Origin of the sequence: Treponema denticola, from assembly GCF_024181405.1 — a bacterium.
Classification (GTDB): Bacteria; Spirochaetota; Spirochaetia; order Treponematales; family Treponemataceae; genus Treponema_B; species Treponema_B denticola_D.
In genome coordinates this window covers 1959178-2016848 of the sequence record NZ_CP051302.1, presented here as the reverse complement: position 1 = coordinate 2016848, position 57671 = coordinate 1959178, and the positions used below count along the sequence as shown (strand labels likewise).

At 38.7% G+C, this 57671-nt stretch carries 48 protein-coding genes and 1 tRNA gene (2 of these 49 only partly in view); 18 read left to right on the top strand and 31 right to left on the bottom strand.

Annotated elements, in window-relative coordinates; all coding sequences use genetic code 11:
- A protein-coding gene (locus tag HGJ18_RS09435) for an ABC transporter ATP-binding protein (RefSeq protein WP_253696126.1) crosses the window boundary here: on the top strand, positions 1-465 show its final stretch. 1236 nt of this gene lie to the left of the window's left edge; 465 of the gene's 1701 nt are visible here — the last part of the coding sequence; its start codon lies beyond the left edge, outside the window; it ends in the stop codon at positions 463-465.
- A gap of 68 nt (positions 466-533) precedes the next feature.
- Positions 534-1529 (top strand): lipoate--protein ligase, encoded by a 996-nt coding sequence (gene lplA, locus HGJ18_RS09430; protein ID WP_253696125.1) that lies wholly within the window; start codon positions 534-536, stop codon positions 1527-1529.
- Positions 1530-1586: 57 nt separating this feature from the next.
- On the opposite strand, the gene HGJ18_RS09425 is transcribed toward lplA, so the two are convergent.
- The 8 genes from HGJ18_RS09425 to HGJ18_RS09390 form a co-directional block, all read right to left on the bottom strand.
- Entirely contained in the window at positions 1587-4274 is a 2688-nt protein-coding gene (locus HGJ18_RS09425; RefSeq protein WP_253696124.1) for an ABC transporter permease, read from the bottom strand.
- On the bottom strand, positions 4271-4924 hold the full coding sequence (locus HGJ18_RS09420; protein WP_253696123.1) for an ABC transporter ATP-binding protein: 654 nt from the start codon (positions 4922-4924) through the stop codon (positions 4271-4273). Before HGJ18_RS09420 ends, HGJ18_RS09425 begins: the two co-directional genes overlap by 4 nt.
- Positions 4925-5073: 149 nt before the next feature.
- On the bottom strand, positions 5074-6303 hold the full coding sequence (locus tag HGJ18_RS09415; protein WP_253696122.1) for a sensor histidine kinase: 1230 nt from the start codon (positions 6301-6303) through the stop codon (positions 5074-5076).
- The gene (locus HGJ18_RS09410) at positions 6300-6968 is read right to left on the bottom strand and encodes a response regulator transcription factor (RefSeq protein WP_253696121.1); all 669 of its coding nucleotides are present in this window, start codon (positions 6966-6968) and stop codon (positions 6300-6302) included. Before HGJ18_RS09410 ends, HGJ18_RS09415 begins: the two co-directional genes overlap by 4 nt.
- 76 nt (positions 6969-7044) lie before the next feature.
- Positions 7045-7647, bottom strand: coding sequence for an ATP-binding cassette domain-containing protein (locus HGJ18_RS09405; protein WP_253696120.1), 603 nt, complete (start codon positions 7645-7647; stop codon positions 7045-7047).
- Positions 7631-8023: a DUF1667 domain-containing protein gene (locus tag HGJ18_RS09400; RefSeq protein ID WP_253696119.1), complete on the bottom strand. Its 393-nt coding sequence runs from the start codon at positions 8021-8023 to the stop codon at positions 7631-7633. The genes HGJ18_RS09405 and HGJ18_RS09400 overlap by 17 nt, the downstream gene beginning before the upstream one ends.
- The gene (locus HGJ18_RS09395; RefSeq protein WP_253696118.1) at positions 8016-9344 is read right to left on the bottom strand and encodes an NAD(P)/FAD-dependent oxidoreductase; all 1329 of its coding nucleotides are present in this window, start codon (positions 9342-9344) and stop codon (positions 8016-8018) included. The genes HGJ18_RS09400 and HGJ18_RS09395 overlap by 8 nt, the downstream gene beginning before the upstream one ends.
- Positions 9341-10810, bottom strand: a complete 1470-nt coding sequence (locus tag HGJ18_RS09390) for an NAD(P)/FAD-dependent oxidoreductase (protein WP_253696117.1) — start codon at positions 10808-10810, stop codon at positions 9341-9343. Before HGJ18_RS09390 ends, HGJ18_RS09395 begins: the two co-directional genes overlap by 4 nt.
- A 113-nt stretch (positions 10811-10923) precedes the next feature.
- Here HGJ18_RS09390 and HGJ18_RS09385 point away from each other — a divergent pair.
- Positions 10924-10996: transfer RNA gene (locus HGJ18_RS09385), tRNA-Lys, on the top strand.
- A gap of 51 nt (positions 10997-11047) precedes the next feature.
- Here the strand turns inward: HGJ18_RS09385 and HGJ18_RS09380 are convergent.
- From HGJ18_RS09380 to HGJ18_RS09365, 4 genes are read right to left on the bottom strand one after another with little or no spacing between them, the layout of a single operon-like run.
- A complete protein-coding gene (locus HGJ18_RS09380; protein ID WP_253696116.1) occupies positions 11048-12040 on the bottom strand; it encodes a Fic family protein in 993 nt (330 codons plus the stop codon).
- 44 nt (positions 12041-12084) lie between these two features.
- Positions 12085-13002 (bottom strand): M28 family peptidase, encoded by a 918-nt coding sequence (locus tag HGJ18_RS09375; protein WP_253696115.1) that lies wholly within the window; start codon positions 13000-13002, stop codon positions 12085-12087.
- Between the two features lie 22 nt (positions 13003-13024).
- Entirely contained in the window at positions 13025-14863 is a 1839-nt protein-coding gene (gene pepF, locus HGJ18_RS09370) for an oligoendopeptidase F (protein WP_253696114.1), read from the bottom strand.
- A 51-nt stretch (positions 14864-14914) separates the two neighbouring features.
- Positions 14915-15598 carry a DUF5714 domain-containing protein gene (locus HGJ18_RS09365; protein WP_002673563.1) on the bottom strand — a complete coding sequence of 228 codons (684 nt, stop codon included), beginning with the start codon at positions 15596-15598 and terminating at the stop codon, positions 14915-14917.
- A 126-nt stretch (positions 15599-15724) separates the two neighbouring features.
- Between HGJ18_RS09365 and HGJ18_RS09360 the strand changes: the two genes are divergently transcribed.
- The 5 genes from HGJ18_RS09360 to HGJ18_RS09340 all read left to right on the top strand — a co-directional run bounded on the left by HGJ18_RS09360 (position 15725) and on the right by HGJ18_RS09340 (position 21691).
- Positions 15725-16291, top strand: coding sequence for a 2'-5' RNA ligase family protein (locus HGJ18_RS09360; RefSeq protein ID WP_253698327.1), 567 nt, complete (start codon positions 15725-15727; stop codon positions 16289-16291).
- A gap of 109 nt (positions 16292-16400) precedes the next feature.
- Positions 16401-17009: a TetR/AcrR family transcriptional regulator gene (locus tag HGJ18_RS09355; RefSeq protein WP_253696113.1), complete on the top strand. Its 609-nt coding sequence runs from the start codon at positions 16401-16403 to the stop codon at positions 17007-17009.
- A gap of 128 nt (positions 17010-17137) precedes the next feature.
- Complete coding sequence (locus tag HGJ18_RS09350) at positions 17138-18883, top strand: ABC transporter ATP-binding protein (protein ID WP_253696112.1); 1746 nt, start codon at positions 17138-17140, stop codon at positions 18881-18883.
- Positions 18876-20615, top strand: a complete 1740-nt coding sequence (locus HGJ18_RS09345; protein WP_253696111.1) for an ABC transporter ATP-binding protein — start codon at positions 18876-18878, stop codon at positions 20613-20615. The genes HGJ18_RS09350 and HGJ18_RS09345 overlap by 8 nt, the downstream gene beginning before the upstream one ends.
- Before the next feature lie 311 nt (positions 20616-20926).
- The gene (locus HGJ18_RS09340) at positions 20927-21691 is read left to right on the top strand and encodes a CPBP family intramembrane glutamic endopeptidase (RefSeq protein ID WP_253696110.1); all 765 of its coding nucleotides are present in this window, start codon (positions 20927-20929) and stop codon (positions 21689-21691) included.
- A 543-nt stretch (positions 21692-22234) separates the two neighbouring features.
- Here HGJ18_RS09340 and HGJ18_RS09335 read toward each other — a convergent pair.
- The 3 genes from HGJ18_RS09335 to HGJ18_RS09325 are packed head-to-tail and all read right to left on the bottom strand — an operon-like array spanning position 22235 to position 24989.
- Positions 22235-22837 (bottom strand): alpha/beta hydrolase, encoded by a 603-nt coding sequence (locus HGJ18_RS09335; protein WP_253696109.1) that lies wholly within the window; start codon positions 22835-22837, stop codon positions 22235-22237.
- 43 nt (positions 22838-22880) lie between these two features.
- Positions 22881-24101 carry a class I SAM-dependent RNA methyltransferase gene (locus HGJ18_RS09330; RefSeq protein ID WP_253696108.1) on the bottom strand — a complete coding sequence of 407 codons (1221 nt, stop codon included), beginning with the start codon at positions 24099-24101 and terminating at the stop codon, positions 22881-22883.
- A gap of 12 nt (positions 24102-24113) precedes the next feature.
- Entirely contained in the window at positions 24114-24989 is an 876-nt protein-coding gene (locus tag HGJ18_RS09325; protein WP_253696107.1) for a PHP domain-containing protein, read from the bottom strand.
- Positions 24990-25086: 97 nt separating this feature from the next.
- On the opposite strand from HGJ18_RS09325, the gene HGJ18_RS09320 reads away from it, so the two are divergent.
- From HGJ18_RS09320 to HGJ18_RS09305, 4 genes are read left to right on the top strand one after another with little or no spacing between them, the layout of a single operon-like run.
- Positions 25087-26088 (top strand): cyclic nucleotide-binding domain-containing protein, encoded by a 1002-nt coding sequence (locus HGJ18_RS09320; protein ID WP_253696106.1) that lies wholly within the window; start codon positions 25087-25089, stop codon positions 26086-26088.
- A gap of 3 nt (positions 26089-26091) precedes the next feature.
- Positions 26092-26751: a Crp/Fnr family transcriptional regulator gene (locus HGJ18_RS09315; protein ID WP_002667217.1), complete on the top strand. Its 660-nt coding sequence runs from the start codon at positions 26092-26094 to the stop codon at positions 26749-26751.
- A 12-nt stretch (positions 26752-26763) separates the two neighbouring features.
- Entirely contained in the window at positions 26764-27285 is a 522-nt protein-coding gene (gene lspA, locus HGJ18_RS09310) for a signal peptidase II (protein WP_253696105.1), read from the top strand.
- 12 nt (positions 27286-27297) lie between these two features.
- Positions 27298-28413 carry an FAD:protein FMN transferase gene (locus HGJ18_RS09305; RefSeq protein ID WP_253696101.1) on the top strand — a complete coding sequence of 372 codons (1116 nt, stop codon included), beginning with the start codon at positions 27298-27300 and terminating at the stop codon, positions 28411-28413.
- A 191-nt stretch (positions 28414-28604) separates the two neighbouring features.
- Here the strand turns inward: HGJ18_RS09305 and HGJ18_RS09300 are convergent, their stop codons facing one another.
- From HGJ18_RS09300 to HGJ18_RS09235, 14 genes are all read right to left on the bottom strand, one after another.
- Positions 28605-29009, bottom strand: a complete 405-nt coding sequence (locus HGJ18_RS09300) for a Holliday junction resolvase-like protein (RefSeq protein ID WP_253696099.1) — start codon at positions 29007-29009, stop codon at positions 28605-28607.
- Positions 29002-30204, bottom strand: a complete 1203-nt coding sequence (locus HGJ18_RS09295) for a M15 family metallopeptidase (RefSeq protein ID WP_366793012.1) — start codon at positions 30202-30204, stop codon at positions 29002-29004. Before HGJ18_RS09295 ends, HGJ18_RS09300 begins: the two co-directional genes overlap by 8 nt.
- Positions 30185-32224, bottom strand: coding sequence for a P1/P2 acidic ribosomal protein (locus HGJ18_RS09290; RefSeq protein WP_253696095.1), 2040 nt, complete (start codon positions 32222-32224; stop codon positions 30185-30187). Before HGJ18_RS09290 ends, HGJ18_RS09295 begins: the two co-directional genes overlap by 20 nt.
- Positions 32225-32379: 155 nt before the next feature.
- Positions 32380-33783, bottom strand: coding sequence for a MiaB/RimO family radical SAM methylthiotransferase (locus HGJ18_RS09285; protein ID WP_253696091.1), 1404 nt, complete (start codon positions 33781-33783; stop codon positions 32380-32382).
- 27 nt (positions 33784-33810) lie between these two features.
- Positions 33811-34929: a helix-turn-helix domain-containing protein gene (locus tag HGJ18_RS09280; RefSeq protein WP_253696089.1), complete on the bottom strand. Its 1119-nt coding sequence runs from the start codon at positions 34927-34929 to the stop codon at positions 33811-33813.
- A gap of 20 nt (positions 34930-34949) precedes the next feature.
- Positions 34950-35618, bottom strand: a complete 669-nt coding sequence (locus HGJ18_RS09275) for a LolA family protein (protein WP_253696087.1) — start codon at positions 35616-35618, stop codon at positions 34950-34952.
- A gap of 113 nt (positions 35619-35731) precedes the next feature.
- On the bottom strand, positions 35732-37756 hold the full coding sequence (gene hutU, locus HGJ18_RS09270; protein WP_253696085.1) for a urocanate hydratase: 2025 nt from the start codon (positions 37754-37756) through the stop codon (positions 35732-35734).
- Positions 37757-37867: 111 nt separating this feature from the next.
- Positions 37868-38410, bottom strand: a complete 543-nt coding sequence (locus tag HGJ18_RS09265; RefSeq protein ID WP_253696083.1) for a histidine phosphatase family protein — start codon at positions 38408-38410, stop codon at positions 37868-37870.
- Positions 38411-38543: 133 nt separating this feature from the next.
- A complete protein-coding gene (locus tag HGJ18_RS09260) occupies positions 38544-39890 on the bottom strand; it encodes a YjiH family protein (RefSeq protein ID WP_253696081.1) in 1347 nt (448 codons plus the stop codon).
- 93 nt (positions 39891-39983) lie between these two features.
- Positions 39984-40835 (bottom strand): PD-(D/E)XK nuclease family transposase, encoded by an 852-nt coding sequence (locus tag HGJ18_RS09255; protein ID WP_253696065.1) that lies wholly within the window; start codon positions 40833-40835, stop codon positions 39984-39986.
- 113 nt (positions 40836-40948) lie between these two features.
- Positions 40949-43603 carry a DNA mismatch repair protein MutS gene (gene mutS, locus HGJ18_RS09250; protein ID WP_253698326.1) on the bottom strand — a complete coding sequence of 885 codons (2655 nt, stop codon included), beginning with the start codon at positions 43601-43603 and terminating at the stop codon, positions 40949-40951.
- A gap of 13 nt (positions 43604-43616) precedes the next feature.
- Positions 43617-44144, bottom strand: a complete 528-nt coding sequence (locus HGJ18_RS09245; protein ID WP_253696063.1) for an OmpH/Skp family outer membrane protein — start codon at positions 44142-44144, stop codon at positions 43617-43619.
- Between the two features lie 9 nt (positions 44145-44153).
- On the bottom strand, positions 44154-46610 hold the full coding sequence (bamA, locus tag HGJ18_RS09240) for an outer membrane protein assembly factor BamA (RefSeq protein ID WP_253696055.1): 2457 nt from the start codon (positions 46608-46610) through the stop codon (positions 44154-44156).
- Positions 46611-46624: 14 nt separating this feature from the next.
- Positions 46625-51142: a translocation/assembly module TamB domain-containing protein gene (locus HGJ18_RS09235; RefSeq protein WP_253696053.1), complete on the bottom strand. Its 4518-nt coding sequence runs from the start codon at positions 51140-51142 to the stop codon at positions 46625-46627.
- 32 nt (positions 51143-51174) lie between these two features.
- Between HGJ18_RS09235 and tmk the strand changes: the two genes are divergently transcribed.
- The 6 genes from tmk to HGJ18_RS09205 are packed head-to-tail and all read left to right on the top strand — an operon-like array spanning position 51175 to position 56220.
- Positions 51175-51816 (top strand): dTMP kinase, encoded by a 642-nt coding sequence (gene tmk, locus HGJ18_RS09230; RefSeq protein ID WP_366793005.1) that lies wholly within the window; start codon positions 51175-51177, stop codon positions 51814-51816.
- A 3-nt stretch (positions 51817-51819) separates the two neighbouring features.
- Complete coding sequence (locus tag HGJ18_RS09225) at positions 51820-52431, top strand: DUF8513 domain-containing protein (protein WP_253696044.1); 612 nt, start codon at positions 51820-51822, stop codon at positions 52429-52431.
- A 53-nt stretch (positions 52432-52484) separates the two neighbouring features.
- On the top strand, positions 52485-53114 hold the full coding sequence (gene rpe, locus HGJ18_RS09220) for a ribulose-phosphate 3-epimerase (RefSeq protein ID WP_253696043.1): 630 nt from the start codon (positions 52485-52487) through the stop codon (positions 53112-53114).
- Positions 53111-54073, top strand: a complete 963-nt coding sequence (locus tag HGJ18_RS09215; RefSeq protein WP_253696041.1) for a tetratricopeptide repeat protein — start codon at positions 53111-53113, stop codon at positions 54071-54073. The genes rpe and HGJ18_RS09215 overlap by 4 nt, the downstream gene beginning before the upstream one ends.
- The gene (locus HGJ18_RS09210) at positions 54070-55116 is read left to right on the top strand and encodes a hypothetical protein (RefSeq protein ID WP_253696040.1); all 1047 of its coding nucleotides are present in this window, start codon (positions 54070-54072) and stop codon (positions 55114-55116) included. Before HGJ18_RS09215 ends, HGJ18_RS09210 begins: the two co-directional genes overlap by 4 nt.
- A gap of 3 nt (positions 55117-55119) precedes the next feature.
- Positions 55120-56220, top strand: a complete 1101-nt coding sequence (locus HGJ18_RS09205; protein ID WP_253696038.1) for a tetratricopeptide repeat protein — start codon at positions 55120-55122, stop codon at positions 56218-56220.
- Here HGJ18_RS09205 and HGJ18_RS09200 read toward each other — a convergent pair.
- Together HGJ18_RS09200 and HGJ18_RS09195 are read right to left on the bottom strand one after the other, a co-directional pair.
- Positions 56217-57353: a sigma 54-interacting transcriptional regulator gene (locus HGJ18_RS09200; RefSeq protein ID WP_253696036.1), complete on the bottom strand. Its 1137-nt coding sequence runs from the start codon at positions 57351-57353 to the stop codon at positions 56217-56219. The two genes, HGJ18_RS09205 and HGJ18_RS09200, sit on opposite strands and share 4 nt — an antisense overlap.
- An 80-nt stretch (positions 57354-57433) precedes the next feature.
- Positions 57434-57671: the final stretch of a DbpA RNA binding domain-containing protein gene (locus HGJ18_RS09195; protein WP_253696035.1), read on the bottom strand. 389 nt of this gene lie beyond the right edge of the window; only the last 238 of its 627 coding nucleotides appear in the window; the start codon falls outside the window, past its right edge — the gene reads right to left on this strand; the stop codon is at positions 57434-57436.

The following is a 57671-nucleotide window of genomic DNA, read 5'->3' as shown; positions in this document are numbered from 1 at the left end:
ACGACAGAAGACAGTATTCTTAACAATCTTACTTACGGAAATGACAGCCCTGTTCCGCCCGAACTTATAGAAGCCTCTCTTAAAAAAGCAGGTATATATGATTATGTAAACAGTTTACCCGAAAAGTTAAATACCATTGTGCAAGAAAGGGGAAGCAACTTTTCAAGCGGACAGCTCCAGCGCCTGATGATTGCAAGGGCCTTAATCAAACAGCCGGATATTCTCCTCCTTGATGAAATAACTGCAAGCTTGGACAGTGAAAATGAACTTTTGGTAAAGACTACTTTAGATTCTATAAAGAACGAAAAAACTATTGTAATCATTGCTCATCGTCTTTCAACGGTAACCAGTGCGGATAAGATTGTATTTTTGGACGGAGGTAAGATAACCGGAATCGGTACCCATGAGGAGCTTTTACAAACTCATGCCCTATATGAAAAATATGTAAATAACCAGTTGATATAGGGTGACTCTAAAACTCCTTTTGGAATTTCTATATTGAATAAAAATTTATTTTATTGTATAGTGATTTTATGAAATACTTAGAAACTTATTCAAATGATCCTGAATATAATTTGGCTTTTGAGGAATATTGTTTTAGGCATCTGCCGCTTGAAAACGATGAATACTTTTTTTTATGGCAGAATGGGCCTGCCGTAATTATAGGTAAAAATCAAAATGCTTATCAGGAAGTAAATGATGATTATGTGAGTGAGCATAATCTTAAGGTTGTCCGCCGCATAACCGGAGGCGGGGCTGTATATCATGACCTCGGCAATTTAAATTTTTCTTTTGTTGCAAAAACAAAGGAAAATCAAACGATTGATTTTAAACGCTACTATATTCCGATTATAAATGCCTTGGAAAAAATCGGCGTTAAGGCGGAGCTTTCCGGCAGAAATGATGTTACTATAGACGGGCAAAAATGTATCGGTGCTTCACAGTCTGTTTGGCAGGGCAGGGTTTTGAGTAACGGCTGTATTCTTTTTGATGTCCGCTTGGAAGAACTTTCAAAAGCTCTTAATGTGCGTAAGGAAAAGCTTGAATCAAAGGGCGTAAAAAGCGTTCGGGCCAGGGTTACAAATATAAAGCCCCACTTAAAGCGGGATATTTCGATTTCGGATTTTAAGGCCGAATTATTAAAAGCTATCTTTGAACTTGAAGGTCAAGAACCTGTAGAATACAAACTTTCCGCTTCGGAGCTTGAGGGTGTAAAAAAAATATATGCCGAAAGGTTTTCCCTTAAAGAATGGAACTATGGAGCTTCTCCCAAGGCCGAATACTCCCACTATGAAAGGTTCCCCATAGGAAGCATTGAAGTATTTTTTAATGTTAAAAATGCAAAGATTTCCGGCTTAAAAATTCATGGAGACTTTTTCGGTACAAAGGATGTTGCCGAAATTGAAAAATTCTTGGAAGGCTGCGAATACGAAAAAAATGCCGTAAGCAAAAAACTCGCGGAAACCGATTTAAAAGCCTATTTCGGTGCAATCGAAAAAGACGAATTTATAGAAATGTTTTTTAGGTAAATATGAGAGCAAGGAGCTTATAAATTATTCTAAACTCCTTGCCCGATCACCTTATTCTTAAAACTTATCTATCTCGCTTATTATTTCTCCTCCTGTAACTTCTTTTTTACCGAAATGATATGAAATGATAATCGAGGCGCTTAAGCACAGACTGTAAAATAAGAAAAAGCCCCAATTAAACGAAAGTAAAAAGTTTAAAACAAAAACTTCATCAAATCTGATAATAAAAATTGCGGCAATACCTAAAAAGAATGGAAGAGCTTTTAGGAGCGGTTTGATTAAAAAGCCGGCTGCTTCCTTATAAAAAAGGTTTGTGATTATATTTGAATCGGCCCCGACGGATCTTAAAATTGCAAACTCATTTTTTCGTGTTCTTAAATTAAGCATAATTGCAGAATAGCTGTTTATGCAGCCTGCGAGCAGCACCAAAAATAAAAATGAGAAAAAAACGGCCTTAAAAAAATTATTGCTGCTTTCAGCTGAAAGTTTTTCGATAAAGATGTCTGACTGCCAATACATATTTTCTCCCCGCAGGGCGGGCTTCATTATCTGCTCAATGGTTTTCCGTAAAGGGACTATACTTTCTTTTTCCGTTGTTAAAAAGAGAGAATATAAAAGACCGTCTCGAAAGAATTCTGCGTTTTCCTTATCAAAGGCAATTTGAGCTTTGCGGAGTTTTTCACCTTTTTCAATCGGTAAGATTAAAAGAATGGAATAGAGCGGAACCTTTGTTTCTATTAAATCGGTATCGCTTATTGTTTTTCCGATAAGAATCGGAACTTGAGTTTTAGAACTATCTTTTTTTTGAGATTCCGTAGAAGGCTCTAATTTTTTTTGTAAGGAACAATTTATTTCTTTTATGTTTGGATCGAGAAGGGGGATAAACTGTGAATTTCTATATGGAATGCGCCAATCCTTTTGTACGCGGTTTACAAGAATTGCCTTATAAAAATCTTCCGCATAATAAGAAGCTTCATCTTCGCCTATAGAAGTTAAAAGTTTTTTAAAGGTTTCATTGTCAAGCCCATATATCTTTGCATTAAGTTTTTTACTTTTACCTTCCTTCCAAAAATATCTTCCCTGATGTTTTTGTTCAAACCAAGACTCTTCTTTAAACTGAGCGGAAATATTTTCATCGGAACAAATGAACCAAGAATCTAAAGACACATAATAGTAAGAAGATAAACACTCTTCTCTGTTTTGAATGGGAGAAAAAATATTTTTAGCGGAGCAGTCGAATTGTTCATCTTCATTTACCAAACAATAGCTCAGTTTTATTTCATTCTTTGACTCATAATATTTATGATCTTCTCGAATAAAATTTACGGTAATTAAAGTCAATAAGCTGAAGAGTAAAATATATGAGATAAAAATTGCATTGCTCGTGCCTCTAAATGTTCTAAAATTATTTTTGCGGTTTTCTTTTTCCCAAGCTCCATCGGTAAAAATTTTTCGTTTATATTTTTTTGATTTTTCTATATTTCCTTTTAATGAGTCTATGATGTTTATTTTTGAAAGCCTGACAGCCGGTATAAGCGAAGCTATGAGTACCGTAAGAAAAGAAAATATTATAACAAAAATAATCGGTAAAATACCGAATTCGTATTGAGGCATCGAAAAAATATCGGTGTTTTCTGCCATAGCCGAATTTGCAATTTTATTAATTTGCTTAAACAAAAAAATATTAAAACCTATACCTGAAAGAATACCGGTCAAAATAGGAGGAATGCTTAACAATGCAGCTTCAAATAAGATACTATGAAAAATATGTCCTTTTCCTGCGCCTATGCTTTTTAACATGGCTATCTGTTTAATTCTCTTTGCTGCCCAAACTTCAAAGATATTGTAGATAAGATAAACAAAGATGAGGGTTAAAATAATGAGTCCGATTAAAAATTTTAAAATTAAACTTTCCATTTCGGAACGCCTCTTGCGTAAGGGATCTTTTATTCCGTACATATCCAAAAGCGAAGTATTTATAAAAATTTTATAGCTTCCGTCTTTGTTTCGCTCAAATCCTAAGTTTTCAGTAATTTCAAATAATTTTTTATAAGCATTTAATTTGGAAGTTAAAAAAATATTTACGGCAATGGTTTCATCTTTTGTTAATGACGATGGATCAAAAAGATAAAATCCCATAGATGCTCTTTGGTTTATACCGGGAAAACTTAAAAAAGAACCGCATATTTTAAGAGAGATTTCTTTTTTTTCGATAAACTCTTCTCCGCTTATGGGAGAGTCAAAGGCTAAAAGTTCATTGTCCTTGTACATTCTTTTACCCAAGCTCAGTTTTATTGTATCCCCGACTTTAAGATTCGGATTTTGATTTAAAAAAAAGCTGTTTACAATTATTTCGTTAGGGTTTTGAGGAAGCCTTCCTTCCGTTATAAATTCATTACCCGAAAAATCATCCCAATATCTTTTATCTCCGCTCCTGATAAAAATATAGTTATTTGACTTGTCTTCTTTTAATTTACCGCAATAATCTGCTCCTTCAAGACTTATGGATTTTACATTTTGGTTTTGCTCTACTATACCGACCTTGCTCATAGGAATCTCATAGGTTTGAGCATCCCAAGGGTTTGTTTTTTTTATTGCCTTAAAAGAATCCATTAGAACACTGTACACAAAAAAGATATAAGCGTTTATTAAAACTACGGCTGCAGTGATAGAAAGAAATAAAGCAATACCGCTTTTTCTGTTTACTTTTACATAATTTGAAGTATATTCTCTGATAATGCTCATAAAATTTCTCCGTCTTCGATTTTAATAATTCTATCGGCTTCTAAGGCAATTCTTTCGTCATGGGTTATCATAATAATTGTCTGCTTATAGTTTTTATTCGATAATTTTAATAGGCCGATAATTTCATCGCTGTTTTTTCTGTCCAAGTTTCCCGTCGGTTCGTCTGCTAAAAGAATTGAAGGACGGTAAATTAAGCTGCGTGCAATAGCAACTCTTTGCTGCTGTCCTCCTGAAAGCTCACTTGGAAAAGAATTTAGCTTTTCTTTTAATCCTAATACCGAAACTATTTCATCAAAATAATTTTGATCCGGATTTTTTTTATCAAGTAAGATGGGCAATAGAATATTCTTTTTTACAGATAAATTGGGAATCAAATTAAAGAATTGGTAAACAAGGCCTATCTTTCTTCTCCTAAAAAGAGCTAAGTCCTTTTCTTTTAAGTTTGAAATATCTTCTCCGTCTATGTAAACCGTACCGGATGTGGGACTATCCACTCCTCCCAAGATATGTAAAAGAGTTGATTTCCCCGAACCGCTTGAGCCCATTACCGCAACAAATTCTCCCCGTTCGATTGAAATACTTACGCCGTTTAAGGCCCTCACCTGATCGTTATAAATCTTAGTCAAATTTTCCGTTTTTAATATCTGCATAAGCCCTCCTGATTATTAATATGCCATATAATCCGTGTTTTTTTAAACTGCCTTATAATAATTTATAATTGTGATAAATTTGTGACAAGAAAAGAAAAACTTAAAATAATTAAAAAAAACTATCGGGAGCTCTTTTTGCAAGATACCCCTTATTCTTTATAAAATTTAACAATAAAAACCGTACCTGATTTTGTGTTTTCGGCTCGGATTTCGGTATTGTGTTTTTTTAAGATAGTTCGGCTCATCGCAAGGCCTATGCCGAAGCCATTGCCTTCATTTGTTTGGCCCTTATAAAAGCGGCGGAAGATATTTTTTAAGTCGGAAGCCGGTATTTCGGGTCCGTCATTTTCAAAAGAAACTTGGGTATAAACTGTATTTTCTTTTGCAGAGATGGAAATATTTTTTACTTTGGGATAAAGGTCAGAAAAGTTTTTTATTATATTTAAAAAAGCTTCGGAGAGCCAGTAAAAGTCTCCCTTTATTTTAATTCCGTTTAAACTTAGTTGAGGTAAAAGGCCTTTTATTCTTAACTTATCTTCGATGCTTTCCATAGAATTGATTAAACATTCTTCAAGTAAAAAGACTTCTTTTTTCATTTCAATACTTCCCGAATCAAGGCGGGCAAGTTTTAAGAGCGCTTCAGTTAAATGTTCCAAACGGGTAATTTGTTTTTTTATTTTTTGAAAATGTGCAGTCTTAAAAATATTCTTATCGGCTTTATTATCTTCTAAAAGCTCGAGCATTAAATTTATTGAAGTAATAGGTATTTTAAGTTGATGAGCTATGTTTTCAAGGTTTTCTTTATATTCTTCTTTATCGTTTAAGGCAATCAAACGGGTTTCAGTCAAAAGAATAAGGCTCTTATATATTGAATCCTCCAATAGAGAAAACTCATCTTCTTTTTCCTTATAGAATTTATAATCTCCTTTTTTAATTTTTTCTGCTGTAGAAAGAATAGAAGATATTCTTTTTTTTAATTTTTTACTTTGGTATCGGTTGTAAACTAAAAATAAGGCAATCGTTATTATTGAGGATAGACCACAAAGTAAAAAAAGGTCATAAACTTTATTTTTAAAAATGATAAAACTTTTGATGTATCCGTGTTTTCTTAAAATTTCTTTTCCTTCATCTTCTTTAGTTTTGTTTTTAGTTTTTAAGCTTGAAAGTAAAATTTTTTCAATGGGTTTATCTTGATTATCGGGTGTGTTGTTTTCACTATTTATACTATCATCTATTGAGCTGCTTGCTCCGATTATTTGTGCTAAGTTTAAATAAAAATTCCTTTCGGTTATTTTATAAATAAAAATTACAAAAAAATTTACAAACAGTAAAATTATAAATAAAGAGCAAATGCCGATTTTGGTATAAAATCTTTTCATAATTCAAACCTATAGCCTATTCCATGAATTGTTTTTAATAGAGGTTCGTCCAGTTTTTGCCTGAGTCTCCTTACGGTTGCAGTCAAGGTATTGTCGTTTACAAAATTATCTTTTGAATCCCAAATTAATTCTAAGAGGCGGGGCCGGGTAAGGGTTTGATTTGCATTTTCCATAAATAAGAGCATAAGATTAAATTCCTGCAAGCTTAATTCGATTTCTTTTTCGTTTTTAAAAAGTCTTTTTTGATTTTTATCCAGTTTATACTTACCTAAAACAATTATTTCATTTGAGGAATGTCTTGTTCTGCGTAAAACAGCATTTATCCTTGAATGTAATATTGAAAGTTTAAAAGGTTTTGTAATATAATCTTCAGCTCCAAGATCAAGCCCTTCTACGATATTTTTTTCATCGTTCTTTACCGTTAAAAAAATTACAGGAGTATCCGTCTCAGTCTTTATATATTTAAGAAAATTTCTTCCGTCTCCATCCGGTAAATTGATATCCAAAATTATCAAGTCGAAATCTTTGTTTAATCTTTTTTTTGCTTGGGCAATACTGCCCGCAAGAGTAAGCTCAAAATTTCTTTTGGATAAATACTCTTTTATACCGAAGGCTATATCCTCGCTGTCCTCTACCGATAATATTTTTACAGTTTCTTTTGACATAATAAAACTATAACAGAATAAAAATAGGCAGTCAAGTATAATTGGTATGGATGAGTTTTATAATTTTAGGTAAGGTTTATATCTCAATTATCTTATCGGCGATTTTTTTTGCAAAGGGCGCATCGTGGGTTACGCAGACTGCGGTGCGCTTTTCTTCTTTGACAATCGATAAAAAAAGATCGGCAACCTTGTACTTATTTTTTTCGTCGAGGGAATCAAAGGCCTCATCGAGAAGAAGAAGCGGAGCGGGATAGCTTAGTGCTCTGGCAAGCCCTGCCCGCCTTTGCATTCCTCCTGAAAGCTCGGCGGGTAAAAAGTTTTCAAAGCCGGAAAGGCCTAAAGCTTCTAAATAGAAAAGAGCCTTTTTTTTATTTTCTGTTTTTGAAGAAGGTTTTGAATCCAAAACATATTCTATATTTTCTATGGCAGTTAGATGAGGAATAAGCCTCATATCCTGATAGGCCATTGCATAGCTTCCGCGAGCCGGCCGGTTTTCTATTCTTCCCGATTTTAATTCAAGATTCCCTGAAATAATTTTTAAGAGGGTGCTTTTTCCGGCCCCCGATTCGCCTAAAATACAGGAAATTTTTTGTGCAGGAATTTCAATATTGAGGTTTTGAAAAACCTTATGCTTTGAGTAATAAAAAGTTCCCTCATGTATTTTAATCGGTCTTTCCATTTTTAACCCTTACTGAACGGCTTGCGACTATATCTATTCCTGTGTTCAGCACATTTTCAATTATCACATCGCCCATCTTTTTAGGAGCTTGAGTTTTAACGATGTTTATTTCGTTCATTACATCGAAGATTAAGGCCTTAGGAATTGGGCTTGAAGTTTTTACGGGAAGGGAGGAAAGAACTCCTCCCTCGATTATTACGGTCGAGCTGATGTTTCTTCTAGGGTCCTTAATTTCCTGCATCGCGTAAAGTTCGCCGCCCTTGCATAAATTTCCTGTAACGGTAATTTCTCCCGACTCTTCTTTAAATACCGAAAGTTTACAGCCCCGAGGACAGGACACGCATGTAAATTTTTCTTTTATCAATTCTCTACTCATCTAAAATTACCTCCGCAGTTATGTCTTGGGTTAAGCCCTTTAAGGTAATAAAGTTTAGGGGAATGTTTATCATCTCGGACGGAACCATCTGACTTGTTTTCTTTTGTGCAAGAATTTGTTCCCCCGATTTGATTATCAGGCGGGCATTTTTATAAACCGAGTCAACTCTCATAAAGAGGGATGCTCCGTCGATGTTTCCCGTATTTATTTTATTCGGAACAATGTAGCGGATTCCTTTTTTAGCCGTTGTTTTAATAAAAGCGGAACCGGAGGTGTTTGTGCCGAATTTATTTTCCGCGGCTTCACCCTTTTTATTTTTTTGGGCAAAGAGGGCTGCGTTTTTTCCGGCAGTTCTGCTTTCTTTTGTAACAAAGTCTACGATGTCATGAACATGGAGAACATTTCCGCAGGCAAAGATTCCGCTTGTTTCGGTTTCCATTCCGTTGTCGACAAAGGCTCCGTTCGTTATCGGATTGAGAGCAATGCCTGCCTTTTGGGTAAGCTCGTTTTCGGGGATTAGACCCACGGAAAGGAGCACCGTATCGCAGGAAAGTTCTTTTTCGGTTCCGGGGATTTCCTTAAAGGAAGAATCTATTTGGGCTATTGTAACTCCCGTAACCCTGTCCTTTCCGTGGACGCAGGATATGTTGTGGCTTAAAAAAAGCGGAATACCGTAGTCTTCAAGGCATTGGGCTATGTTCCGGTTTAGGCCGCTTGAGTAGGGCATGATTTCGACAACCGCCTTTACCTTGGCTCCTTCTAATGTCATGCGGCGGGCCATAATTAAACCGATGTCCCCTGAGCCGTAGATTACTACTTCTTTTCCGACAGAAAGACCTTCGATGTTCATAAGGCGTTGGGCCATGCCTGCATTAAAAACGCCGGATGGGCGGTAACCTTTTAGTGCGATAGCTCCTGCCGTGCGCTCTCGGCAGCCCATAGCAAGTACGACAGCCCCTGTTTTTATTTTTTTTAATCCTTGTGCACCGATGATGGTAATTTCTCTTTCCTTTGTTAAGTCTATTACCATTGTATTGAGGAGGATATCTATGTTCTCTTTTTTTACCATGTTTATAAAGCGTTCTGCATATTCGGGACCGGTTAATTCTTCTTTAAATTCGTGAAGGCCGAAGCCTGCATGGATACATTGATTTAAGATTCCGCCGAGTTCAAAATCTCTTTCTATTATGAGAACGGAAGATGCTCCGTTTTTTTTGGCTTCGAGGGCTGCCGCCAAACCTGCAGGGCCTCCGCCTATAACGGCGACCTCGTATTCGTTCTTGCAATTGCTGCAATCTTTTTTATCGTTTATATTTATCATTCCGCACCGCCCTTTAGTTTTCCGTAAACAATCGGAGAATTTCTTCTGTCCTTTTGAATTTTTTCGATAGGAATTTTTAATTCTCTTGAAAGGATTTGGAGCACGTGGGGCTCGCAAAATCCCCCCTGACATCTTCCCGAACCTGGGCGTACCCGCCTTTTTATGCCGTCAACCGTGCGGGCTCCCGCAGGGCGGTGAATGGCCTCGACGATTTCGGCCTCGGTTACGGTTTCGCAGCGGCAGATAACATGGCCGTAGAGCGGATTTTCTTTTATAAGAGAATCCTGTTCTTCTGCACTAAGCTCGGCCAAATGCCCGATTGCTCTTCGATTTTCGTTAAAGTTTTTCTTTTTATTGAAGGGAATTTTTAAGTCATCGGCTTCTTTTTTTATGAGCTCTGCAACATATTCTCCGATGGCGGGAGCCGAGCTCAACCCAGGCGATTCGATTCCGCCTGCGTGTATAATTCCCTTGGAATTTTTTGAAGCATATATCATAAAATCTCCCGTATCGGGCCTTGCTCTGACCCCTGCAAAAATACGGATGGTGTTTTTAAAATTGAGGGAGGGTACGGTTTTTAGAGCCTTTTCTTCTACCTGAGCTAAACCTTGGGCTGAAACGGAGGTGTCTTCGGCATCGTCTATATTTTCGGCGGATGGACCAACCAAAAAATTCCCGTGATAGGAGGGGAGAACTAAGATGCCCTTTCCCATCTTTGAGGGGGCCTGAAAACAGATGTGATTTACAAGATTGGTATAGCTTTTATCGAAGAGGCGGTATTCCCCGCGGCGGGGAAGAATTTTAAAATCTTCATCTCCTGCCATCTTTGCAATCTTATCGGAATAAAGTCCCGCAGCATTTATTACCAGCTTGGTTTTAAAAACATTTTGTTCCGTTTTGCTTGATTTGGTTTTAATTGTATAGGCCTCGTTTTCTTTTTCAATTGCGGTAACCTCGTTTTCGGGAAGAAAGTCAACTCCGTTTATTACGGCATTTTCCATAAAGGCTGCCGTCATATCGAAGGGGCAGATTACCCCTGCTGTTCCGCAGTAGAGGGCTCCCAAGGCTTCTTTTGAAAGATTGGGTTCTTCCTTTAAAAGCCTTTCCCTGTCCCAGATTTTCAAGCCTTCAACTCCGTTTTTTAAACCCCTTTCGTAGAGGGTGGAAAGTTCTTGTTTCTCTTCTTCGTTGAAGGCTATAACCAGAGAGCCTAATTGTTTAAAGCGCAGATCCAATTTTTCTTTTAAGCTGCGCACTAAAAAATTACCTCTTACATTTAGCTTTGCCTTTAAAGAGCCTTCTTCTGCATCATAGCCCCCGTGGATAATTCCGCTATTAGCCTTGCTTGTGCCGCAGCCGAATTCCAATTCTTTTTCGAGGACGGCGATTTTTAATTCGTACTTGGAAAGTTCCCGTGCAATGCAGGCTCCTACGACTCCTGCTCCGATTATTATTATGTCGTACATATCCTTTGATAATATCACTATTTTGAGGCTTAGTCTATATGAAAAAAATGATTTTTCTTCGATATAGCATTGACTTTTTTTTTAGATTTTTATATAATCAAGACTCGTTTTACGGGCCATTAGCTCAGTTGGTAGAGCAACAGACTCTTAATCTGTGGGTCGCAGGTTCGAAGCCTGCATGGCTCAAATTTGTTTGATTTACAAAAACCTCTAAAAACATAAGTTTTTAGAGGTTTTTTATTTTTCATCTATGATTTGCCAATAGCCGTTTTTGTCGGCACCGATGCGTTTGATTATATTTTGTTCTTGCAACTTTTTCATATTTTTAATTATATTAAGACGTGCTATTCCTACGATTTCGGCAAGTTCTTCTTGGGTGATGTATGGATTATTTTTTATTGAATCTATAATTTTTTGTTGATTTACAGTAATCTTTTGAATAATCTTTTGAGTAATCTTTAATTCGGTTGTAATTATCTCTTTTATTGTTTTTAAAATAATCGATAACATAAATTCAATAAATTCTGTGCTGTCTGCATTATTGTCACTAATTCCCAAAGCCTTGTAATATAGTTTTTGATTTTCTTTTATTAAAGTTTCGATAGGCAGCCATGCAAAAATCGGTTTCCATTCCGTTAAGATCACGGTTTGCCATAAGCGCCCCATCCTGCCGTTTCCGTCTTCAAACGGATGAATAAACTCAAACTCATAATGGAAAACGCAGCTTTTAATTAGGGGATGAACATCAGTGCTTTTAAGCCAGTCAAATAAGTCATTCATTAAAAAGGGGACTCTATCGGCAGGAGGGGCTACATGTACTACTTCTTTTCCGTCAAAAATACCGACTCCTCCTTTTCTGTATTTACCGCTGTGTTTTACGAGATCATTCATCATAAGCTGATGAGCTTTGAGTAAATCGTTTTGTTTATAAGGGTTCAGGTTTAAAAGTAATTCATAGGCTTGAACGGCATTTTTTACTTCCTGTATTTCATTCGGCGGTCCAAGCACCCTTTTACCTTCGATGATTGCGGTAATTTGTTCGATAGTCAAAGAATTATTTTCAATGGCCAATGAAGAGTGTATTGTTTTAATTCGGTTTTTTTTCCTTAATTGGACTGTCCGCTCGGTATTCTCAAGGACACTTATTTCTCCGATTTTTTCGGATATTTGAGAAATCAAATTTATAGCTTTTGACGTAATTTTAAATGGAGGTTCATAACTCATACCCATATATTATAGAAGATTTTTAAGATATAGTTAAGGGGTTTTAAATTTTAGCGGTAATTCTCTGCCAAGGCTGTAAGATATTTTTCGGTGAGGGTAAAGGCTTCGCTATTAAGAGTTTCAATCTTGTCATCAGCGGTATGCATCAGCTGCCATGTAAATGGAATTATTTTTTCGAAGGGGGAGCCTTGAGGCGGTTTTTGATTTTTTATTACCATGTCTGTGAGCTCGCTTATAGCTGTTTTGTTTTGGCCGGTGAGTTTTTCTTTCGGGAGGCAGTGTAAAAGAGTTTCGGCTTCTTCTCTTGGAAGAACGGTTATGACCTGTGCAAAAAGGCCTGCGGCTATAAAGCCTGCATTGTCACTATAAGCCGTAAGCATTGAAAGCCATTTATTGGGACAAGCTCTTTGAGCTAGAAGACCGGCCCTCTTGTGAAGCTCGTCGAGCCTTTTTGTCTTTGCTTTATCCCGTCCGAAAATTCCGGAACGTGAAAGGATTAGGGTATCGCCCCTTCCGCACATATCGAATACAAAGATATCGTCCCCATCCATTTTAAGCTTTTTTAATCCTGTTCCGAGAGTGTATGCTCCTTGTTCTTTAAGGCCTGCGGCTCCTGCTTCTTCCCCGTCCGTAAAGATGATTTTTATGTTGTGAGGTCTTGTGTAAGAGCATAGTTTTTTTGCAAAGTTCATGAGGATAAAACAAGAGGCTGAATTGTCGTTAGCTCCTTGGGTATCGGGAGTCCTGTCATAGTGGGCTGTAAGGGTTTTCATTTTAAAGTTCTTATCGTAAAATTGGGCAGGGTATTTTACGATGATGTGTTTTTTTTGTGCAAGGTTTACTATGCTGTGCGGAACATTGTGAGCTCTTAACCACTGCGATATAAAATCACAGCGGTTAAGGTCTTTTTTTAAAAAGGCTTTAAACAAATCGGAATTAAGCAGCTTATCTTCATTTTCCTTAATCATATTTGTTAAAGCCCCTTGGGTTTTATTTTTTTAATTCTTCAAGAGCTTTTTCGAGTTCGTCTACAATCTTTGCAAAGTTATCGCATGCTGCCTGTACCGGAGCCGGGCTTGCCATATCGACACCTGCAAGTTTTAAGGATTCAATCGGATAGCGTGAGCCTCCCGATTTTAAGAACTTAAAGTAGTCTTCTCTTTCTTTGTCGCCGCCTGAGCAAACTCTTTCGGCAAGAGCCATCGAGGCTGAAATACCTGTTGAATATTTGTAAACATAGAAGGCTCTGTAAAAGTGAGGAATCCTCATTCCTTCCAAATCGCTTACATCTTCAAACACCATTTCGGGACCAAAATAGAGCTCCAAAAGTTTTCTGTATTCGCTTCTTAAATTTTCTACTGTAAGAGGCGTGCCGCTTTCGACGAGGGCGTGAGTAATTTTTTCGTACTCTGCAAACATGGTTTGTCTGTAAAGGGTTGCAAGAATATCGGAAGCTCTAACGCTCAAAAGATAGGCTCTCATTTTCGGGTCGGTACTTGTTTTAAGCATGTGCCTGAATAAAAGCTCCTCGTTAAAGGTAGAGGCAACTTCGGCTTCAAAGATGGTGTAGTGGTAGCAGGGGTAGGGGTTGTTTCTTACCGAATACCATGAGTGCATAGAGTGTCCGCCCTCGTGTACAAGGGTGAATACATCACGGATAACATCTTCTTTATAGTTCATAAGAATGTAGGGATCGCTGTCATATCCGCCTGCCGAAAAGGCTCCTGAGCGTTTGCCCTCATTTTCGTACTTATCTACCCAGCCGTTTAAAAGACCGTTTCGGATTGTTTTAACATATTCTTCTCCGAGAGGTTTTAGGGCTTCGGTGATGATGTCAACGGCTTCGTTATATGGGGTAACTTTTTTTACTTCGCTGACTAAGGGCATGTAAACATCATAGTGGCGGAGTTCTTTTAGGCCTAAATGTTTTTTTAACATGCTGTAGAATTTATGCAAGGGTTTTAAATTCTTATGAATGGTATCTACGAGGTTGTCATAAACGGCTGTAGGAACCTTATCTACATAGAGGGATTTTTCTCTGGCAGAAGCATAGCCCCGTATTTTTGCAAGGGCGACATTTTGCTGAACCTGTCCCGTGTACAGGCTTGCAATTGTGTTTTTATGTGCACCGTATACGCCGTAAAGCTGCTTATAGGCCTTTTCGCGCAAAGCTCTGTCGGGATTTTGCATAAACTTTGAATAAGAAGATTGAGTCAGTTTTATATCTCCTTCTTTTGTTGTGATTGTACCGAAATCAAAGTCTACGTTGGTTAGAACCGAAAAGGCTTGGCTAGGTGTGCCGTGGGGCTCGCTTAAAAGGCTTAAAATCTTTTCTTCCTTGTCGGAAAGGGTGTGGGGTTTTAGGTACAAGGTCTTTTCCAAGGAAACCTTAAAATCGGCAAAGTCCTTTCCTGTGGGGCTTGAAGGGTCAATCCATGAGCGGATTTTTTCTTCAGGGATTTCCATGATGGCGGGCATGAGCCAGCTGGTGGCAGCCGAAAGCTCTGTAACGGTCATCATGTATTTACTTATCCGTTTGATGTTTTCGGGATCTCCCTCGTTTGAAGATTTTTGCAAAAAGGCATAGTTTCCGACCTTTTCCGCAATTCTATCAACCCCTGTTGAAGCCTTTAGGCAGGCAAGCAGGGTTGCCGCATCGATTGTTTCAGGCTTGGAAAAAGCTTCTTTATATTTTAAGATTTCTTTTCCGCCTTCCGGAATAGAAGCAAGGGCTGCTTCCCATTCTTCTTCATTCTTAAAAAGTAATTCAATATTCCATTTGTCGCTTTTGGCGATCTCGGAACGTTTAGGTGTAGTTGAGTTTTTCATGTAATTACTATACAACAATGTTGATAAATAGGCAAGTATCTTAAATCCCATCTAGTTTCTGAATGGACATCTAGCGCCAATACATTGATTGTTCTTTGTGTAGTGAGTACAATGTATTTCAGATTTTTCCATATTTATATTAAAAATTTCTTTAATAAAATCTATAGCCGTAAGCAGCGATATATAGGAATCTCTTTTGCAACACCTTGGTCCTCCAATATTTCCTATTGCTTCAAGTGATTTGGAAGTCATTTTATTTGAAAGTCCCCACGGCTCATTCTCAAGCGGTGTAGATTTAGAAATAATGGAAACAAACATGCCTGTACTTATTCCTGCACCGCAGGCTCCCCAAAATCCGCAAACTCCGCCCGGCACACTTTTTCCTCTTTTTTGCATCTCAATTAGGTCTTGTTCTAAATCAATATCTCCGCCTGCATTTTTATATGCTGTCAATAGTGCAGAACCTACCATCACATGATGTTCAGGCCCGTGCATATGACAAAATGGTGCAGCCATCAGCTTTTCAATAATTTCAATAGGATTCTTACTTTTTTCACTTAAACAAATGCCTATAATTGAATCCATTCCTTTTGTATGGCATTCATTACATACATAATGACCTTTTTCACATCTGGTTTTACTTAATTCTTTTTTGCGGCAAAGTACGCACTCCATCATCTCATCATATTCGAGATACTCCAGCGGTGCCTTACATACTATACATTCATCTTTCATATTTATTATTTTAGTTGTTTTTTATAAATTGTCTAGTGTCAGGAAAAATGATAATTCAATCAATGCTGAGCTTATTAAAGAAAAAATATATAGAACGATTTGCAATTCTATGCTATAATCACAAGCATGAAGCAAAACAATATTCCGCAGCAAACGCATTTTATCGGTGTCTTATTGCCGGATGATATAAGCCTCAGCCTTGAAGATTGCCGGCGATATATGAACAGGGCTTACGGATGTAAGTCGGGACATGGTACTCCAATCCATGTTACTCTTGTTCCTCCGTTCAGATTGCAAAAAGACTATTCAACCGATGATTTAATAAGAGCAATTGAAAAAGAAGTTTTGCCTAAGGGCCTAGGTTTTACGGCTCATATAGATAATTTTGATGCGTTTGGAGATAGAACTCTTTTTGCAAAAGTAGTTGCAGATGAAAATTGGACAAGGCTCCGTGATGAAACCGTAAAAGCAATTTTGAACGCCTGTCCGGGCTCTACCAAAAAAGACCGAAGGCCTTTTCAGCCTCATGCCACTGTTTCAAATCGGGATATTCCAGCGGGGGCAACGGCAAAGGCTCTTCAGGTTATGAATGAATTGAACCTTGTGGATGCTTTTCCGGTTGATAATATCACGATTTTTGAACGGAAAGCCAACAGGTGGGAAGCCGCTGTTACTATGGAATTGCTCATATAGGTCTAAATATAAAGTTGTGCAACAACTTTCTCCAATCACCTTGACAATAAAACGGATTAGTTGTATATTTACATGTGTTAGCTAACACTGTACGCCAAAGAAGGAATCTATGCCGAGGGACAAAACCGCCAATCATATAAAAATTATAGCCGCAGCAAAAGCCGAATTTATGGAGATGGGCTTTGATAAATCTTCTATGCGTAGTATCAGCAAACGCTGCGGTATGACGGCTGCGGGAATATATCGGCATTGTGTAGATAAAGAAGATCTATTCGATCAAATTGTCGCTCCTGCGGTGGACCGCATAAATGCTTGGCTGGATGCACATGTTGCGCGTTATGCGAACGCAGTCCGTCACGAAGAACATGTACAGTGGCGCGATTCAGAAATAGACATGATGCGCGAGATTGTCTATCCGAATATGGAGGAATATCATCTATTACTGGCAAAATCGCGGGGGAGTAAGTACGAGCATTTCCTCCACGATCTTACAGAGGGGCAGCAGGCGCAGCTTTTACAATATCTGCCGATGTTGAAAGCGCAAGGATACGCCGTAAAAGACATAGATTCAAAGGAGCTGCATCTTCTGCTTTCGGCATATACGACCGCTCTTTTTGAACCGGTTATCCATAATTACAGTTTGGAAGAAGCATTACATTGCCTGAAAGCGGTAGAGGCATTCTTTGTTCCGGGCTGGAAGCAGTTATTCGGGTTTTAATAACTTGCATAATTGAATTAGGATAAAGGCTCACCACCTGTCTTTGTTTATAAGAATAGGCGATGAGTTTAAGTAAATGTTAGCTAATGCTAACTGCTGTTTGTTAGCTAACAAAAGGAAGTTTGCTTATGAAGGAAAAAGAAAAAAGTCCTTCGCCTATCGCGTGGGCGTTGGGACAAACAGGGGAACACAAAGGACAATATGTTCTAAGTGTTATCCTCGCAGTTATCGGCGTGGCCTTTTCTATCGCACCGTATTTTGTTGTTGCCGGCATCGTACACGGTTTGATGGGCGGAAACAAAGACCTTTCATATTATATGATACGCTGTCTGATTATTGCAGCGTTCTGGTTTTGCCGTGTACTGTTTCATGCGCTTAGCACATCGACAAGTCATAGGGCAACGTTTGCAGTGCTCGGGGAAATCCGAAAACGCTGCACGGAAAAACTAACAAGAATGCCGCTGGGTGCGGTGTTGGAGCAAAGTTCCGGGGCGCTCAAAAATATACTCATCGAACGTATCGACAGCATTGAAACGACACTGGCGCATATCGTTCCGGAGTTCACCGCAAATTTACTGATCCCCGTCATCATTTTGATCTACATTTTTACCATTGACTGGCGTATGGGGCTGGCTTCTCTTGCAACGATACCGGTTGGCTTTTTCTGTTACGGTCTTATGATGAAGGGCAGTCCTCAATTTTATCAACGCACGGTTACAGCCACAAAGGCGCTCAATGATACGGCGGTTGAATATATCGGCGGTATTCAAGTCATCAAGGTTTTCGGAAATACAAAAAGTTCCTACGACCGCTTCGTGCATGACGCCTATGAAGCAGCTCACAGCTATATCGATTGGATGCGCTCCTGTATTCTCACCTTTACATTCGCCACGGTAATCATGCCCGCCACAATGGTTTCCGTGCTCCCCATCGGCGGTCTTTTGGTAAAAGGTGGATCTCTTCCGCCTCAGAATCTGGTAACAATTATTATTCTCTCTGTCGGCATCATCACGCCGCTTATAACCTTGATGAGTTATTCGGACGACTTTCGAACGATGGGAACTATCTTCGGTGAAGTTCAAAGTATTCTGTATGCTCCCGAAATGGAGCGCCCGTTAGATGGAGCTATTCCAAAAGAAAATACATTGCAGCTGCAGGATGTTCATTTTTCGTATAAGGAAAAGGAAGTGCTTCACGGTATTTCTATGGAAATTCCGGAGGGCAGTTTTATTGCGCTGGTCGGTCCTTCCGGCAGCGGAAAAAGTACCATTGCGCGCCTTATCGCTTCGCTCTGGGATGTGAGCAGCGGCTCAATTTTGCTGGGGGATACGGACATTCGCGAAATTCCGCAAGAGGCCTATTCGGATAAGATCGCCTTTGTTTCTCAGGACAATTATCTATTCAACATGACGGTCAGGGAAAATATCCGCATCGGACGGGCGGATGCAACTGATGCGGAAGTGGAGGAAGCGGCGAGACAAAGCGGTTGCCATGAATTCATTTTGGAGCTGGAGCACGGTTACGATACCGTGGTAGGCACTTCCGGCGGGCATCTTTCCGGCGGTGAGCGGCAGCGTATTTCCATTGCCAGAGCAATGCTGAAAGCGGCGCCCATTATCATTTTGGATGAGGCAACCGCCTACACCGATCCTGAAAACGAAGCGGTTATTCAGCGCTCTATCTCTAAGCTGACGGAGGGTAAGACGCTCATCGTGATTGCGCACCGGCTTTCTACGATTACTGCTGCCGATTGTATTTATGTCATTAAAGACGGTGCCGTTGCAGATAGCGGAACCCATGATGAGCTTCTTTCTCATCACGGGTTATATGAAACGATGTGGAATGCACATATTGAGGTGAAAGATCATGCTTAAAGTTATTAGAAAGTTTTTTGCGTTCTGCGGTGAAGAAAACCGCCAGAAATTTATCACTTCCATTCGGCTCAATGTTATTCAGGCTCTGTTTGAGGCGCTAAAGATTCCGGCGATTGCGGTGATGATTCGGGCGCTGATGAACGGAACGGTAGACACAAAAGATATCCTGCTCTCGTTAGGGATTATGCTGATCAGCATTGCCGGATCGGGATTGCTAAAATCAAAGGCTGTTATGTTGCAGACCGAAGGGGGTTATGACACTTGTGCGAAAAAGCGGGTGGAGATTGCGGAGCACATGCGGTATCTTCCGATGGGATACTTTAACGCCAACAGCCTCGGGCAGATTACATCTATTACAACTAACATAATGGAAAGTCTTGAAAATATTGCGACTCGTGTGGTAATGCTTGTCTGTGACGGCTTGCTTACAACCTCGCTTATTGTCGTCATGCTGTTTTTCTTTGACTGGAGAATCGCCTGTGTGCTGCTCTGCGGTTTTTCGCTGTTTCTTTTTGCAAACAGCCGTCTCCGGATTGCTTCCGAAAAGGTATCGGGAAAAAAGATACGCGCAGATGAAAGGCTCGTCGAAAAGGTTTTGGAATACCTGCAAGGGATGACCGAGGTTAAGGCTTACCGGTTGACGGGAGTAAAGAGCAAGGAATTAAATGAGGCTATCTCGGAAAACAGTAAGATCAATATCGACATGGAAATGACACTGGTTCCCCGCATAGCATTGCAGAGTTTTATCGCCAAGCTTACCGGTGTGTCAATGGTAGCTTTTTCATGCGCATTCTATTGTGCCGGAAGCATGGACGCCTTGACTGCCGTTGTCATGGTAATCTCCGCATTTATCATCTATACCAGTCTGGAAACGGCAGGACAATACTCATCACTGCTGCGCGTGGTTGATATGAGCGTTGACCGGGCGCAGGAAATTCTGAACACGCCGCAGATGGATATATCCGGAGAAACGATTGAACCGGCAGTACGCGATATTACTGCTCAGGATATCGCATTTTCGTATGAGAAGCGAAAGATCATCGACGGGATTTCATTGCATATCCCTGAAAAGACCACGACGGCGATTGTCGGCCCTTCCGGCGGAGGGAAAACCACCTTGGTAAATCTGCTTGCACGGTTCTGGGATGTAGACGGGGGAACCGTTATGCTGGGAGACCGGAATGTGAAGGATTACGATATGGATTCCTTAATGGCGAATTTCAGCTTTGTGTTCCAATCGGTCTATTTATTCCACGACACCATTGCCAACAATATCCGCTTTGGTCAGCCCGGCGCTCCGATGGAGGATGTGATCGCTGCGGCAAAAAAGGCCTGCTGCCATGACTTTATCTCAAGCCTTCCCCAAGGATACGATACGGTTGTCGGTGAAGGCGGCGCAAGTCTTTCCGGCGGCGAGAAGCAGCGCATCTCCATTGCCCGCGCCATGATGAAAAACGCACCGGTCATCTTTTTGGATGAGGCAACTGCCAACATTGATCCCGAAAACGAAAACGAACTGGTGCACGCCATCCAGGCGCTCACCGCCGAAAAGACCGTCATCATGATTGCCCACCGGCTGAAAACCGTAGAGAGAGCCGATCAGATTATCGTCGTAGACCGCGGCAAGATTGTGCAGCAGGGCACACATGCCGAACTGATGGATCAGGACGGCATATACCGCAACTTTATCGGCGAGAGGCGCGAAGCTGCAAGCTGGAAGGTGCATAAATAGTTATATGGAGGTTCCCCTCACTGCGTTCGGGGCGCTACGTCCGCTGTTCCGCTACCGCTCCATTCCTCCACTGCGTTCCGGAACGCCTGCGGCGCAGCTCCCATCGCTAACCTGGGGAATCTGACAGTGGAAAAAAGCCTTAAAAAATGGTATAATATCGGCAAATATATAGAGAGAAAATTTGAAGATAAAGGGAGTGAGGTCATTTGCTGAACTCAATAACTGGAACTTAGAAAGCAAAGAAATAAATCAAGTGTATAAGTTGGCCAGTAAACTTATTAGCTGACAAATTTGAATTTAGGGGGAAATTTATGAGTCGAAAAAAAGCAATTTTCCTTTATTTATTAGGAACCTTAGGGCAAATATGGATGATATTTATTATCGTTTTTATATTGCGTAATTTGGGTATGGTTGTAGATTATACGATGCCAATGGGAATGGTTGCTATTGGAATAGGTGGAGTTTCATCTGCTCTATGGGGAACTATTATTGCAGTTAGATACAAAAAGTACGGTACGAAGAAAATATTAAAGGATTTTTTCGCTATAAAGCAAAACACCGGCAGTTATTTATTCGTTATTGTGTTCTTGTTTTTGGATTTTTGCTATGTTGCATTTGATGGAAAATTAGCGTTGAATGCGTGGTATATTCCTATTATCTTATTTCTTAAAGCAATCCTTTTTGGTGGGATTGAAGAAGTAGGGTGGAGATATGTTTTTCAACCAATTATGATGGAACGCCATAGTTATATTAGTTCAACTTTAATTACTTTTGTTCTATGGGGAATATGGCATTTTTCTTATTTCTACATTGAAGGAACATTGCCGCAAGTACGGGCGTTTGGATTTTTGCTTGGATTGTTGACTAATTGCTTTATTTTATCCGCATTATTTATAAAGACAAACAGTTTGTGGATATGTGTGATGACACATTCGTTAATAAATGTTTTCTCACAATTAGCAGTAGGTGGTAATCAAAATATAGCTTATGCTTGTAAAATAATTATTATAGTAATGGCAACTGTTCTTTCGATTAGAGAGCAAAATAAAAAAGCAACTGATGTGTCAGTTCTTTGAAGAGCGACAAATTTCAGTTTGTCTAACTTAATTAAACAATTAAATAAGTAGTAATTCACGAAATAGTAAATCTGACACTGCATTGACACGCGGGTTGGGTGCTCCGATAAAGTGCACTAACATCTGCCGTATCGGATTTCGAGTGCAGGATTTGATACTGCTGATTATCTGCCTCGCTGTTGTTGTCATGTGGATTTTGGAGCTTTGCAGAGTAGACGGCGAAAACAAAAAATAGCCTGCGCTTCCGTAAATGTATCCGAACCGAAAATCATACTGCTCTCGTTGTAGCCCACGACAGCGGACCTATCCGCTCCTGCTGTACGAGGCGTATAACCGTATAGCGGAAGACGGCTATTTTGGGCTACCCTTGTGAATAATGTTGTTGGTGAAGCAAATCGGAAACAATGTTATTGTTTTCATAGAAGCATTGTTTTTTATTCGTAAAACAATATAAAAGTTTTGGAGCAGTCTAAAACTCAGATGGAAAATGGGCAGCATTCAATCCGTGAACTTGTTGAGGCATAACAGGTGTATAAAGATTTTTCAAACGAATCTTTTAAACCAAGTATCCAAAAAATCCATTTGTTCTTCAGTATGAAACCAATGCTCTCCCTCATCAAAAATCGTTAAGTCCGCATGTATTTTATTCGCAAAATTCGTTATTGTTTCTAAAGAAGTCATATCGTCTTTTTTACCGTAAAGAATGCTGGTAGGAATGTTCCATGCTATAGGATTTTTTCTGACAAAAGAAAGATATTCCCACGATAAGGGTTCGCCGAACTGAATGTTGATGACTTTTTTTAGTCTAAGCTCTTCTTCGGATATCTTTGCCAGTTTCATCATGTGTAAAATGATATTTTCCATATCGACAATGGGGGAAACAAACAGAGCTTTTTTGATCGGTTTTTCCGATAAGGACAACATAGAAAAGTAAGCCCCTATACTGTTTGCAATTAATAAGATTTCATTATAATTTGGAATAAGGGAATCAAAATAGTTTTGAAATTCTTCACCTACCTGCCAAGGTAACTCCGATTTATAATCAAACCCTAAAACATCATAATCGTCATTAAAAAACTTTTTATAGTAAAGCGCTTCGTCGGCAGAACCGCCTTTTCCGTGTATATATACAACTGCATTTTTCATATAAAATACCTCTGACTATTTATATTAAGTGAACGCTTGAGAATTAATTTTTCCTAAAAATCCCCAGTGTTTCGATGTGGTGGGTTTGAGGATAAAAATCGAATAGAAAATGTTTTTCTAACTTGTAGCCGGATACAAGAAGGCTTGCCGTGTCGCGGGCGAATGTTACGGGGTCGCAGGAGATGTAAAAAATTTGACGGGTACCGCTTGAGCAAAGCCAAGACAGGGCTTCCTTGTCTATGCCGATCCTCGGAGGGTCTACAAATACCGTATCGAATTTCAGCTTTGATTCTTTTGTTTTTGCCCAATTTTTCCCGTCCAAGGCATGATAAAAAATTTTAGGAAAACCGCTTTCTTTTTTTTCTCTGACAATTCCGCTTGATGAGCTGTTCCCGTTTATCAAAAAATTTTCTTGGGCATAGGCGAGAGCGTGTTTATTATGTTCTACAAGATGAATCTCTTTTGCCTGATCATAAGCAAAAAGAGAAAATGTTCCTACACCGGAATAAAAATCCAAAACAGAACTTGAAATTTCTGCGTATTCAAAAATCGTGTTTATCAGTTTTTCGGTCATTTCCAAATTAGATTGAAAAAAGCCTAAGGGATTAAATTTAATCCTTTTTCCTGCAAGCCTTACCTCGCAGTCTTTTGCATTATCTTGGGTAAAAATTTTTTCTCCGTCTGAAAAAATGTGGATTCTCGAATTCGGAGTATATTCTTTTAAATTCGATTTTAAAAGATTTCTTATTGCGGGTACTGCAATAGGACAATCCTTTATCTTTACCGAACCGGAACTTTTATTTTCTTTTAAAGAAAGAGAGCCGTCCTTGTCAATGTAAAACTGAAAGCGGGATCTATAATCCCAGTCCGGGCCGCTTACAAAAACACTTTCTTCAAAAAGATTCTTTGCAAGAGATTGCTTTTCAAAAACGGTTTTTTCCTTATTTAAACTCAAGGTTCTATCAAGGGCTTCAAGGGCCATGCTTTTTCTTAAAAAATGCTGATATTCGTCATCGGCTGTTTGGAGGTTGCAACCCCCGCAAGCATAAAAGTAAGGGCACCTAGGTTCTACCCTGTGGGGAGAGTCTTCTAAAATTTTTTCGATTTTTCCCTCGGTATAATTTTTATGTTCTTTTACGATGGAAATTTCCAAGACCTCATCGGGAAGAGAATAGGGAACAAAAACGGTTTTGCCGTCTTTTAAAGAAGCTATACATGAAGCACCGAAAACTATTTTTTTTGTTTTTACGATTTCTTTTTGCATAATTTTAATCTTCTAATCAGCTTGACTTTTTTGCAGGGGCGGAAGGTCGGGATGGAGGGCTCGTAAATTTTCGTAAAACCTGTCTTCAATCTTTATACAGTTTTTTGAAGTTGTTCCGAGTTTTCTGTCCTTTCGGATTGAGCCGTGAAAATCGCTTCCGGCAGTTATGGGCATATCTAGGGATGCCGCCAGTTTTTCTAGCCTTTTACAATCATTGTATTTTGTCGAAGAATTCCAAGCTTCAAGCCCCACAAGACCCTGCCTCTTAAAATCCGCTATAACATCGGGAAGGGAAGACCAAGATAAATAAAGGGACATGGGATGAGCCAAAACGGGAATCCCTCCTGCGGATTTTACGGCAGAAATTGCGGCTGCAAGGTCTGCATTTTCTTTTTCTTCAAAAAAAGGTCTTCCCTTTGCAAAATACTTATCGAAGGCTTCCTGATTTTTTTTGACCATTTTATGGGCTGCCATGTAGGCCGCAAAATGGGGCCTGCCCAAGCCCTGATCTCCGCCCGCAAAATCTCTTACCTTTTCGTATGAAATATCAAAGCCGGCTTTTTTTAATTTTTCGGCCATCCTTTGATTTCTGTTTATCCTTTCATCCTGCAGATCCTGTAAGAGCGAGTTAAGCTCGCGGGAATCTTTACGCAAATCAAGGCCCAATAAATGGAGCTCTCCGGGGCTCCATTTAACGCTTATCTCGACCCCGCGTATAAAAATAATACCCTGCCTTTTAGATTCTGCAGCAGCTTCGTCGAGTCCGCTTAAAATATCGTGATCGGTTAAGGCAAAGGCTGAAATACCCGCCTTTTTAACAGCTGCGGCAAGTTCCGTAGGGGTAAAGGTGCCGTCCGATGCCGTTGAATGAGTGTGTAAGTCCACCATATAAAAAGATTATATCAAAAAAAACAAAGAAGGGCTAGGTTTTTCTTAAAAAATATGCTAGAATAATAGAACGCAAGTTTTGTATTGGGAGGCCGTAATGCCTAAGGCTATTAATTACAAGGCAAATTCAGTAGTTTATTTCTCGGGAGACTTTGATGAACGTGTCTTTCTTTTGAACACGGGCAGCATAGCTCTTACATCTATAGACATTGAAACCGGAGAACAGGTTACCGACTATATAAAGACCGGAGAATTTTTTGGAGTAAAGTCCGCATTGGGCAATTATCCAAGAGAAGAAAGCGCCATGGTTCTAACCGACTCCATAGTTTATTCTTTTACAAGCAAGGAATTTGAAGCATTTGCACAGACGAATACCCGCATTATCTTACAGATGATAAAGGTTTTTTCCCGCCAGCTTAGGACTATTCATAAGCAGTTAGCCTCTCTTTTAGACAGCGAAGAAGAAAAAAACCCTGAAGAAGGGCTTTTTAATGTTATGAATGCCTTTTATTCTTCCCAACATTATAAGGCTGCAGGACAGGTTGGGACAAGGTATAAGGCTATTTATCCTAACGGAAAGTATATTTCACAAGTAGATCAAATTGTTAGAAGTACGGCGGAAGTTGCAGGCCGTTCTTTCGGAAATGCAGAAGGACACAATAATGATGCCGTTTTTGCTCATCACGAAAAACCGGCTGCGGTTACTGACGGCACTGTTCATCTTGCGTATAATAAGGCTGAAGATCTTTTTGAAAAGGGAGAATTTGAAGCTGCCTATGATCAATATCATGCCGTAATTGAAGCAGGGGCGGGCGATGAGATTACAGATAATGCCTATATCGGGGCAGGAAAGAGTTTGCACTCTCAAAAAGAATATGTACGCTGTTTACAGCTTTTAACGGGCTTTATTTCCCAGCATCCCAAGTCTTCAAAGATAGGAGATGCCCTTATGTATCTGGGTATGTGTTATATGGATATGGAAAGACCCGATAAGGCGATTGCCTTTTTTGATAAGGCTGCCATCTTGTCAGGTGCCGATATAATCGGAAAAATTCGGGAACTTCAAAAGGAATGCAGCAGCCGGCTGCAAGGAGCATAAACTATGTCGGATCTTTTTTCTTCATTTTCAAGATTTGCAAAAAGCTTTCCTAAAGGCTCTCTTATATTTGCAGAATTTGAACCCGGTTCATCATTCTATTTGATACAGTCTGGCCGTGTTCAGCTTATAAAAATTATCAACGGATTTGAAAAAAATCTTGATATCTTACAGCCCGGAGAAATCTTCGGAGAGATGGCTATTTTGGATAACTCTCCCCGTTCAGCCTCGGCTATAGCCTATGACGATGTGATGGCCCTCGAATTCAATAAAGAAAACTTTGAAATTTTGATGAAGGGAAATCCGGCTATTGCTATGAGGCTTTTAAAGACCTTTGTAAGGCGAATCTATGCCCAAAGACGCAGGTTTATGATTTTAACCATCGAAGACAGGCCTGCAAGAATTGCAGACGTTTTCTTAATGCTGGATGAAACCCAGCCCAATCTTGACCGCAGTACTGAGATGCGTTCCTTTGACACGACAATTGAAGAGGTTGCCCGCTGGGCCGGTCTTTCAAAAGAAGAAACCGAAGACAATATGCGGAAATTTATAGATCAGGGCAGAATTTCCGTCTATGACGATAGAATTATAGTACAAAACATGACAGACTTAACCCGTTATGTTAATACTCGCCGCTCAAAAGAGCAAAATCTATATGTATTATAAGGCAGGATCCTTGTGAACAATAAAAAAGATTATTATCTTCCTTTTTTGCTTACTGCAATAGTTATTGTTGTAGACCAAGTTACTAAAATTTTGGTTGTACAATATATGTCCGTGAATGAGGTAATTCCGGTGATAGGAGACCTTGTAAATTTGAGGTTTGTATACAATACCGGAGCGGCCTTTAGTCTTGGAGCCGGTTTTGGAGAATTTGCAAGAAAGATATTGTTGGTTTTTTTACCGTTTTTGCTCTTGATAGCTCTTACCGGAGCATATCTAAAGTCTGCTGAACTTACAAGGGCTCAAAGATGGTTTATATGCGGAATACTGGGCGGTGGCTTTGGAAACCTTATAGACCGTTTTTTTAGATCTGAAGGTGTTGTGGATTTCATCGATGTAAAATTTTTCGGTATTTTGGGAATGGAACGCTGGCCGACCTTTAATGCTGCCGATTCCTTTATCGTTTGCTGCGGAATAGGGCTTGGTGTAAATTTAATTTTACAGGGTATCAAACAAAAAAAACTTAAAGACAGCTAAACCGGAGCCATTATGTTTAAAAAATCTATCTTTCTCTTATTTTTAGCCTTTTACATGCTTTTAGCTTTTTCATGCCGGCCGGCAATAAAAGAATATTCTAAAACATGGTTGTCTATTGGAACCGTTTGCAGAGTCCGCATCCTTACCTCCGAGCCTCAAAAAAAAGCGGAAGAAGTTTTGGAAAAGGTTTATGCCGAGCTGATAAAACTTGATTCAATTTTTAATGCAAACACCGATAATATTTCCGCAGAAAATAATAATCTAAAAGGTCTGACTACTGTAAACGAGTCGGAACTTGAGCGCTTAAACAAAGAGGCCGGTCTTTCTCCTTTAGAGGTTTCGCCCGAATTGTACGAGCTTTTGCAAATTTCGCTTATTATGGCGGAGCTTACAGATGGGGCTTTTAATCCGGCTATCGGCCCCTTAGTAAAACTTTGGAACATTGGCTTTGAAAATGAGGCCGTTCCTTCGCCTGAGAACATTAAAGAGGTCCTGCCTCTTTTAGACTATAAAAACATAATCCTAAGTGAAAAAAATAAGGTCTTTTTACAAAAAGAAGGTATGAGGTTGGACCTTGGCGGGATTGCAAAAGGTTATGCAGCCGATAAAATTGCAAAAATACTTTTAGAGCATGGCATAAAAGATTTTCTAATAGACCTTGGCGGAAATATCCTGGTTTCCGGTAAAAATCCGTCGGGAAAAACTTGGAAGACTGCTTTACGGAATCCGGTAATAGGAAAACAAAACCCTGTTGTAAGTATGAATCTTCAAGATGCTTCACTTGTAACATCAGGCAACTATGAAAGATTTATAGAAAAAGACGGGATAATTTATCATCATATCTTCGATTCAAAGACGGGTTATCCTGTACAAAACCGCTTAAATGCTTCTTCTATTGTAAGTGAAAGCTCTACCCTTGCCGATGCTCTTTCTACATCAAGCTATGTTTTGGGAGAAGAAAAAACAAGGGCTCTTTTACAAAAATTGATAACAGTGGATTTTCCCCTTATAGGTAAGCCTAAAATGCCCGCCTGTTTTTTATTTTATAAGGATAATTCCATTTCTGCTTTTGGGAATGATGATATTTCTGTTGAAATTATCGATCAGGATTTTTTTATAAAAAAGTAGATTAAATTTTGCTCAAAAAAAGAAAAGAACCCCCGAAAGGAGGATACGGGGGTTCTTTTGAAGTAGTATGTGTATCTTTTCTGTGTGTAGCGATAATCTATCAAATTAAATAAAAATTGTCAAGTGTTTTTAAGAAAAAAATGTATTTTTATTACTTTTATTACTATTTTGTGCGGTTTATTCTAAAATCTCTATTTATTGCTAAAATCTACCCTATATTCCATATATTTTATCTTCTTTTTTTCGATAGCATCTTTTAAAGCTTTTTCAACAGGACTCAGAGCTGATGAGCCTGTTTTTATTTCTATAAAGCTTATATCGGTAATAGTCCCTTGGGAAGCACCGTTAAAGGCAATATAGTCTACAGGCTGACCTATAAAGCGTATTTCTGTGGGGTTTGCAGGAAAATCGGGGAAAAAAGGAGCCAGCTGCTCTGAAAGCTGTCCGTTTAATACCGCTCGTGATCGTTTTACGGCATCTTTTCTTGCTTCATTTAGCTTTTTTAGATTTAAACTCCTTTCCTTGTATTTTCCGATGACCAAACCGAGTAAAAAGAATATTAGAATTATAAATATCCCTAAAGCAATCTTAATCAATCATTTCCTCCAAATATTTGGGTTCCTGCGGCTCTTCTATATTTTCTTCTTTTTCAAAGTTATCTTCCCCCGTTATGCCGCCGATACCGTAAAAAGATAAAATATTACTGGAAAAGGATGAAGTAAATTTTATCAATTCTGCCATTTTAAAAATATCGGCAAGCCGTTGAGATATTTGTTTTTCCGTTTCAATTTGAGGCCGTTGATATAGATTTTGTGTATTCTGCGCTATAAATTCATTAAATTCCGCCTTTAGAACAAAATTTCTAATATATAGGAGTTCGGGACGGTATTCAAAGTGCATATTATCCCAGAGCGTCCACTTACCGCCCCAGATAAAACCTTCGCTTTCAAAGGCTTCTATTACGGCCTTAGGAGGAATCCATCTTCTGTAAGGCATTATTTTCATCCAATAATCATTACGGGCAGCTTCCCAAAACCAATAGATTTTTTTATTCTTGTAGTTTGCCGGTAAAAGATCGATAGCCGATCCCCAGCTGTGGTTGCTCAGTTTACCGGAATCTGCTATAACCCTCCAATTAAAACTCCAACACTGGTTTAGTTCTTTTAAAAATTTTTTAACTTCTGTGTTTGTTTTTTGGGCTGCGTATATTTTTGTTTGAACACGCCTTAAAGGCTCTACAACTCGCTGATGGACCCATACATCATACCCCAAGAAACGGGAGCGGCGTATTTGTTTTATAATCTCGTTGCGGTTTTTTCCGTTGAATAAAAGCATAAAAAAAGTGTAATTTGGGGGAGGGGCAGCTTTTCTATTCTTTATTAGACTCTCCGGTTTTAATGCCGATATAAGTTCTTCAGAAAAGTCTTTAGGGTTTTGTACCTCATCGGAATAAAAGTAAGAAATTATGGGAGCCCATTTTTGCCGATTTTGAATATCTTTTTTTGGTAAAAGTCTTCCATCTGCCCAATACAAATTTTGATTTCTTATCGTTATAAACCAATCGTTTAATTCCGAATCAAAGGAAATATTCTTTACAAGGTCAGGATAGGCCGTTTGAATGGCTTTTAAACTAAGCCATGGATTATCAAGATTAACATTAAAGGCAGCAAGTTTGTCTCTGTTTTCGCATGGGACAATGCTTAAATTGCCTATAAAAAATAAAATAAAAAGAAGTTGTTTAAAATTGTTTAAAACTGTTTGCATTTTGGTGCTATCTAAGTACTGAGTCAACAAGAGCCTTAAAATCTTTATTTTCAGGTTTTATCGGTTCCGTTTTACGGATAATAAATACTCCGTCCTCGTTTACTATTGTTTGCTCTTCGTTTATATCAAGCAAAGGCACAGGCTCACTTTCTCCTACTACATCCAGAGTACCCAAGATTGGGCTTTCGTCATACTTTCCCCACATTGAACGTATAGGGCTATAATCTTCGGTAATGTATTCAACCTTTTTAGCTTCTGCCTTTTCCAATTCCGAAATAGGAACATCAAGTTCGGAAAAATCCAAACCTGAGATAGTATATCCTAAATCATTTAAACGGAGCATTGGGTCATCCATATCTTCTATTTCGCTGAGCTCTTCGAGGGCCTCGGCGTCTTCTGCTTCACCGAGCTCTTCTATGGCTTCAGCTTCTTCTACTTCGCTGAGTTCTTCTACGGCTTCAGCGTCTTCGACTTCATCGAGCTCTTCGACAGGCTCAGCTTCGTCTACTTCACCGAGATCTTCTACGGCTTCAGCTTCTTCTGCTTCACCGAGTTCTTCTACAGTCTCAGCGTCTTCGACTTCATCGAGATCTTCTACGGCTTCAGCTTCTTCTATTTCGCCGAGTTCTTCGACGGCATCAGCTTCTTCTATTTCATCGAGTTCTTCTACAGTCTCAGCGTCTTCTACTTCATCGGGTTCTTTGACAACTTCATCGACTTCCTTGACCTCAGAGGCCGGTTTTGGCTTATCGGAAACATCCTTTTGAGCTTTGACCGCCTCCATCAAAAGATTTATAAGCTCTTCAGCTTTTATATTTTTTAGATCTTGGGTAAGAGATTTGTTTCTTGAGGTTTTGTTTATAATATCAAATATTTCCTGCCAACTATTTTGTAAGAGATCATCTATTTCTTTTCCCTTAGTTTCAAGAATTTTTTTCCCTAATCCTTTTTTTATTTCTGCATTTACTTCATGCCGATGATACTCAAGTTCTTTTTGCAGCTCTGCCCAATTTTCGTTTTGAGATGTTTTTAAATAGTTTTTTAGAATTGACCAATGCAGCGCCTGAATTTTATTTTGAGCAATAAATAAGCGGTTTCTTTTTATATTTAATAATAAAAAGGACATTAAAAATATTGTCACAAAAACCGTAAATACCAAAAAATACTTAACGGTCATGGGGAACATAAAAACATCTTTTTCGGTTATCCGGCCTACATAACCAAAATCGGATTTTTTTGTAATAAGAACCCAGCGATCCTCGCCTTCAAGGCCTATTATGCGTACATTTTGAGGTAACCTTTCCCAGTCATTGAGAACGGCTTCCTTTAATTCCGGAGAAACAACATTATGGTTACCCGTCAAAAGCCCGATTATGGTATGGGATTCGTCGGCGAGGAGGGCTAAACCGTCGCTGATTGAAAGGATGTTTTCTGAAACCAAATGATATAAAAAGCTGTTCCCTGAGATATAAAAAACAGCCGTTCCCCTATATACATCATAGGTATCATAAAAAGGCAAACAATATAGAATCACATCAAAAGCCGTTGAAGCCGTAATTTTTACTTCCGACTTGTCTGCAGATGCTATATGTTGGTATGGAATTAAATTGCCTGCATCGTTGTACCTTTTATATGAAAGCATTGAGTTTGTCTTGCTTAGAATGTCTTCCGGAAAGGTACTAAAGTGAATTTTTTGATATTGTGAATCGATTATCCGCAATCCTGCAAATCCGGGGACTGTCGATATTATTTTTGAAATGATATTATTTCGTGCTTCTATGTCGGATTGGTCTTGATCCTGCTTTACTGCTGACATTAATGCTTCTTCACGAAGGAAATTTTTAAATAACTCGGTGTTTTCTTTATTCCAAGCTATAAAAGTTTTTTCAATCTCTTTTAGGTTTTCATTGATATGCCGTAATATGGAAGGTTTATATATTTTCGTTTCCGTAAAAGATTCATAATCTGAGGCCGTTAAATATAAAAGACCCGAAAATATGGCTAGAGAGATAACTAAACTTATAAAAACTTTTAAACTTGTGCGCAACTTAAATCTCCAATACCTATTTTATCATATTTATAAAGGATTAGTAAACCCTCTACAATATGCTAAATTCTAAGGCGGAATTAATTATACCTCATTACAGTATCGGCGTATTTTTACAAGTCTTTATACATTATGGAGGTTTTTATCGACAAGTTCTAAACGGCTAGGGCTTCGAGATCAAAACCGTTTCGGGCTGCAATCCTTGCTTTTACAATTGAGCCGGGAGCTATCGGGTTTCCATCAGTGTCTTTTTTGTTTAAATTAAAGTTTAAAACAACGGCTCCGTCAACTTCCGGTGCTTGAAACCAAGCCCGTCCTAGGGCTAAAAATGCTTTATCTTCTGCCTGAATAAGCTCTTCTACTAAGACCTCTATTTCTTTTCCTATAAAGGAATCCAATTTTTTTTCTGTTATGGAGGTTTGAGTATTTTGTATTTCGGCAAGACGGGCTTCTGCAGTTTTTTTGAGAACCCTGCCCTTAAAAGAATATGAAGGAGTATCCTCCTCCCTCGAATATGTAAAGCCGCCCGACCAAAGAGGCCTTAATTCCTTTAAAAACTTGATGGTCTCATTGAAATCTTCGTCAGTTTCGCCCGGAAAGCCTACCAAAAAGGTTGTCCGTATTTGCGGCTCTCCGTAAGGACTGTTTGCTTTTTCAAAAGCCTCCCGTATATTCTTTATGATATCGAGGTAAACCTCGGCAGCTCCATTTCGGTTCATAGCCCTTATTATTTTTTGTGCACCCGATTGAAAGGGAATATCGAAATATGGCAGGAATCTTTTATCTGCCGTCATTATAGGAAGAATGTCCATGGGAAAGTGATCGGGATGAATGTAAAGTAATCTGATTTTAAAATTACCCTTTATTTCCGAAATGCTCTTTAGAAGAAGGGCTAAACCCGAGCACTTTTCTCTATGCAGTTCATCTTCATTTAAATCATTTTTTCCGGTTTGATAGGCGGCTAGGTCCTGTCCAATCAGGTTAAATTCATAAAAGCCTTTTTTTAAAAAAGTTTTTATTTCATCGCAGATGTCTTTAATGGGCCTGCTTCTTAAGCGCCCCCTGATAATGGGTATGGCACAAAAACTGCAAAAGTTATCACAGCCTTCTGTTATTTTGATATAGGTAGACCGCGGAAAGTTAAGTATTTTAGGCCTTTCTCCTCCGCAGATGCCTATTTGCGGTGGGATAAGTATCTTATCAATGAATTTTTCCTCCGAAGTTTTCTTAGGAAACATGGAGTCTATTAATTGAGGCAGTAGGGAAAGGTTTCCGTTTCCAAAAATACCGTCTGCTTCAGGTAAATCGTTTTTGAGGATATCGGCATAACGTTCGGCCAAACATCCGGCCAAGAGAATCTTAGTCCTAGGGTGGGCCGCCTTAGCCTGTAAAACGGCATTTATCGATTCTTCCTTTGCAGAATTAATAAAGCCGCATGAATTTACTATAATAAGATCCGCCTCATCGGGATCGGAGGTGTTTTTCCATGATAAATTTTCCATTATCCCGATTATAAGTTCGGCATCAACCTGATTTTTTGCACAACCGTGCAAATCCATAAAAAATTTCTTTTGAAGCATCTCTAATTAATCGACATCTACAACTATGAATTTAAAGCGTTTGGTTTCATCATCCCGTATCCATTTGAGGTCTTTTACGATAACTTCTCCCGGCCGGCTGACTTCCAAATCAACGGTTTTGCCCCCAGCAACTACTTGAAGTTTTACGGCATTTCCGTTGGATGCCCAAATTCTTAAACCGTTATTGGCTTGAACGGTAAGCTGTTCGGCCTTTTGATAGTACCTTTCTTCACGGTTAGTCCTGTCTGCCTCATATCTGAATAAGCAGTAGCCCCTAAATGTGGCATTTAAGGTTACGGGGTAGGCTGAACCGCTTTCAAACAACACCTTGTAAGTTGCAGCGGCCTGAGAATCGTCTTCGGAAACGACTAAGTCTGTTTCTGTAGAAGGTTTTCCCTCTGAAATACTATTTCCGGTCAAGATAGATACCAGAGCTCCGGACTCCGGGTTATTTTTATCTATGTCTTCTAGAGTAATTTCAACATCAGGTGTTAAATCGTTGTTGAGATCTATTTTAACGGTTTGTCCTAAGCTTATTATTTGATTTCCTGTTTCTGTCTTTAAATTTAATTTAGGACTTACTTTTTCTACTTCAATCTTGTATTCTTTATCTTCTATAGTTAATTTTAAGACATCGCCTTCAAATATTCTTTGTTCATATTTTTTCTGACTTATTTCATGTGTTTTTGCTTCCCTTTTTTCCCGAATTTCGGTTCCTACATTTGCCTGACTGCGTTTTTGCTGTATGGCCGGTATCCAGCTTTTAAATGCAAAAAATACTACTGTAATTATTACGGCAATAGCCGCCAATACACCAAAGCCTATGATAAGGGGCTTAGACAAAGCAAATCCTCTTTTTTCTAATAGAGCATCCGGCGGCAGGGAAGTTTCTTGTATTTTAATCTGTTTATAAAGATTGGTTATTTCTTCGGGATCAAGGTCTAAATATTCGCAATAATTTCTCAAAAAACCCAAGATATACGGTTCTGCAGGGAAAACACTGTAATCGTCGCTTTCCAAAGCTTCCAAATACCTTTTGGCTATATTTGTTTCTCTTGCAACCTGATCAAGCTCAAGATCTTTTTCTATTCTTGTTTCGGTGAGTAATTTTCCGATTTCGTTCATTATTTATCTCCCATACCAAATTAATCGACAAAAAGAAAATCATTAAAGGACTTTGCCGTAGAAGGAGCATCAAAAACAAAGTTTTTGCTGCCTACTCCTGCGTTTATCCTGTAATTATAAAAATCGAATGTAATTTTACCGCCCGAAACAGGAATCGCTTCAATTCGGCGTATTAGTTTACCGTCAGGATAAATCATAACCCGCAGGGTTTTAAAGGTCTCGGTTGCAGATTTTCTATTCATTAATAAGATTATGACGTTTTCAGAGGAGCCCTCTTCCAAGGGCTGCGGAGCCGATGTTGCATCGTATTGAATTGTATAACCTCTTTTAATAAGGGAAAGACCCTGAGGAGTCGCCAGCGAAGAACTTCCGGCATTGCTCTGTTCAACATCCTGAGTCAAAATGGTTCTGTATTGGGGCAGGTAAATTGAAAGAGTATTTCCGTTAAAAACAATACATTGTTCTGCAGGTGATTTAAAGTCTAAGCGAAGTTTGTCCGGTCTCTTAAACATGGCTGTAGCCTGCTGTGTTGACGATCCGACGGTTATATTCATGTCGACAATGTAGTCTTGTATTTGAGCGTATCTATCCGATACTGAAGAAAAAAAGTCCCCTGCAGTAGTAATATTTTGAGAAAAACAAAAAGAACTTATCAAAACAAATAAAATAGTAGTTATATTTTTTTTCATGAGGTCTATAGTAAAGCAAAAAAAAGCTATAAAGTCAAGTAGAGGCCTTTTAAGATTCCGGCTAAAGGCTCCTGGCAGCTTTAACTGCCAGGAGTCTTTTGGTATCAGCCGTTTTATTTTTTATATTTTTGCTCGACCAGTTTTTTTACAAACTCGTCTTTAGCAACGTATGGAATAGTGATGTGTCCATTTGAATAGTTTTTGTTGTATTCGATACTGGTAGTAATGGAGTTTTCGTTGCGGGCCCAGTTTCGTCGGGCTACGCCTCCCATTACGTCCCACATAATGGCCGATTTGATAATTTCGTCAACACGCTCGCTTCCGTCAAGCACGAGGCCGAAGCCTCCGTTAATGGATTTTCCGATACCTACACCGCCGCCGTTGTGGAGGGCTACAAGGCTCATTCCTCGGGCTGCGTTTCCGGCATAGCACTGGACGGCCATGTCTGCCATTACGTTACTTCCGTCCTTGATATTGGAAGTTTCGCGGAAAGGAGAATCGGTTCCGCTTACATCGTGGTGGTCGCGTCCCATCATAACGGGGCCGATTTCGCCCTTGCGTACCATTTCGTTAAACTTTAAGGCAATGTCTCGCCTTCCTTCAGCATCCTGATAAAGAATTCGGGCCTGAGTTCCTACAACGAGCTTATTCTTTTTGGCATCGCGTACCCAGTAGTAGTTGTCCCTGTCCTGTCCGCGGCGGTCGGGATTGATGCAGCTCATTGCGGCAGCGTCAGTCTTGTCCAAGTCTTCAGGTTTTCCGGACAAGCATACCCAGCGGAAGGGGCCGTAGCCGTAGTCAAAGAGTTCGGGGCCCATAAGGTCTTCTACATAAGAAGGGAAGATAAAGCCGTCTTTTTCGTCGATTCCGTTTTTGGAAACATCCTTTGCGCCTGCATCAAACACGGCTTTGAGGAAGGAGTTTCCGTAGTCGAAAAAGTATGTTCCTCTCGATGAAAGAATTTTGATAAGCTCAAAGTGGTGCTTTAATGTAGAATCTACCCGTTTGCAGAATTCTTCGCGGTTTTCATAGAGGAGCTTAGTTCTTTCTTCAAAGGTCATCTTTTCGGGACAATAGCCGCCCTCATAGGGTGCATGGCAGGAGGTTTGATCCGAAAGGAGGTCGATGTGAACATTTTTGTCTACACAATATTGAAGAAGGTCTACAATGTTGCCGTGATAAGCGATTGAGATAGGCTCCTTCTTTTTTATGTACTCGTCTACCTTTTTAAAGATTTCATCCAAGTTATCGGACATTTCGTGAACCCAGCCTTGTTCAAGACGGGTATTGATTCTCGATTTATCGACTTCGGCAAAAACACCGACGGCATTAGCTATTTCGCAAGCCTTGGGCTGGGCACCTGACATTCCGCCCAAGCCTGAAGAAATAAAGAGTTTTCCCTTTAGGTCGCCGTCGCTTGCAACTCCCAGTTCCTTGCGGCCGGCAGTGAGGATTGTATTAAATGTTCCGTGAACGATACCCTGAGGGCCGATATACATCCAGCCGCCTGCCGTCATCTGGCCGTAGTTGGCAACGCCCATTTCTTCTGCAATTTCCCAGTCCTTGTAATTGTCGAACATACCTATCATAAGGCCGTTTGTAATTATAACTCTCGGAGCTTCAGGCTTTGAAGGGAAGAGGCCTAAGGGGTGCCCCGATTCCATAACAAGGGTTTGATCTTCGGTCAATTCTTCCAAGTATTTCTTGATGAGGCGGTACTGAAGCCAGTCATGGCAGACCGAACCTGTTTCACCGTAGGTTACAAGCTCATAGGGGTAGAGGGCAACATCGAAGTCAAGGTTGTTGTCTATCATAACCTGCATAGCCTTTGCTGCAAGACACTTGCCCTTGTACTCATCTATGGGTTTTCCGTAAATATTTCCGTGGGGCCTGTAGCGGTAAGCATAAATTCGGCCGTAGGTAAAAAGTTCATCCAAAAACTCCGGAGCGAGCTTTTCATGAAGTTCTTCCGGTACATAGCGGAGGGCATTTTTTAAGGCTGTTTCCGTTTGAGCCTTTGTCAAGTTAAAGCCTCGGCTTGGAGCCCGTCTGATTCCCTTTTCAAAAACAGGGTCGGGAGGAAGTGTTGCATCAAGTTTTATTGTCATCGCTTTTCCGATTTCTTTGTTTGTAATCATACTCATCATCTCCTTTTTAATAAATATTATATTGAATAGAATTATATCACAATAGTATTAAATTTTAAAGAGCTTAGAATTTACAAAAATTCCATAAAAAGGAATTTATTCTTATAGTTCAAATTCAAGAAGCTGGCAGTTCTTGATTTCTATCTTTTCCAATTCTTCTTGTGAATAAGATCTAAAATATGTGCAAATCATAGTGCTTATCATTCCGTGACAAACAAAAAGCACATTTTCATTTTTGTGTTTTGCTTTGACTTCTTCAATCATACCATAGGCACGATATGCAGTTTGTACTAAGGACTCTCCTTGCGAAAATCTAAAAAAAGGATTGTCGGTTATTTTTAAAAATTCGGGCTTCCTCCAATCCTCACCTTCAAAAGTTCCGAAATTTATTTCTTTTAAGCGTTCATCTATTTTTGCTTTTATACCCAAAGCTTTTTCGATATAAGCTGCCGTTGCTACGGCTCTTTTAAGCGGGGACACATAGATAACTCTGATCTTATTTTTATCGTGTTCGGCAGCAAGGCGTTCAGCCAGTTCTTTTGCTTGGTTTTTTCCTTTTTCGGTAAGCAAGGCTTCGGAAACACCGCAAGCCATCATCTTAGAATTCCAGTCGGTTTCACCGTGGCGTACAACAAAAAGTTTCATACAAAAATTATATGGTTTTTAAGCTTAAAGGGCAAGTAGGAACCGTTTAATTTGCTATCCGCCTCACTGAAGAAATATGACAAAAACAGCATTTTTCTTCAGTGATATATGGCGCATCTTTCGGTTTTAGCACTTATTTTGCAATTATATATGTAAACAAATATACAAAAGGAGCCGTCAGCAGAATCGAAAGGATAACTCTTTCAACCCAGATGATAAGATAGTCCTTCATCTTTAATGGAATCTCCGTACTCATCATACAGGGGATAGATGCCGAGAAAAATAATATTTCGGAAACGCAGGCGACGGCCACTACAAGCCTTGTACCTGCCGAGGCACTTGCAACTAATGGAGCAGGCAAGAACATTTCCGCAATGCTTGTCGCAAGAGCTTTTGCCGCAAGCACAGGTTCCGGCAGTTGGATCAGCCACGTAAATGGCACAAAGATATATCCGATTATGTCAAAGACAGGTGTATATTTTGCAATGATAAGCCCCAAACTTCCGATTGCCATTAAAGACGGAGCCAAACCTATTGCAAGTTTTATACCGTCAAGCAAATTTATTTTTACATTTTGGGGAAGAGAAGGAGCTGAAGAACAAACATTTACGGCTTCTCCCAAGGCAATTTTAAATTTATTCCCCTTTACATCGGTTTCGATATCGCCCTTTTGATTTTCATAATAGGAGTCGGCTTTTTTGGATAGAGGATATATTCTTGCAGTAATTGCCGTTACGATAAAGGTTACTATAACCGTTGTCCAAAAATAGAAGTTCCAATATTCCATGAAACCGAGGGTTTTTGCAACTATTATCATAAAGGTTGCGGACACGGTCGAAAAACCCGTAGCGATAATTGCAGCTTCCTTGTTTGTGTATTTTCCTTCTTTGTAAACTCGATTTGTAATGAGCAAGGCTATCGAATAACTTCCTACAAAAGAAGCTACGGCATCAATAGCACTGCGGCCGGGAGTTTTCCAGACGGGCTTCATTACAGGGCGCATAAAGACGCCTACAAATTCCATGAGACCGTAACCTACGATAAAGGCCAAAAATACCGAGCCTATAGGAACAATTGTAGTAACGGGAACGACAATCTTACCGTATATAAAAGGCAGCATTCCTTTGGCTAAAAGAGCTTCAGGCCCTACATTGAATACCGTCATAATTGCAAAGGGGATTGCAAGAATGTTGATAAAGGAAAATACCATTTTTACCTTGGTCTTTTTCCATGCCCCCGTTACAAATGGAAAAACTACGCCCACACAGCAAAGCAAAAGCCCCCAGTATTTTGCATAATAGGGAATCTTTTGAATCAATCCCACAATATGATCCAATGGAATCGTCTTTTTTCCGCCGATTGCAATCGGAATAAAAAACATAAAAATACCGATCAAACTATAAACTACAAACCGGATTATAGTTTTCGGTTCCGTCTTTCCTTCGGGAACAGCTGTTCCGTTTCTTTTTTCGTCACTCATAGTGAACCTCCTTACTTTAGGGGAGGGTAACAACCAACGAAGTTTCAAGGTCAAGAAATCTTTTATCCGAAAAAGTGTCTTTCCTCCCCTAACTTAAAGTTGTTCTATCTCCTCCTTACTTAACCCTGTAACTTGGATTATTTTTTGAACGGAATCGCCCAGCTGTTTTAATATTCTGGCAGTTTGTTTTACTCCCTGCGCAAGACCTTCGGCTCGTCCTTCAGCTAAGCCCTCTCTTCTAGCTGCACTGCGTTCGTCTTCCACATACATCCGGTATTTTTCGTCAGAGAGTTCTATTGCCATTCGCCTCTCTTCATCCGTTACCCTAAAGAGTGTTGCTTCTGCCATTTTTATACCCTCCTCTAATTTACACAATTCTTCCAACATTCCGCTTTTTTTGTCTTCTTCATAGTTGGCTAAAAATCTTATCCAAAAGTCTTTTAAGCTATACTCTTCCAATCTCTTTTTCATAGTATAAACTATTAGCTCGTTTAATTCAACATAAAGATATTGAATTATCGAGCTCTCAGACATCTTTACAAGCTCTGCGTTTTTAGGAACATCGCAGCCAAAAACGGAAAGACTTATTGCGTACAAAAAATCGTCTTCCTTGGGCTCCGTCTTTAAAAAGCGGGAAGCGAGGCGCATGAGGTACATTTGACTTCTGCGATGATAATTTGTTTTCCAAAACTGCTGCATTTCAAGGTCTACAAGAAGACCGTTGTCGGTTCTAATCAAAAAATCGAGGCGGTAAGTTTCACCCGAAGGCCTGTCCCGAATAAGTTCGGTGTTTATGATTTCTGCCTTTGTTATTTTACCGTAAGAATCTTCCAAAAAGGCATTTAGAAAACTTATAAGGGCTTTATTTCCTTCTTCGCCTTTGGAAAACATCAGCTTAAAAACCCAATCGGTTTTGGGATTTAAAATAGTTTTTTCATCGTTCATATTATACTTCTCCTTAAAACAGCAAATTATCCTTGCCTGTCTTCACATAATTATAGGGTTCTAAGTTGAATAAATAGTAAAATTTGAAAAAAGAAATTTGAGATTTAAGTTACTTATTTCCCTGAGAGCCTGTTTTTCCATGAGGCGATGAGCTGGAGGGCCTTTATTGGGGCGGTTTCGTCGGGATCGGTTGAAAGAATTTCGTTTAAGATAAGCTCTTCTTCAGGGAAGAGGGATAGGCCTTTCTCAGCCGGACTTGAAGGAGTTTTTTCTTCGGAGCCTTGCGCAGAAGGACTTGCTTCTTGGATAGTCCGTTCTTTTTGAAATTGGCTTCGCATGTATAAGAGGTTTTCGGCCCTTGTTAGAACACTTTGCGGGATACCGGCAAGGCCTGCAACGTGGATGCCGTAAGAATTTCCCGCTGCTCCGGGGACGACCTTTTTTAAAAAGACTATCTTTCCTTCCGCTTCAAGTACGTCCAATTTTAGGTTTATGATTTTTTCGTGCTCCAAGCGGGTAAGTTCGTGGTAGTGGGTTGCAAAGAGGGTTTTTGCCTTTATGGTATTAAGAAGATGTTCGCTTACGGCCTGTGCAATTGCAAGACCGTCCTCCATAGAAGTTCCACGGCCGACCTCGTCCATAATAACAAGGCTGTTTCGAGTCGCCGAATTAAGGATATAGGCCGTTTCTATCATCTCGACCAAAAACGTTGATTCCCCTCGGGCCAGATTGTCCGTAGCTCCCACCCTGCAAAAAATCTTATCTACGGGGCTTAAAACGGCCTTTTCTGCCGGAACAAAGGAGCCTATCTGTGCCAATAGGCAGATTAAGGCTGTCTGCCGCAAAAAGGTGCTTTTTCCTGCCATATTGGGTCCCGTAATGACGGCAAAAGACGGAATAGTTTCATCTTCAGGATTGGTATTTTCTCCGGATAAGAGCTCAATGGAATTGGGTACAAAGTCTCCGGCCCTAAGATGGTTTTCGACTACGGGGTGCCTTCCGCCGGTTATGTTTAAGTTGCCTGAATCGCCGCAAAGTTCGGGCCTTGTCCAAGCGTGTAAAACTGCGGCCTGTGCAAAGGATTGGTTTACATCCAGCTCGGCAACTTCTTCTGCAAGTTTTTGTAAAAAGCAGTGATGAGAGCCTATTTCGGTACAAACCTCATCAAAAACCTCTTTTTCGGCTTCAATCAGCCTTTCTTCCGAGTTATTTATATTATCTTCAATTTGTTGCAAGGTTTCGGTGGTAAAACGGTCTGCATTTGACAGAGAGCGTTGGCGGATAAAATAATCGGGAACAGCCGAGATATTTCCTAAAGACACTTCCAAAAAATAGCCCATCATTCTGTTATATTTTATCTTTAGGTTATTGATGCCCGTTTTTTTCCGTTCATCGTCCAAATACTTTTCAAGAATCTCGTGGGCATTTTCTTTTATGTTTTTTATCGTGTCTACCTTTTTTGAAAAGCCTTTTTTTATAAGTTTTCCGTCATTTAAGGCTATTGTACAATCATCGTCTATCGAATTTTCCAAAAGATTTCGGATTTCGGTCAGCAATTTTTTTTCTTCATCGCTGAGTTGTAAAAAATTGAGTTTCTTTTCTTCAATGAGGCTGCCCATTCTTATTACGGAGTTAAGACTTTGTTTTAGGGCAAGAAGATCCTTGCCGTGAGTTTTTTGCATTGCAATGCGGCCTGAAAGCCGTTCAATATCGAGTATGGAAGAAAGAGTCTCCCGTATAATGGCTGATGCCTTTCCGTCCTTAAAAAGACTGTTTACCTTATCAAGCCTTTTATCTATTTCATTCTTTGAGCGGAGCGGATAGCTTATCCTCCTCCTCAAAAGGCGGGTGCCCATGGCCGTTTTTGTATAATTTACGGATTCAAAAAGGCTGTACGAGGGGCTGTTATCCCTCAAGTTTGTCAAAAGCTCTAAATTTTTTCTTGTGGAATCGTCCAAGGAAACAAAGTCGCTTTCAGCATATATTTTAATGCCGGAAATATGGGAAATATCCCTGCCCGAAATCTCTTCCAAGTATTGAAGCAAGAGGCCGGCTGGCGGAACTTCGGGCGAATCGGTATTGAGTAAAAAGCCCTTTAAGTTTTCCGTCCCGAAGGTTGAGCAAAGTCTTTTTTCGGCTTGATCCGGGTTAAAGCTCCAATCGGGATAAAAGTTTTGCATCATCGAAGGAAATTCCGAAAGGATTTGCTTTAAGGCCGGAAATTCGCTTTGAATCGACTGCTGAATTAAAATTTCCTTGGGGTTAATTCTTCCTATTTCTTTTAAAAACTGCTCTTTAAAGTCTGTTTTGGGGAAGGATGTAGCAAAAAAATTGCCTGTGGTAACATCGATATAGGCAAGGCCTGCATAGTAATCGAATCCGCTGTTGCCTTCCGTTTTTTTATTTGAGCAATAGACTGCGGCAAGGTAGTTATTGCTTCCCTGTTCTAAAAAGTCGTCTTCGGCAACGGTACCGGGAGTAATAACTTCAACTACCTTGCGCTCGGTCAGGCCTCCTGCTACGGGTTCCGTAACTTGCTCGCATATAGCAATTTTTTTTCCTGCACGCAGGAGGCGGGCTATGTATATTTTTGAGGCATGATATGGAATACCGCACATAGGTACATCGTTTCTTTTTGTGAGGGTCAGGTTTAAGATTCGGCTTACTTCGACGGCCTCATCAAAAAACATCTCATAAAAATCGCCGAGTCTAAAAAAAAGTATCTCGTCTTTATATTTTGCCTTAATGCTGAGGTATTGCCTCATCATGGGCGTTTGAGGCTTATTCACTTCGTTTTCTTAATTCTTGAATAACCTTGTCCGTAATATCTACGGTAGGGCTGTACCATATGATACCCGCGTTATGCTCATAGCTTAAAACCATTGTGTACCCTTCAGATTCTGCAACGCGGCGGACGGATTCGTATAGGTTGCTGTAAAAAACATCATCATTGATAAGATTTTTTCTGAGCATATTAAGTTCGTCATTGGAAGCCTTTACATATTCCATCAATAAGGTTATCTTGCTTTTTATTTTTTCTTCATATTTTTTTACTTCAGCTTCCTGTCCGTCTGCTTCGGCAGTAACTTTTTTTTGCCTAAGCTGTATAATCTCGGATTCAAGGATCTTCTTTTGATTTTCAAACTTTTCCTTCTTTTCCTGATAGTCTCTCGCTGCCTTTGCATCACGCCTAAAGGTGTCGAAGATAAGTCCCGTATCTATAACTGCAAAGCGGGTAATCTGCTGTGCATAGATTCCAAGAGACATCAATAACATAACAACAATAATCAGGGTTCCTTTTTTATTCATACTAACCTCCTATAAATTGGGTATATTGAATGAAAGAACGAATCTCCAGTCGGCACCTTTTCCGTTGCCCCATACCGGTTTTCCGTTTACAGATTTAAAGGTATTTGCAAGCATCAGACGCAGAGGAAATTGGGGTATTGAAAAGCGCAATCCCGGGCCGAAACTGAAATAATAATCGTTTATGCTTAAGGATTTTAAATCCTGCAAGTCCTGTTTGACAGCTATAGCGTCAAAGAAAAAGTCGAAAGATAAAATTCCGTGAGCTAAGGGCCATCTAAATTCTATCCAGTTATTTTGCATAACCGTTCCTGAGCCTTGCGTGCCCATTCCAATCCAGCCTCGTCCTTTAAAGGCTCCGTCAATATAGAGCTTCTTGTCAAAACTGATCGGCTGTTGAGCAAGAGGAATTTGGAATGAAAATCCCGAGTAAAAACCTAGAACAAATTTTAGATTCCAGATGTCGCTTACGGGGTAGTCTAAGAGTGTAATATAAAACTCACCCTTTGTATCCGATTGAAAAAAGTACTCATCTTCAATTTTAGGAAACAAACCGAAGAAGCCTACTTCTTGGCTTAAAAACCATCCCTTAGAAGGATCATATGTAAGGTCTCTGTCATCTACAGACAGCTTTATCTTTAAATAGTTGCTTAAGCTCCATTTTGCTTGTTGATTTCTGGTTTTTTCTTCATAAGGTCTGTACAACATACTGTCATAAAAATTCTTTACAAGGCCGAAATTTAGCTCTCCTCTTAGAGTGATAATTGCAAATTTAGGAAACCACCTGTATCCCGAGTTCATACCTAAACCGAATTCGAGACGTTCATATTTCATTTTAAATGCATCGGATAAAGAGGGGTTTTTATTAAATTCCTCCAAGCTTGTATGAGGGTCAGGAACATTGTTAAAAGGATAAAGTATATCCTGATAAGTGTATAGATTTTTATGAGATACCGAAAAATTAAAACCTACCGAAAGAGGTTTACCTAAAAACCAATTTTCAGTGAGCCCTAAGATTAAGCTCTGTGTATCGCTTGCGGCATTGATACTAGCCGATAGTTCTCTTCCTGTTCCAAATAAATTTTTTTCTTCCCATTGCGCAAATACAGACATAGGAAAGGTATCAGGATCCGGCGAACCTGAAAAAGTAACACCGAATTGGATTCCTGCCGTCGATTGTTCCTCAACATTGATGACAATATCCACAAGATCAGGTTCCGAACCCTGTAAAACATCGGGTAAAACGGCCGAAAAATATCTTAGGTTGGCTAAGTTTCTAAAACTATTTATCAGTTTTGTTTTAGAGAATACATCCCCTTCCTTTAATAGGATTTCTCTTAAAATAACATTGTCCTTGGTTTTTGTATTCCCTTTTATTATTATATTTTCTATATGGCTTCGTTCGCGTTCCACGATTATAATTGTATAGGAAACTTCTTTAGTTGAAGTATTACGATTTTCTTTTTTATCTATATAATTTCCGGTATAACCGTTTTCAAAATATAGGTTGGCTACATCTCCAAACCCTGTTTCAAATTTTCTTAAATTAAATACATCACCCTTTTTAAGCTTGAATTTTTCGCTTAATTCCTTGGTTGAAAAAATATAGTTTCCTTCAAAGTCTACTCCTGCATAGGTAAACTGTTCTCCCTCCATGATTACATATGTAAGGGTAATTTGATCTTTTTGCGGATCGGATTCGGTATCTATGTCCTTTTTTATGGTTTCGACATGGGCATCTATATATCCGTGCTCTCCATATAATAGCTTAATTGCACTTTTATCTGCTTGCAGAGCATCTTCTCTAAAAAATCCTTTTTGCAGTAACCATGCTTCTTTAGATACAAGTACTTTTTTTAAGGCCTTTTCCGGGAATTTTGAATTTCCTTCAAAAAGTATCTTAGTTATAACGGATGTTTTGCCTTCTTTTATAAAGAATTCCACATTTACACTGTTTTTTTCTTTATCTTCAGAGGTTTTACTTGATATTTCCGCCTTTGTAAATCCTTTTTCGATATAAAAGTCTTTTAAGGATCTTTCGGCATTTTTTATATTAACTTCATTAAAAATGTCGCCTTTTTTTACCTTGATTGCTGAAAGTAAATCTGCTTTTCTGATATTGTTATTGCCTGTAAATACAATATTATTTACGGCCGGTTTCTCTTTGACTATAAATTCCAAAAATACGTATTGATATTTTTCGTCTGCCGGTATTGCTTTAGGAACGATATCTGTAAAATAATCCAATGCATAGATTTTTTGTAATATTTCCCAATATAGCTCATCAGAAAAAGGCTTTTTTTTGTATGATTTGAAGATTTCATCTAATTCTGAGCTGGCGATATTTTGTAGACCTTTGAACTGAATCTCTAAAACAGGTTTTCCATTATACCATCCTTCAGGCTCTTGAGCAAAGCAATTTAAAGCAAATAAGATTAGCATAAAACCTATAATTTTTTTCTTCAACATTTTTATCCCCTTAATCAATAAGAAAATTTCCATGATAGTGTCAATCCTGTATCTGATACAAACAGAGAATCGAGGTTGCTCGGAGCTATGTGCCATCTAAGCTGGAAAAACGGAGTATTCATTTCAAAACCTATTTCCGGTTGAAACAGTAAATTATCATAAACCGATTTTCTAACAACATCTGTTTTTGCAGAAAGCGGATCGTAATAGCTAAGATGCAGCATTGCATCTGCATATATGGCAGAACCAAAATACTTACCAATGTAAACACTTGTATTATCAAAATAGTTACCGATTGTCAATGGCTTATCCTTTGAAGATCTAAATAAATTTTCCAAAATAACATTTTGTATAAGTAGACTTCTTAAGGAAAATACATCTACATGTAGAAAGTCTCTGACTTCTTGTTCAACTTTCTTCATGATACCCATATTTGTTAAAATATCCGAGGTATTGCGGAGCGTTTCTTTTAAAATATTGCCGTTTTTCAAATCTCCTAAGGCGACCTGCCCCATCAAGTCCATTGTATCGGAATCCGACATAGCCATTGGGGGGGATGTTGTGATTACCGGTCTAAACCGTTCAAGGTCAAGATGCTGATCCTTTGCCGTTAAATTTATTGTAAGAGGCTGGCCGTCGGCCATTTTATCCTTTATTTCCGCTCTTACCGATATTATGGGTTCAATTTGCTGAAAAGGCGAGTTAAGAATTTTTAATTCTCCTTCTTTTATATAGAAGTTTCTTTTTATATAGAATATTTCGCCTGTACGAATTTTTGCAGATCCCGATATTTCAAATTTTCCCGTACTTGTATCAAGGCTTAGGTTAAAAGGCTCATTTTCGGTATAAGCAAGGGCTCTTAAAACAGGTAAGTCCGTTGACGGGAATCTAAATTCGGATTTTTTTCCCAAATTCAAATTTAAATTCATATAAAAAGCGGGTTGGATGCTGCCGGCTGATGTTCGTTCGCTTTGTTTTTGCAGATCTGCAAACGGAACCGAAAAATAGCCCTTATCAAAATATGCATCACCTTCAAGGGTAACAAGTTCGGGGTTTATTTCAAGTTTTATTTTGCCTTCAGCCCTTCCGTCTGCATGAAAGGCTATATTTTTTGTTTTTATCAAGGCCTGTGTATTTTCAAGAATTCCGCAGTTTACGGTGGTATAATATGGAATCCATCCTATAAATTCGGATGAGGCCTCAGCCCATAGACTTCCGATTTTCCCTTGTAGAATAGTATATGGTACGGATATAAGGGTTCCGTCAAATTGTATTGGAATTTCGACAGGACCATAGGTATCGGGAGAATAGGCCGGCGATGTGCAGAAAAGCTTTTCTCCTTTAAGGGTTCCGTAAAACAGAGGATCTTTTTGAGTGCCGCTTATTTGGAGATCGCCTTGAACATTGCCGCCTGAAAATTTGATGATATTGTTATTGGGTATAAGGTTTATTACCTTTGCAAGATCGATACCTATATTTGATACGGAAAGATTTATATTATCCCGTGACAGGGTTCCATCAACGTTTAAATGGAACGGCAAAGATTCGTCTATATGGAGGGATACGAGCCCGTCATCTGCTTTAAAACCGTATATTTCGTCATTGTTGCCTGCATACAGGGCTATAATACTCGGTTCTTTTACCAATGAAGCCTTGATGCTTCCTTCTCCTTTTTGACCGGCGAGGATCCAATCGGATATTTTCATGTCAATATTAAAATGAGAAGTCAAACCGATAGTGTTTTCGATTATGTTTTGGCTTTCCGTATTTTTTTTATCTGCTGTAGATGTAAAATTAAAAGAAAAAGAAGCTTTTGTATCCGGGCTTTCTTGGCTGTCTTGCTTTTTTGTTTCTGCTTCATATAAAAATGTAAGAGCACCTTTTTGCTCTGAAGGATTTATAAAAGCTTCAATATTATCAATCTTATGAATTCCCCACTTAAAGGATGATTCGTAAAGATTCATCTTATCGTTATCGATAAAGGCTGCTGCTCTTCCTTCAAGATTTTTACCGTTTAAATTAAACGATATATTCTTTAAGTCGGCTTTTACCGAAAGAGAATCCTTATTCCCCAGAAATATAAGTTCGGCTTCTATTTTATTTTCAGGCCTTTGTTTTTTTATAAAGCGGTTAAGAGATATATTCTTTATATTACATGTTCCGTCAAAGTAAATTTTATCCGAAAGCGTAAATAGTGAATTGAAAATAAAGCTCTCAGTTTTATTTTTATCTAAGAGAGAAATATTAGTTGCATATTGACTAATATTTTTATCTGAAGAGGGAATTAAATTAATAGCTGCAGTGCCTTCAAGCTGCTTATTTTTTATTCCTGCTTTTACGTTATGAAAAAAAACTTCTGTAGGTTTTGCATAGCCTTCCGCATAAAATTCAAGGCCTTCATCGGTTTTTGTAATATCGGTTCCAAGATATTCCAATTTTGCATAATTGCAGGTAAGCTCCCAATCTTTATTATTGTCATATTCAAAAGAAGCATCAGCAGAAAAAAGAGAATCGATAAACGGCACGGGAAGTTCTTTTACCTGTATAGTTCCTTTTAATTTTTTTTCGGCATTCTTTAGAATATTTACGTTTAGATTATAATCTCCGTAAATGCTTATCATTTCATCAGTCAAGAGGCCTGAAACCTTATAGCTTATATCGTTTAAGGTTAAAAGCGAATCAAAAATCATGCTGTCTTTTTCAAAGGCTGAATTTATGTTTCCCCGTAGGTTCATATTATTAAAAAGAACATCGATGTCGCTTATGTTAAGAGAAGATTCATTCCCTTGCAGAGAAAACAAGCTGTAAAATCCATTTTTAGATTTTGATGCAAGAACAGCCTGTATTATATTATACGAAAAGTGTTCAAAGTCGCTTGATATATAAAATTCGCTTGTCATTTGAACGGGGGCGATTGAAGCCTCCAATAATTTTTGCACGGGAACTGTTAAGTCCGTAAAAGAAACCGCTCCATTGTAAATGTTTTCAATACTTATGCTGTCTATAGTTCCATGAAGCTCTAAATAACCTTTATTTTTGCCGGATGATCCGCTTTTTGAAGGATGAGTCCATGTCCCGTCAATGCTGAAACCTCCGCCGGGATCTTTTCCGGAAAGATATATATCCGTTTTGCCCGTTTTTTTCTCAAATAAGCCCTGTATGTTTTCTAACGAGGCCTTACCGATATCGACACGGGGAATTTTTAAAAATATTTTATTTTTATTTGAAGAGACGTTTAGGTTCATAGCCATATTTTCGCCCGATGGTAATTTAAATTTTGAAACATTTAAATAAAAATTAGGTAAAATTTCTTTTATTTTGTAAGAGCCTTGGGCAGATAAATTTATATCGGAGTTAGTTAATTTTAAGTTTTTAAGGTTTATAAGGTCATCGGTTCCATCGGCTTTAAAGCTGAGTATGGATTTTTCGATTTTGTTGCCGGCTATTTGAAATTTCGGCAGCTTAATCGAAAAAGCCGTATCCCACAGAAGTTTTTCAGGTCCGGCAAAGGTTAAATTAACCTGCCCTGTAAAAGCTGCATCTTTTAATTCTTTAAGAATATCCGTTCCTTCGGAAGAGGAGACAACTGACAGAGGTTTTAAGTCATTACACTCAATATTTATGCTGCCTGCATTTTCCGCCAGATTCCAAGAACCTTTTACGTCAATAGGCTGAATATCTTGCATGGTTGTAATGGATGCTATCTTGTCTAAGTATGATGCAAATAGAGAAAATTTATTGATATAAATGTTACCTATTTTTATATCCGAAAAATTTAGTATTAATGAAGCCGAAATGGTGCCGGGATAAAATGAACCGTTTATATTTATGAGTGTGCTTAAGTCCGGAAAATTTGTTTGCATAAAATTACTATATCTAAGACTTGAATTTATATAAACGTCAATTTTACCGGACTCCAATGTAAGTTTTCCGCTTGAGGTATAAAAATCTATATTTGAATTTTTATCGCTGTAGTTTAAAGCAATATTTTTTAATTCGAGTTTTATGGGTTTTGTATTTTTAATTTTTTGTGAACCCGCGTCAATAATTGTCGATATATCTAACGAAGATTCGGTGCTCTCATCTTTTTTTCGATCTTTTACCGTTTTATCTACGGCATTGTCTTCCGCGTTTAATTTTTTTAAAATATTTTTATTTTTTTCAATGTTAAAATTTATAATGCCGTCATAAACTCCTAAGGAGGCTATTACGGATGTAAAATCTTTTTTTATTAGAGAGATAAGTCTGTAATCTATATAAAGTAACGAAAAATGGGCTATTTTTTCGTTTGTTGCAGCGTTATAAATGGTAACATCCCGTATTTTTATCCTATCAAAAAAGGATGGAGATATGGATTCATAGGTGATTTTTATTTCAAATTCGTCCTCCACAGTTTTGATAAGTTTGTCCCTTACATATACCAGCTGCTTTTCCAGTGCTTTGGCTGCCGGATAAAAAACTATCAATGAGCTTACAACTATTGCGAGAAAAACGATAATTTCTATTATGCGCCTTTTTTTTATATTTTCCACCAGCCTACTATTATATCAAAAAAAAAAATGTTATGATAGGCCTCATGATATTACCCAACTTTGTTGTATTTGAAGGTATAGACGGCTCGGGTACTACGAGTCAGATAAGGCTTTTAAAGGAAAGGTTTGAGTCTGAAGATAAGAGTTCCCTTGTTTCGTTTACACAAGAGCCCACATCGGGCCCCATAGGGACTTTAATCCGTTCGGCTCTTCAGGGTTCGTTTAAGCTTGCCCCTGAAACGATGACCCGTTTATTTGCAGCTGACCGCTGCGAGCATATTTACGGCTTGCAAGGTATTATTAACCAGCTTAATGAGGGAAGGGCTGTTTTTTCGGATAGATACCTTTTTTCCAGCCTTGCCTATCAAACTGCTGCAGGAGCTGCCGATCTTGCAAAACTTCAAAACGATGGTTTTCCCCTGCCTGAATTTCTATTCTTTTTTGATCTGCCTGTAGATATTTCCATGAATCGGGTAATGGGGCGCAGTAATGTTCTCGAAATATACGAAGAAAAAACTTTTCAATACAAGGTTCAAGACGAGTATAAGAAAATTATAGATGAGTACAGACTAAAAGAGCCTAAAATGAACATAGTCATAATTAACGCTGTTGAACAAATTGAAGAAATTCACGAGAAATTATGGAGTATCCTAAAAGATTTGCCGAAAATATAATGGATGAAAAGGCGATTCTTCTTTTTTGTAATTTTATGTTTTTTTATTTTCTCCGGTCAGGTTTTTCCTTATTTTGTAGAATATAAAGAGCAATATTATAAGCTCTACCATATTCATTACAAGCAAGAACCCGATGATATCGTCGAAAATATTTATTGGCTTGAAAGGGCTATAAACGCCGATTTTTGTAACCCACTCCATGCTCTAGGAAAGATTACTACCAAAAAAGAATGGGAAAAATATCGGTACATGTTTATGATGCACCTCAACCTTAAAATGGTCGAGCAGCATTTAAGATTGGGAAGTAAATACGATAAACAGGCTGCATACTTTTATAATTATCCTTGGAAAGAACAAAATATAGAAAGCCTGTCTAAGGCCGAAGAATTCTATGAAGCAGCTCTTGTTTATTGGCATGAGGCGAAGCTATGGGCGGAAAAAGCCAATATGAGAGAATTTCAATTCTTATTTTTAGATAGCCTTCCTTTTTGGGAAAATGAAAGAGCCCGCATTGCTTCCGGAGACTTAAACTATGAGAGGACTATAAAAAGGGAGCTTCTCCGTCTTCAAAAGGTCAGAGAGGACTTTATGAATATGGACGATAGTACTTACTGATTTTTACTGTTTACCTATTTACATATATTCATTTGTTTGCTAATATGGTATATATGGATAGGTGTTTTAAATTAAGTCCTTCGCTTTTAAGTGCGGATTTTTCAAAATTAGGTGAAGAATTGGCCTTTATAGAGAAGCACGGCGGCGATTGGGTTCACATAGATGTTATGGACGGGCAGTTTGTGCCTAATTTAACCTTTGGAGCTCCGGTGGTAAAATCTATACGCCCTTGTTCCAAGCTGGTTTTTGATGTGCATCTAATGGTCAATAATCCCGAAAATTTAGTCTCGGCCTTTGCGGATGCAGGTGCGGATTATTTTACCTTTCATGCTGAAGCATCTATTCATGCAGACAGACTTATTGCCGATATCCGTTCTCACGGGATGAAGGCCGGAGTAAGCATCGTACCGAGCACTCCTGTAGGAATACTTGAAGAAATAGCTCCCCTGGCCGATCTTATCTTGGTTATGAGTGTTAATCCCGGATTCGGAGGACAAAAGCTTATACCTTATTGTTTAGAAAAAGTTAAGCGGCTAAGGTCATTGCGCGAAGAAAAAACCTATAATTATTTAATTTCTGTCGATGGCGGGATCGATTCAAAAAATGTGGGGTCGGTTATTGATGCCGGTGCCGACGTAATTGTGTCCGGTTCAGCTTTCTTTTCGGGAGATTTAAGAATATGAAAAAAATTTTAATTTTATTTTTTTTACTTTTTACTGTAAATGCCTTTACACAAAATTACGCCGATTATATGTCATCCGGTTTAGATGCCTATGCCCGGTCTGACTGGTCGTCTGCACTCTTTTCTTTTCAAAAGGCAATGGAAGTTTCAAGAAATTCTTTGGATGAGCCTCTATATTGGCTTATAATGGCAAATGCCTCAGCCCGTAATTACCCGGTTGCCCTGAACGATATTGAGAATTTTTTAAAAAGATTTCCAAACAGTTCTAAAGCCGCAGAGGTGATTTATCAACAGGGAAGAATATGCTGCCTGTCTGCAAAGCATGATCAGTCCATAAATATTTTATACGGCTTTTTAAGAAAATATCCGAACCACAGACAAACCGCCTCGGCTTATTACTGGATAGGAGAAAATCTCTACATGGTAGGACGCCTAAAAGATGCAAGAACTATTTTTTCGCGGGTTATAATAGATTATCCATCTTCAGCCAAGGTTGAACCTTCCCGATATAAGATAGCCCTTATAGATCAAGCTTCTACACAGGATGAGCTTTTAAAACTTTTAAAAATAAGCCATGAGGAACTTTTAAAGCTTTCCGAAGAATCGGAAAAAAACAAAAAAATTTATGAGCAAACAATTGCTGCATATCAGAGGCAGTCTTCCGATGCCGGCGGAGATATGAGAATTGCCGATCTTTCAGAGCAGCTTAAAATGGAAAGAAAGCGTAATGAAGAACTGCATGACCAACTTGTAATGCTTGAGTTAAAAAATCAAGAGCTTTTGGCAACCTTAGCAAAAATGGATGCTAAATACACTTCAGAGATGGCTGCTGGTGGGGAAACTCCTGCTGCAGATTACTCCGATCCAAAAGCCAAACGAGCTGCGATTGAGGCTTTAATAAAAAAAGCTAAAATTTTGCAGAGTATGTATAACCAACTTCTGGAGGGAAACGGTCAATGAAAGTAAAAAGATATTTTACGATTTTATTATTAGGTTTGACAACATTTTTTTTACATGCTAAATCACTGCCTGATTACGAACTTTTAAAAGATAATCTTAAGTTGGTGGTTTTTAGAAAAACGGGGAATTTTTGTCTTTATAATCTTTCTATCAGAGGAAAGGGAAAATATACTCCTCTTTATGATGATAGGTCCCTGGGCCGTACCAATAAATTCTATGTTTATAAGGATAATAAGGTCTATGAATTAAAAAAAAGAGTAGGGAAGCCCGTTACCATTGAAGCTGACGGAGATTCAATAAAAATCGTATATGATTTTGATGATTCTTTTTATGTTACTCAAAAATTATCGTTTACAGAACAAACTTACGGTACCGGCGGCCCTCTTTTAAAGATTGAAACTATAGTTGAAAATACGAGCGGCGGTACGGCAGAATTTGCATTAAAGGCTCTTTTTGATACTAAGCTCGGAGAAGACCGAAAGATTCCTCTTTATACCGATTTAAGAACAGGAATTTTTAGAGAAACGGTTTTAGAACCTAGATTTGAGAAAGATTCTGCCATTATTTCTGCAAATTCCGATTTAGCCTGTTTATTTTTAATCAATCATTCCGAAGCCAAAATACCGGCTCAAATTTATGTTGCCAACTGGGAAAGACTTCAAAGTATTAAGTGGCTGCCTAAAGCAGTTCAGGGAAGATTATTTAGTACCCAATATTCGCATAATGATTCAGCCTTGCTTTTTGTTTGGCCTAACGAGGTATTGGAGAACACTGACAGCTTAAAGGTAACAATGTTTATAGGCTGTTATGACTTTTTAAGAAAGAAAAGTACTTCTGTAAAAGAGGAAGTGTCAGAGAAGACTAATGCCCCTGTTCCTCAGGATAAAGCTGCACCACCTAAAAATGAAAAAGATTACCAATATATACAAGCCTTATTGGATAAAATTCTTGAAGTTGAATCAAATCCCGATATGGCCTCTGATGAGTATATTGAAAATTTAATACAACAGACAGATAATGCAATACAAAATATACAGGAATAAAAAATGGCTATTTCCGTTGTAGAGCAAGGTAAAAAATTATTATCTAAAAAGAAATACAATGATGTTATCTCTTCATTGGAGCCTCATGTTGTTGAATACAGGGACTCTTTTGCCTTTCATTTTTATTTAGGTTTGGCGTCTTTCCATGTGGGTGATATCCATGGTGCTATGGATTATTTTTTAAGAGCCAGACAAATAAAGCCGACGGATTCCGACTTGCTGTCAACCTATGCTGCTATGGCCTTGAGACGCTCTCTTACAACAGAGGCCGTAGAATACTATTTACAAGCTCTTGAACACAACCCTAATTGTAAACTTGCAAAAAAAGGTTTGGACATTATTCGCAAAAATAATTCGCCCGAAAAATTAGGCAATTTTGTTCAGTCAGGTAAAATAAAGACTCTTTTCCCCAGACCGGGGCATGAAGAAAAAAAAGGAAGATGTATTGCTATAGCTCTTGTTTTAGGTATTTCGATTATTTCTTTTGTTTTTATTGTGCCGTACATAACTAAGACAAGGCAGTTTTCAGGCAACGAAAGAGCCAATTTAGAAGAATTTAAATTGGACAGTAATGAAAGAAAGTATGCTGTAGACATGGAAGGCTCATATATTTATGTATTGACTCAAAGCCAAATATTAAAAGCGTATTCGGATGCTCAAACCTATTTTAATGCTCATAGGGATAATGCCGCCCAAGTTGAGATAAACAGGCTTCTTTCATCAAATGCTTCTTTTTCGATAAAACAAAAATCCAGGCTTTTGATGGACTATTTTGAAGAGCCCGGCTTTGATAATATACAGGATATTTATTCTTATGCTCAGGTAAAACAGGAACCCCTGCTTTATCTTGATTGCTGGGTAGTATGGAAGGGAATGCCTGCCAATATACAGACCGGCACATATAGTACAGCCTTTAACCTTTTGGTAGGTTACGATACAAAACAAATCCTTGAGGGCGTTGTTCCGGTTTTTTGTGATTTTGTGTCAAAAATCGATCCGGATAGGCCTGTAAATGTATTGGGCCAAATAATTATAAAAGACGGAACCGTTTGTTTAAAAGGAAAAGGCATTCATCAAACACAAAAACCTGCTGAAAACGACTAGAATTTTATATGACGGTTTTCTATTTTTTCTTCACCTCCGGCAAGATTGCAGGCCCTGTCCAGACAGTTGTATAATTCTCTTATGTTTCCGGGCCAATTGTGAAAATTAAGTTTTGCTTGAGCCTCATCACTTATGTTTTTTTCTGCCTTGGCAAGATAGGCTTGAGCTATGTATTTTATGTCTTCTTTTCTGTTCCGCAGAGGCGGTATTTCATGGTGCAGAACATGAAGTCTATAGTAGAGGTCTTGGCGGAATTTTTTTTCTTTAATCATTTTTTGTAAATCTTCGTTTGCCGCTGCTATTAAACGGAATTCAACCCGCTTTGATTTTGTCGAGCCGACGGGTCTTATAAGACCTGATTCCAAGACATGCAGAAGTTTTGCCTGGATATCCGGTGAAAGGGTTTCCATTTCGTCCAAAAAGATTGTGCCTCCGGAGGCTTCAAAAAAGGCTCCTTCTTTTTTTACTGCGCCGGTAAAGCTTCCTTCTTCAGTGCCGAACAAAAAAGATTCTGCCAGTGATTCCGGTATGCAGCTGACATTTATCGGCAGGAATTTTCTGTTTTTTACATGAGATAGCCTATGTATTAAATTTGCCGTCAATCCCTTTCCTACTCCGGTTTCTCCTAATAGGAGCACCGGCAGGTTTGAGTTGGCTGCCCTGTAGATAAATTCTCTAAGCTCGCAGATTTCCTTACTGATGCCGATTATTTCTTTTTTTATTATTTGTATATTTTCGTCTTCTTTTGTGTAGACCGGTATTTTTTCTTTGCACAATTCTTCCAGAAAAAAATTCTCTATTTTATCGTATATCCCTTTAAAATCTTTTGGAATTTCAAAAATTTCCGATACATGTGAATTTAATAGATTGTATTGTAAATCATTTTGTTTACAATGTATTATAATAAATATATGAATATGGGGAAATTCGTTTTTGATTAATTCAAGGATATCGGGTAGAAAAAGACCGCCTGATTCTGTATCGATAATTACAAAATCAAAATGTTTTTCTTTTAAAATATCTACTATTCTGCTGCTGTCAAAGGTTAAAGATACATTCCACAAACTCCCGACTTCTTTAATAAAATGCTTAGCATCTTCTTTTGAATATGCCGAGTAAACACAATCTTTCATACCGTATTTTAGCAAATTTATTTTTTTCTTACAAGGCTGTTAAAAAAAAGCCCCTCTTAAAAAGAGGGGCTGTCTTAAGTCTATACTTCGCTTTCAGTTGGACTATGGTTATTTTCTTCTTCTGCGTAATTTTCTATATTTTCAAAGGTTTCGGAATCTTCAAAATTTTCATCCTCCGGTCTCCTTGAATGGCTGACCGTTAAATTCCTTCCTCGGTAATAGCTGTTGTTGAGTTTTTCGATAATAGTTTCGGCTTCATCCTGCATAACTTGTACAAAGCAGTAATTATCCAAAATTCTTATGTCGCCGATGTGTTCA

What these genes read in the sequence shown, in the direction of transcription:
- HGJ18_RS09375 (WP_253696115.1), bottom strand. Translation starts at nt 13,002, where the DNA reads ATGATTAAGGAAAATGAAGATAAGCTGCTTAATTCCGATTTGTTTAAA.
- tmk (WP_366793005.1), top strand. Translation starts at nt 51,175, where the DNA reads ATGATAGGCCTCATGATATTACCCAACTTTGTTGTATTTGAAGGTATA.
- HGJ18_RS09365 (WP_002673563.1), bottom strand. Translation starts at nt 15,598, where the DNA reads ATGAAAGATGAATGTATAGTATGTAAGGCACCGCTGGAGTATCTCGAA.
- HGJ18_RS09225 (WP_253696044.1), top strand. Translation starts at nt 51,820, where the DNA reads ATGAAAAGGCGATTCTTCTTTTTTGTAATTTTATGTTTTTTTATTTTC.
- HGJ18_RS09340 (WP_253696110.1), top strand. Translation starts at nt 20,927, where the DNA reads ATGAGTCGAAAAAAAGCAATTTTCCTTTATTTATTAGGAACCTTAGGG.
- HGJ18_RS09245 (WP_253696063.1), bottom strand. Translation starts at nt 44,144, where the DNA reads ATGAATAAAAAAGGAACCCTGATTATTGTTGTTATGTTATTGATGTCT.
- HGJ18_RS09315 (WP_002667217.1), top strand. Translation starts at nt 26,092, where the DNA reads ATGTCGGATCTTTTTTCTTCATTTTCAAGATTTGCAAAAAGCTTTCCT.
- HGJ18_RS09395 (WP_253696118.1), bottom strand. Translation starts at nt 9,344, where the DNA reads ATGATAAATATAAACGATAAAAAAGATTGCAGCAATTGCAAGAACGAA.
- HGJ18_RS09325 (WP_253696107.1), bottom strand. Translation starts at nt 24,989, where the DNA reads ATGGTGGACTTACACACTCATTCAACGGCATCGGACGGCACCTTTACC.
- HGJ18_RS09305 (WP_253696101.1), top strand. Translation starts at nt 27,298, where the DNA reads ATGTTTAAAAAATCTATCTTTCTCTTATTTTTAGCCTTTTACATGCTT.
- HGJ18_RS09275 (WP_253696087.1), bottom strand. Translation starts at nt 35,618, where the DNA reads ATGAAAAAAAATATAACTACTATTTTATTTGTTTTGATAAGTTCTTTT.
- HGJ18_RS09380 (WP_253696116.1), bottom strand. Translation starts at nt 12,040, where the DNA reads ATGGGTATGAGTTATGAACCTCCATTTAAAATTACGTCAAAAGCTATA.
- HGJ18_RS09320 (WP_253696106.1), top strand. Translation starts at nt 25,087, where the DNA reads ATGCCTAAGGCTATTAATTACAAGGCAAATTCAGTAGTTTATTTCTCG.
- HGJ18_RS09420 (WP_253696123.1), bottom strand. Translation starts at nt 4,924, where the DNA reads ATGCAGATATTAAAAACGGAAAATTTGACTAAGATTTATAACGATCAG.
- HGJ18_RS09265 (WP_253696083.1), bottom strand. Translation starts at nt 38,410, where the DNA reads ATGAAACTTTTTGTTGTACGCCACGGTGAAACCGACTGGAATTCTAAG.
- HGJ18_RS09350 (WP_253696112.1), top strand. Translation starts at nt 17,138, where the DNA reads ATGAAGGAAAAAGAAAAAAGTCCTTCGCCTATCGCGTGGGCGTTGGGA.
- HGJ18_RS09260 (WP_253696081.1), bottom strand. Translation starts at nt 39,890, where the DNA reads ATGAGTGACGAAAAAAGAAACGGAACAGCTGTTCCCGAAGGAAAGACG.
- HGJ18_RS09255 (WP_253696065.1), bottom strand. Translation starts at nt 40,835, where the DNA reads ATGAACGATGAAAAAACTATTTTAAATCCCAAAACCGATTGGGTTTTT.
- HGJ18_RS09205 (WP_253696038.1), top strand. Translation starts at nt 55,120, where the DNA reads ATGGCTATTTCCGTTGTAGAGCAAGGTAAAAAATTATTATCTAAAAAG.
- HGJ18_RS09280 (WP_253696089.1), bottom strand. Translation starts at nt 34,929, where the DNA reads ATGAACGAAATCGGAAAATTACTCACCGAAACAAGAATAGAAAAAGAT.
- mutS (WP_253698326.1), bottom strand. Translation starts at nt 43,603, where the DNA reads ATGATGAGGCAATACCTCAGCATTAAGGCAAAATATAAAGACGAGATA.
- rpe (WP_253696043.1), top strand. Translation starts at nt 52,485, where the DNA reads ATGGATAGGTGTTTTAAATTAAGTCCTTCGCTTTTAAGTGCGGATTTT.
- HGJ18_RS09200 (WP_253696036.1), bottom strand. Translation starts at nt 57,353, where the DNA reads ATGAAAGATTGTGTTTACTCGGCATATTCAAAAGAAGATGCTAAGCAT.
- bamA (WP_253696055.1), bottom strand. Translation starts at nt 46,610, where the DNA reads ATGTTGAAGAAAAAAATTATAGGTTTTATGCTAATCTTATTTGCTTTA.
- HGJ18_RS09415 (WP_253696122.1), bottom strand. Translation starts at nt 6,303, where the DNA reads ATGAAAAGATTTTATACCAAAATCGGCATTTGCTCTTTATTTATAATT.
- HGJ18_RS09390 (WP_253696117.1), bottom strand. Translation starts at nt 10,810, where the DNA reads ATGTACGACATAATAATAATCGGAGCAGGAGTCGTAGGAGCCTGCATT.
- HGJ18_RS09330 (WP_253696108.1), bottom strand. Translation starts at nt 24,101, where the DNA reads ATGCAAAAAGAAATCGTAAAAACAAAAAAAATAGTTTTCGGTGCTTCA.
- HGJ18_RS09355 (WP_253696113.1), top strand. Translation starts at nt 16,401, where the DNA reads ATGCCGAGGGACAAAACCGCCAATCATATAAAAATTATAGCCGCAGCA.
- HGJ18_RS09285 (WP_253696091.1), bottom strand. Translation starts at nt 33,783, where the DNA reads ATGGATTTGCACGGTTGTGCAAAAAATCAGGTTGATGCCGAACTTATA.
- HGJ18_RS09400 (WP_253696119.1), bottom strand. Translation starts at nt 8,023, where the DNA reads ATGAGTAGAGAATTGATAAAAGAAAAATTTACATGCGTGTCCTGTCCT.
- HGJ18_RS09210 (WP_253696040.1), top strand. Translation starts at nt 54,070, where the DNA reads ATGAAAGTAAAAAGATATTTTACGATTTTATTATTAGGTTTGACAACA.
- hutU (WP_253696085.1), bottom strand. Translation starts at nt 37,756, where the DNA reads ATGATTACAAACAAAGAAATCGGAAAAGCGATGACAATAAAACTTGAT.
- lplA (WP_253696125.1), top strand. Translation starts at nt 534, where the DNA reads ATGAAATACTTAGAAACTTATTCAAATGATCCTGAATATAATTTGGCT.
- HGJ18_RS09335 (WP_253696109.1), bottom strand. Translation starts at nt 22,837, where the DNA reads ATGAAAAATGCAGTTGTATATATACACGGAAAAGGCGGTTCTGCCGAC.
- HGJ18_RS09405 (WP_253696120.1), bottom strand. Translation starts at nt 7,647, where the DNA reads ATGGAAAGACCGATTAAAATACATGAGGGAACTTTTTATTACTCAAAG.
- HGJ18_RS09215 (WP_253696041.1), top strand. Translation starts at nt 53,111, where the DNA reads ATGAAAAAAATTTTAATTTTATTTTTTTTACTTTTTACTGTAAATGCC.
- HGJ18_RS09360 (WP_253698327.1), top strand. Translation starts at nt 15,725, where the DNA reads ATGAAGCAAAACAATATTCCGCAGCAAACGCATTTTATCGGTGTCTTA.
- HGJ18_RS09345 (WP_253696111.1), top strand. Translation starts at nt 18,876, where the DNA reads ATGCTTAAAGTTATTAGAAAGTTTTTTGCGTTCTGCGGTGAAGAAAAC.
- pepF (WP_253696114.1), bottom strand. Translation starts at nt 14,863, where the DNA reads ATGAAAAACTCAACTACACCTAAACGTTCCGAGATCGCCAAAAGCGAC.
- HGJ18_RS09410 (WP_253696121.1), bottom strand. Translation starts at nt 6,968, where the DNA reads ATGTCAAAAGAAACTGTAAAAATATTATCGGTAGAGGACAGCGAGGAT.
- HGJ18_RS09425 (WP_253696124.1), bottom strand. Translation starts at nt 4,274, where the DNA reads ATGAGCATTATCAGAGAATATACTTCAAATTATGTAAAAGTAAACAGA.